The sequence below is a fragment of the Amycolatopsis sp. NPDC114504 genome, from assembly GCF_055633595.1.
In genome coordinates this window covers 1832496-1888460 of the sequence record NZ_JBVKDU010000002.1, presented here as the reverse complement: position 1 = coordinate 1888460, position 55965 = coordinate 1832496, and the positions used below count along the sequence as shown (strand labels likewise).

Here is a 55965-nt window from a genome sequence, read left to right as displayed (position 1 = left end):
GCGGCGGCAGCGCGGGCACCCTGCGGGCCAAGAAGATCGTCTACGGGACGATGACCGACACCGACGTGTCGCTCTACCAGCTCACCACCACCTACGCGCAGATCAAGTCGAGCTACGGGATCTCGCCGCTGGAGCTGTCCAATGCCCACCCGACGGCCGGCGCCGCGATCGACGTCGTGTCGGGTTACTGGAAGCGGATCTACTCCTGCAACGTCGACGGCTTCGTCTACCGGCTGAAGGAGGGCAGCTGGACCTGGAAGGACTCGATCCGCTACACCTCCGCCTGCCAGACCATCGGCGGCACGTCGGGCTCGCCGATCGTCTCCGGCGGCAAGGTCGTCGGCGTGAACAACACCGGCAACGAGGACGGCGCGCGCTGCACGGAGAACAACCCGTGCGAGGTCGACCAGGCCGGGAACGTGACCGTCCACTACAAGACGAACTACGGCCAGGAGACCTACGGCATTCCCGCGTGCCTCACCGCGGCCAACGAAATCGCCCTCACCCAGGCCGGCTGCACGCTGCCCCGGCCCTGACGCGCCGCCCGCGCCCGGTCAGGCCGTGCTCGTCACGGCCTCCGGGTGCGGGACCGGCCGCGGCGCCGCGCCGGGCCACACCGCTTCGGCGCCCGGCGGCGGTTCCCCGATGAGCTCCAGCAGCGCCTCCAACCGGCGTTTCCCGGTGACCTTGACGGCCGGGACCTCGACCTTCGGGCCGGTCAGCTTCGCCGCGACGCCCAACGGCGTCAGCGCCTCGACCAGCCGCTCGTGCATGCCGGGCGCCAGCGGGTCGACCCCCAGCAGGTAGCCCTGCGTGCCGGGACGGCCGCCGGCAAGCGCCCACATCCGCAGCATCGCCCCGCTCAGCCGGAAACCGTCCGGCACCGCCTTGCCCGAATCGTCCTCGATCGGGCCCGCGCAGCCCTCACGCAGCCACCGCAGGGCCAGCGGGAGCAGATCGACCCGGAACGACGTCCGGACCTGCGGATTGCCGCAGTCGGCCTTCGAGACCTGGGCGTCCGCGCCGCGGCAGCGGAACTCGCGCGCCAGCAGGTGTGCCCGCCACGGCTCCTCGACGACCACCGACAGCCGGGCGGCCGTGCGCCCGAAGCCGGTGATCTGGCCGTGGCAGCACAGCAGCCCGGCCAGGTCGCCCAGACCCGGCCCGCTGGCCTCGGCGGAGAAGAGGGAGATCGTCCGATCCACCGCGCCATACTAGAACACAAGTTCGATTTGAGGCGAGGGTCACGCCGATCTTCACCGAGGCGGTTGATCCAGCTGCCGGCACGCGGGGGCCCGTTGCTCGGCCGCTACCAGGGCCGGGACGTCCTTGAGGCCCTTGAGGTAGTCGAGCGCGTCGATGCGGTCGAGCGTCGCCTTGGCCTCGCCAAGGGCCTCTTTGGTCTCCGCCGCGTCGCCGCGCACGGCGTCGATGCGCTGACGCGCGTTCTCGGCCTGCTCACGGATGCCGGTGAACTGCCCGATGACGTCCTCGCGCCCGCCGTCCGCCGACGCCACCGGTGGCGCGCCGAGCGCGTTCAGCCCGGCGAGGCTCTGGTCGAGCCCGCCGACCACCGAGGAGAGCAGGTCACTGGAGGTCCGGGACGCCTGCTGCGGCGTGCTCGGGTCGACGGCGGGCAGTGCCGCCAGGGTGCGGACCAGGTGCGTCACCGCGCCGCAGTAGCCGTCCGCCCATCTCGCCGCCGGATCGGCCTGCGGCGCCACGGTCGTCACTGACAGACCCTGGTCGCGCGCCGGGGACTGCGTGGCGGCTTGCCCGCAGCCGGCGAGGCCGATGGTGATCGTCGTGGATAGGGCGGCTAAGACGGTTGACCGCGGCCGCACCTGAACACCTCCTGCTCGACGACGTCCCGGAACGCCCGACGGTACCGACTCGGTGCCGCTTCGCAAGTCGCCGAGCCCGGGTGGGATTACCCGACACGCCCCGGGCCCGGCACGCGACGCTGCGTGCCGGGCCCGGGAACGGGTACCGCGTCAGGCCTTGATCTCGGTGGGGGTGTCCGTGAGGACCGTCCCCCGCCGCTTCGACACCACGATCGCCGCCACGATCACGGCGACCGCGACCAGCGAGATGATGATGCGGACCGCGGCGTTCTCGTCGGGGCCGATCGAGAACTGCACGACGGCGGGCGCGATCAGGACCGAGACCAGGTTCATGACCTTGATCAGCGGGTTGATCGCCGGGCCGGCGGTGTCCTTGAACGGGTCACCCACGGTGTCACCGATGATGGTGGCCTCGTGCGCGGACGAGCCCTTGCCACCGTGGTTGCCGTCCTCGACCAGCTTCTTCGCGTTGTCCCACGCGCCACCGGAGTTGGCGAGGAAGATCGCCATCAGGGTGCCGCAGGCGATCGCGCCGGCCAGGTAGCCGGCGAGCGCGCCGGTGCCCAGGCCGAAGCCGACCGCGATCGGGGCGAAGACCGCCAGCAGACCCGGCGTCGTCAGCTCACGCAGCGAGTCGCGCGTGACGATGTCGACGACCTTGCCGTACTCGGGGCGGGTGGTGCCCTCCATGATGCCCGGGATGTCGCGGAACTGACGGCGCACTTCGTAGACGACCGCGCCGGCCGCACGGGACACCGCGTTGACGGCGAGACCCGAGAACATGAACACCACGGCCGCGCCGACGATCACGCCGACCAGCGTGTTCGGGCTGACGATCGTGTTGACGAACGACTTGGCCGCGTCCATGCCGGTGACCACGCCGTTGCCCATGCCGGCCAGCGTCTTCGTGATCGCGTCCGAGTAGGAGCCGAAGAGCGCGGTCGCCGCGAGGACGGCCGTCGCGATCGCGATGCCCTTGGTGATGGCCTTGGTGGTGTTGCCCACCGCGTCCAGCTCCGTGAGGATCTGCGCGGCCTTCTCGTCGACGTCGCCCGACATCTCGGCGATGCCCTGCGCGTTGTCCGAAACCGGGCCGAAGGTGTCCATCGCGACGATGACGCCGACGGTGGTCAGCAGGCCGGTACCGGCGAGCGCCACGGCGAACAGCGCGACGCCGCCGCCCAGCAGGTACGCGCCGAACACGGCCGCGCCGATCACCAGCGCGGTGTAGACGGCGGACTCGAAACCGACCGAGATGCCCGAGAGGATGACGGTCGCGCCACCGGTCTCCGACGTCTGCGCGACGTCCTTGACCGGCTTGTACTCGGTGCCGGTGTAGTAGCCGGTCAGCTTCAGGATGACCGCGGCGAGCACGATGCCGATGATCACCGCGATGGTCGCGATGACGGCCGGGTTGCCCGTGGTGCCCGCGAATTCCGCGCCGAAGTCGCCGAAGCTGCTCGGCAGGTAGACGAACGCCGCGATCGCCGACAGCACCGCGGAGATCACCGCGGAGATGTAGAACGAGCGGTTGATCGTGACGAGGCCGGGCTCACCGACGCGCGCCTTCGTGATGTAGACACCGATGACCGCGGTGATGACACCGATGGCCGGCACGATCAGCGGGAAGATCAGGCCGTGCACGCCGAAGGCGGTGCTGCCCAGGATCAGCGCGGCGACCAGCATGACGGCGTAGGACTCGAAGAGGTCCGCGGCCATGCCGGCGCAGTCGCCGACGTTGTCGCCCACGTTGTCCGCGATGGTGGCGGCGTTGCGCGGGTCGTCCTCCGGGATGCCCTGCTCGACCTTGCCGACCAGGTCCGCGCCGACGTCGGCGGCCTTGGTGAAGATACCGCCGCCGACACGCATGAACATCGCGATCAGGGCGGCACCGAAGCCGAAGCCCTCGAGCACCTTGGGCGCCTGGCCGGTGTAGACCAGCACGACGACCGCGGCACCGAACAGGCCGAGGCCGACGGTGATCATGCCGACGACACCGCCGGTGCGGAACGCCACGCGCATGGCGACCTCGCGGCCGCCTTCTTCACGGGACGCGGCGGCCACGCGCAGGTTCGCCTGCGTCGCCAGCCACATGCCGAGATAGCCGATCGCGAACGAGAACGCCGCACCGACCAGGAAGAAGATCGAACGACCGATCTTCTCGTTCCAGTCGTCGGCGGGAAGTGCGAAGAGCAGGAGGAACACGATCACGCCGAAAATGGCGAGGGTGTTCCGCTGCCGCTTGAGGTAAGCAGCCGCGCCTTCCTGCACCGCCTTGGCGATGTCCTGCATCTTGGCGGTGCCCTGGCCCGCGGCCAGCACCTCCTTGAGCAGGACGTAGCCGATGACGAGTGCGGCAAGCGCGACCACGGCGACTACACCGACAATCGTGTAGCCACCTCCGGTGAGCGCAATACTGCCTGCGCCCTCCGCGAGGAACTGCCGTGACATTCGTCCTCCAGGAGACGTCGCCGATCGCCAGCGTCGACGGCAAGCCGAGGGTTCGACACGGCCGGCGCTGGCATGGACCCTGTACGGAGCGACACGCTAGCCGGGCAGCAACGCACGTCTCACATGACGCTCACCACAGAGGGTGTGGATTGCGGGAGTGTATTGGTATCGCAACCAGCGTCTTCACGCCGTCCCGGTGACGGTACATTCCGTTACCTTGTGAGGCTCCTCACTTGATCGATCACTCGATCGCCGATCCGTTGGGGCAGTTGGGGATCGTCCGGGGAGGCGAGAACTGTCGGACCCCTGTGCCAAGCTCGGCTGGTGGAAGACTCACGGGGGCGGCGGCTGCTGGGGCGGGTGACCGCCGGCATCCCGCCGCGCGAGGATCCGGTCACGCACGTCGCGGACCTGCCGGGCCGGAACGCGCGCTACGCAGAGTGGCCGTCGTGGGCCGATCCGGCCGTGGTGACTGCGCTGCGTGACTGCGGCGTCTCGGCTCCTTGGGAGCACCAGGCGGAGGCGGCGGCGCACGCGTACGAAGGCCGTCACGTCGTGATTTCGACCGGCACGGCGTCGGGCAAGTCGCTCGCCTACCAGCTGCCGGTGCTGTCCCGGCTGGCCGCGGGCGAGAAGGCGAACGCGCTGTACCTGTCACCGACGAAGGCGCTGGGGGCGGACCAGCTGCGGTCGGTGTCCTCTTTGGACGTCCCGGGCGTCCGCGCGGCGTCGTTCGACGGGGACACGCCGATGGTCGAGCGCGACTGGGTGCGCGCGCACGCGAACTGGGTGTTCACCAACCCGGACATGCTGCACCGCGGGATCCTTTCGCAGCACGGGCGGTGGGCGCGGTTCTTCCGGCAGCTCAGCTGCGTGGTCGTCGACGAATGCCACAGCTATCGCGGCGTCTTCGGCTCGCACGTCGCGCTGCTGCTTCGCCGGCTTCGGCGCGTTGCCGAGCACTACGGCGCTTCGCCGGTGTTCGTGCTCGCGTCGGCGACGACGGCTTCGCCTGCTTCGTTCGCTTCGCGGTTGACGGGCGTGCCTTGTGCCGCCGTGACCGACGACGCCTCTCCGCGCGGCGCCCGCACTGTGGTGCTGTGGGAGCCGCCGCTGCTGGAGGAGCTGACCGGGGAGAACGGCGCGCCGGTCCGGCGTTCGGCGGGCGCGGAGACGTCACGGATCCTGGCCGACCTGGTCGTCGAAGGCGCGCGGTCACTGGCGTTCATCCGCTCGCGGCGGGGCGCGGAGCTGGCCGCGCTGGGTGCGCGTCGCATACTGTCCGAAGTGGACCCTGCGTTGACGGAAACTGTTGCGGCGTATAGGTCTGGCTATCTCCCGGAGGAGCGACGGGCGCTGGAAGCGGCGTTGCTGTCGGGGCGCCTGCTGGGCGTCGCGACGACCAACGCGCTGGAGCTCGGCGTCGACATCGCGGGGCTGGACGCGGTAGTGCTGGCCGGCTACCCGGGCACGCTCGCGTCGTTCTGGCAGCAGGCCGGGCGGGCGGGCCGGTCCGGCGACTCGGCGCTGGTGGTGTTCGTGGCGCGGGACGATCCGCTCGACACGTACCTGGTGCACCACCCGGCGGCGTTGCTCGACCGGCCGGTGGAGACGGCGGTGCTGGATCCCGCGAACCCGTACGTGCTGGCACCGCAGCTCGCGTGCGCCGTGGCCGAGCTACCACTGACGCTCCCGGAGCTGGAGATGTTCGGCGGCGCGGCGGCTCAGGAGGTGCTGACCGAACTGGCGGAGCAGCAGTTGCTGCGGCGCCGGTCGAGCGGCTGGTACTGGACGTCACGCGACCGGCCGCACGCCGAGGTCGGGATCCGCGGGACGGGCGGCGAGCAGATCGCGGTGGTCGAGTCGGACTCCGGGCGGATGCTGGGAACGGTCGACCCGGGGTCGGCGTGCTTCGCGGTCCATCCCGGCGCGGTCTACCTGCACCAAGGGTCGTCGTACGTGGTCGACGAGCTGGACCTGGATCAGGGGCTGGCGATGGTGCACGCGGAGAACCCGGACTGGACGACGACTCCGCGCGAGATCGTGGACATCGCGGTGCTGAGCACGCAGGAGAAGCAGGACTTCGGCGGGGTGAGCGTGTGCCTCGGCGAGGTGGCGGTGACGTCGCAGGTGGTCGGCTACCTGCGGCGACGTCCGTCGGGTGAGGTGCTGGACCACACGCCGCTCGACCTGCCGGAGCAGAGCCTGCGTACGCGGGCTGTCTGGTACACGCTCTCGTCGGAGCTGCTCGGCCCGGGCAGTTCGGCTGATGGCGAGGCGGGGACCGGGGGCCATCGGGTGGGGACCGAATCTGCGGGGCCGGTGGGGACCGGAGAGGAAACCCTGGCGAACGGTCGGGGGCCCGTTCACGAGGGTGGCAGGGCACCGGGGAGTGCCGGATTGGTTCCGGCACGGGTCCCCGGTGCCCTGCATGCCGCCGAGCACGCGGCGATCGGCCTGCTACCGCTGTTCGCTACGTGCGACCGATGGGACATCGGCGGGGTGAGTACCGCGTGGCACGAAGACACCGGGGAGGCGACGGTGTTCGTGCATGACGGCCATCCCGGGGGTGCGGGATTCGCCGAACGCGGTTATGCCGCGATTGTCCCGTGGCTGGTCGCTACGCGGGAGGCGATCGTCTCCTGCGAGTGCCCGACGGGCTGCCCGTCCTGCGTCCAGTCGCCGAAGTGCGGGAACGGCAACGATCCGCTGGACAAGGCAGGTGCAGTGGCTGTCCTGGACACCGTGCTCGGGGCGTTGCGTCAACACGGTGCCTAGTACGGCCACTTTGGTGGTTCATGGAGTTGTGCCCTGCTCCGCCTCGGCCGGGTTGGGACCGGCCGACGGCGGTGGTTCGGTGGTTCAGGCCGCGGTGGTGTGGACCAGCTGCGGAACCTGCTCGCCGGCGAGCGCGCGGACGAGGACGTCGTGCACCTCGGCGGCGTCCGGCAGCTGCCAGCCGCAGACCTCGGGCTTGACGCGCCAGTGCACGACACCGTGCTGGAACGGCGACGGGGGCAGCGGGATGTAGCTGTCCTTGCCGTGCCACTGGATCGAGGAGCGGGTCGCCAGCTCGGCCGGGATGTGGTCGGCGACGGTGGTGAGGAAGAGCCAGCGGCCGTTCGGCAGCGCGATGATCGGCGCCGGGTGACCGAGGGCGCGCAGCAGACGGCAGGCGCGCTTGCCGAGTTCGTCGTCGACCTCGACGGCGTCGAGCACGGTGCCGGTCGCGACGAGCAGGCTGTGGGTGCGGTCGGAGAACCAGGTGGCGACCTCGTGGGCGTGGGTGCCGATCTGCTCGCGCCAGTTGTCACTGGCCGGGACCGGGCGTCGCCAGGTGAGGTCGTCGCCGCCCAGCGGAGCCGGGTCGACCCCCGGGAGCACCGGCCAGCCACGCCAGGCGAGACCGATCGCCTCCGCCCGCAGTTCGATGCGGAAGGCGCCGCGCCAGCTGTCCGGCCAATTCGCGTCCAACATTGTCTTTCCTGCCTTAGGTTCAGGTTCTCTGCGACCCGTTAAACCCTGTCGCGGTGTCGCACATCTCACTTAACGGCAAGTTGCACATTGCCCGGAACCCCCACGCGACAACCGGTGGTTACGCGGCGATGAACGCCCGGTAGTCCCTACCGCCCGACCGAACCCGGCGGCGCGGATCGACGGTGAACGGCAGCCGCCCACGGACCGTTCGTCGCGCTGCCGACCTGGACAGACCGGCTGTCGGCCACGCTTTCGGCGGCTGGCGGGCGTCCTATCGGCCCAGGTGAGCGGGGTTTTCGACCGCTCGCCGTGCACGACCGACCGCTGCCCGTGACCACTGGCCGCTCATCGTGCGCCCGGGCGGATCAGCCGGTCACCGTGGCATACCGACCGGTCGGCGTCCGCCGGGCGGTGGTGGTGAGGGGTGGCGGTTGAGGTGTTCCGGTGAGCGGTGATGAAGGTGGCGCTGGTTGTCGTGCGGGCTGTCGGTCAGGGCTGCGGCGGCCAGGCGGTTGGGTTGGACGCACGTGTTGTCCGGAGCCCCGGGCCGGATGATCGCGGCCTTGAAGGCGCGCGAGTGTGCCGAGGCCGAGGGCTGCGAGGCGGCATTGGGCGCAAGTGTTCTCGGGGAACCAGCGCCCGGGTTGTCGTAGCCCTGGAGGCGCGTGAGTGCGCCGGGCCGCCGGGCCGCCGGGCTCATGGTGACCGGCCGGTGGGTCCGGCGCGAGCCCTCGCCGAGGGCCCTGGCAGTCCGGCGAAGCCGAGGCTTGGTGCCTGGACCTCGATGAAAGCGTCCAGCCGCTGCCACCGGCAGGTCAGGAGGCTGACCGCCATCCGGTCGGCGATCCACCTGGCGCGCTCGCAGGCTCGGGCTGGGCCTTCCGCAGCGTGTGATGCCGCGGCCAGCGCGGCCAGGTCGGCGGCGCTCTCCGCACGGTGGCGGGCGAGGACCGCCGCGCCCAGCCAGCAGCCGAGGACCGCCACCCCGGCCAGGGCGGCCACTGCCATCGCTGTCCAGATCGTGGCCACGCCGCTGTCGGGACTGTCCGCCTGGCCTCCGGCGCCGGAGCGTGGGTTAGCCGGCGGCATCGGTGGCCTCTGTGCCCGGCTCTGCCACCGCGTACGCCGTTGCGTGCAAGTTGATCGCCGGGAGCAGGTCGCCTGCCGGGTGGGCGCTCACCTTGACCGTTATCTCGTTGCCTTCCCGGTGGATGTCGAAGTTCGCTCCCGCCGGGGCTATCTCGTGGACCGCTGCCGCGGCCTCGTGGGGCTGGCCTCTGGCCAGGAGCCTCGCGGCCTCGCGAGCCGCGTCCGTGCAGCGCAGCTGGCCTGTCAGCGCTGTGACGCCTGCAAGCAGCAGGACGGTCATCACCGTCAGGCCGGCGAGGCCGAGTGCCGCTTCGACCGTCACCGCGCCTTCGTCCTTGCGGCTCACGACGGCACCGTCAGGGCCTTCATGACCAGGTTCGTCAGCCACGAGACCACCGAGTCGCCGGTGAGGAGGGTGTAGAGGACAGCCGCGAAGGCCGCGACCGCGACCGTGACGATCGCGTACTCGACCGTGGTGGATCCGTCGTCGGAGCCGGGCCGGCGGTGGGACGCGCGCATGGGTTTCCCTTCAGTACTTGTCGTGGTCAGAAGAGCGGGCCGAGGCGGCCGGCCAGGCCGAGGACGACCGGCAGCACGCCCAGGCAGAAGAAGGCCGGCAGAAAACACAGGCCGACCGGTAGCGCGAGCGCCACTCCGGCTCGTTCCGCGCGCTCCTCTGCGTCGGTGGCCAGCTCCTCGCGGAACCGTCCGGCCAGGTCGGCGGCGGCCGCGGCGAAGGCCGCGCCCGAACGGGACGTCCGGATGGCCGCGGCCGCCAGCTCGCCGAGGCCCGGGATGGCCTGCACCGGAGCCCAGGCATCTTCCGGACCGGAGCCGAGGGCGAGCAGGCCGGCCGTCGAGCACAGAGCCGCGCCCGCCTCGGCCGGCGCGGTGCCGGCCACCGCGTCGAGGGCCGAGGGAACCGGTAGTCCGGCCCGGAGGCACGCCGCGAGGAGATCGAGCGTTCCGGCGAGCCGGAGCTTGGCCGCCAGGTTGACGGCGGGTACTCGCGGCCGTCGGGTGCGGCGGATCGCCCACCATCCGGTGGCGGTCACCAGCGCGCCTACGACCATTCCGGGCAGGCCGCCGATGAGCACTGCCGTCGATACGCCGCCCAGGGTGGCCGCGATGTGTGGGACTGCTCGGGGCCACTTGCGTGGCTCGGGGGCCGCGCTGCCGGCTAGCCAGGTGAAGCGCTGAGCGGCGGCGGTGTCGCTCGGCCAGGTGAGGAGGGCCGCGGCGAAGAGGAAGAGAGAAGTTGCGTTCATCGGATCCGCCTCCGGCTGATGGGCGCGCCGGACAAGAACATGGCTGCCGCAGCGCTCACCGGACCCGCCCCTGGTCGATGGGTCCGCCGGGAAACTGGAACGCCGCCGCGGTCGCCGGACTCGCCCCGATCGATGGACCCGCCGGAGAGAGCAGGAGCGCGGTTGCGTTCGCCGGACCCGCATCCGACCGATGGGCACGCCAGGTGAAGCGCCGCGCTGCGGCGGAGTCACTCGGCCCAGAGAGGAGGGCCGCGGCGACGAGGAGGAGCGCTGTTGGGTTCATCGGATTCGTGCCTGGCCTGTCAGGGCTCGGCACCAGGCCGTTCCTGCCCAGAGCAGGATGCTGCCGACCACCAGCAACAACTGGCCTGGTGCGCTCTCCGTCAACACCGCCAGTGGGGATGCCCCCATTGCCTGGCCGAGCAGTATGCACAGCGCGGGTAGGCCGGTGAGTACCGCTGCGCTTGCTTGGGGGCCGGCCAGTTTTGCTCGGGTTCGGCGGGCGAATGTCAGCTTTGCTTCCGCGTCGCGGCGGGCTGCGTTCAAGACCTCTGCCATTGGCAAGCCGTGGCGCTTGCCCAGGGTCCAGGCCGCCGCCAGCTCTGGGAGGGCCGGCGCCTGCAGCTTGCCGTCTAGGCGGGCTGATGTTGCCAATGCTCGGAGGTCGTCCGATATTGCCGGGACTACCTCTGCTGCCGCTTCCGCTGCTGTTACCAGGTGGGCGCCGGACCTCAGCTCGGACACCATTGTGCGCAATGCCGTTGCCGTGTGGGCCGCTGCTTCCAGGGCCGCTGCTGCCCTGCCGTGGGCTTGCCGCTCCTGGCGCCATGCCAGCGTCAATACCCCCGCCGCGATCGCGCCTCCTACTCCCGCTAGCAAGCCCGCCAGGGCCGCTGGGAGCAGCCAGCGGACCACCGCCCATACGTCCGGGAGGCGGACCGGTACTGGTTGCTCGACCGCCGCTTGGAGCCGGGTTGGTGGTGTGGGCCAGCACGCCAGGGCTGCGCCGATGCAGAGCGGGGCCCATGGGGTGATCATCGTGGCCTTCTTCCGCGGCGCTGGAAAATGGTCACCAGCAACGAGATGCGCACCAGCAGCAGAGTCAGCATGTGATCGCTCCCGTTGTGGCGAACAGGTGACGGTCGATCGTCCAGCGGCCCGTGCGCCACACCGGGACGACTCGGGCGCGGCCGTGTTCGGCTCGGAGCACGCCTACCTCCGCCAGACGTCGGCGGCCGCCTGGCTCGCGTCGCATGTGGAGGACCACGCGGATCGCTGCTACCAGCTGGCTGTGGACCGCTTCGCGGCCCAGGCCGCCTAGTGCTGCCAGTGCCTCGATGCGGGCGGCTACCTCGGCCGGTGAGTTCGCGTGGACCGTGCACGCGCCGCCGTCGTGGCCCGTGTTCAACGCCGTCAGCAGGGCGCCGACCTCGGCGCCGCGGACCTCGCCGACCACCAGCCGGTCGGGGCGCATGCGCAGCGCCTGGCGGACCAGCTCCGGCAGGCCCACCGCGCCCGCACCCTCCACATTGGCCGGGCGGGCGACGAGGCTGACGAACTGCGGGTGTGCGGGCTGCAACTCACCGGCATCTTCGACGCAGACGATGCGCTCGGCCGGGTCGACCGCGCCTAGCAGCGCGGCCAGGAGCGTCGTCTTGCCCGCGCCCGTGCCGCCGGTGACGAGGAACGCCATCCGGCGCGAGACGACGTCCCGCAGCAGCTTCGCGCCGTTCGCGTCGAACGCGCCGAGCTCCTGCAGCGTCGTGAGGTCGTGCGTCGCCGGGCGGAGGACGCGCAGGGACAGGCACGTGCCGCCGGCCGCGACCGGCGGGAGGACGGCGTGGATCCGGATGCGGCCGTGCGGACCGGCGCCGGGCAGCCAGCCGTCCACATAGGGCTGTGCGTCGTCGAGCCGTCGGCCGGCCGCGAGCGCGAGACGCTGGGCCAGGCGGCGGACGGCTTCTTCGCCGCCGGTGAACCGGATGCCGGTGCGGGTGAGACCGTCCGGGCCGTCCGTCCAGACCTCGTCCGGGCTGGTGACGAGCACGTCGGTCGTCGCCGGGTTCTCGAGAAGCGGGGCCAGCGGGCCGGCGCCGACGAACTCGTCGCGGGCCCGGCGGGCCGCCTCCAGCACGGCGTCGTGGCCGAGGGCACCGCCGGCTTCGGCGCGGACCGCCGTCGCGACGGCGACCGGGTCGGCCTGGCGGCGGTCACCGGCCAGGCGGTTGCGGACGCGGTCCACGAAGTCGGTGGTCACGGGTTCGCCGCCTTGGCCCGGGTGTGGTGGGCCGTCACGCGGGTGCCGGCCAGCACGGCCAGGAAGCTCTCCGCACTCACCGGGCCGCGGCCGGCGAGCGTCAGGACCGTGGGCAGCAGGAGCTCGGCCACCCTGATCGGCGGTCCCGGCGGGCGGAGCCGGGCGCTCATCGGGCCGCCGCCCGGGCCTCGCGACGCGCTACCGCCAAGACATCCGCGGCCGCCGTCGCCAACGGACCGGACGGCTTGGCCGGGAACTCGCCGCGTTCGATCGCCACCGGTAAGCCCCGCTCCGGAGCCATCGACGCCAGCAGCGGCGGGCCGAGGAGACCGGCCGTCCGGACGGGAGAGACGCCCGCCCTGGACCGTCCACACGCGACCACGCCCAGGCGGGCCGTCAATTCCGACAGGGACCGCAGCACCTGCTTCGCCGCCATGCAGGCGCGGAACTCCACCGGCACCACCAGCACCACCAGGTCGGCCACGGCGACCGCTTCCGCCGCCGCGTCACCCAAGGTGCGCGGGAGGTCGCAGACCACCGTGCGACCCGAACGGCGGCCTGCCGAAAGAACCGCCGACAGGGATTCGACCGCCGGGCCTTCACCCTCCCGGCCGCAGGCCAGCACCGGCAGGCTGCCGCCGCGATGTCTTCGTTGCGGGAGCGCCGCCGCCAGCGCCGGCACCGAGACGCGGCCGCTCAGTCGCACCTCCGACCAGCGCGGCCCGGGCGTCTTTTCCAGGCCCAGCAACAGGTCCAGACCGCCACCGAGGGGATCGCAGTCCACCAGCAGTGCGCCGCCCGGATCCCGGTCGGCCGCCAGCGCCAGCGTCGCGGCGAAGACGGACGCGCCCGCGCCGCCCCGGCCGCCGACCACGGCGAGCACCAGGCCGGCTTCCTCCGCCGGGGTCTCGACGACGTCGGCGAACGCGCCCGCCAGCTCGCTTTCCTCCTCGGGCAAAGAGATCACGCGCTCGACGCCGACGCGGAACGCGTGCTCCCACGTCCGGGTGCCCGGGCTGCCCTTGCAGACCAGGAGGATCCCGGCCCGCCGGGGCAGGACGGGCGAAAGCCGCGCCGCTTCTTCGTCGAGGACCACCAGTGGGGCGCGTGCCCAGTGCTCGCGGGCGGCCATCAGGTCCGGTGCCCGGTCGAGCTCGCAGCCCGCCACCGCGGCCACCCGCAGGATCTCGTCGAGCACGGTTTCGTCCGCGGCGACCACGATCGGTCGTTCCCCCGTCATGTGTTCCTCCCCCGTCGTCGGTGCGGGCCGTGGTGGCCCGGGTTCCACCGTCGCGGTGGGCGGCTCGGGGGCGCAACGGGCCGGACGGCCGGCTGTGGACAACCGGGGTGTTGTGGACAACTGCCGGCCGCGGACGGCTCGCGGACCGGTTCTGTCGGTGGGCTGTGGCAGGATCGCGCCCCGCCCGCGACGCACGTGCGGCGGAAAACGCGGGGAATACCCGCACCCGAAGATTTCGGCCGCACCGAACAAATGACGGGAAACGGAATCGAGAAAGGTGAGCGGAAGGCAAAACGACCGCACGAACCGAAAGGCAAGGGGGAGGTTAAGAGGGCGGCCCCTGCCAGGGGGGAGGGACAGGGGCCGCCGTGGGTTCAGCCCCGGGGGGTCGGACTGAACCGGCCCGGTTGGACACCGGGCTCCCTCACTGTAACTCCGCCGATGGCCGGTTCGCGCGCCGGGCAACGCATACAGTTTTATAACGGCATGGCGCGCCGGAAGTGCCTTCCTGTCATGGATTTTCCGCCTACCGCGCCACGCGGGTGCCGGATCAACGGGACGCGCCGCGATCAAGCTCTTATCCTGGGTACGTGGCCGAACCGAGCAGCGCGCCGTCGCGCATCCGGAAGCCAGACTCGGAGCACGCGGTGGCCGCGTTCTTCGACCTGGACAAGACGATCATCGCCTCCTCGAGCGCGCTGGCGTTCAGCAAACCATTGCTGAAAGAAGGATTGATCAACCGTCGCGCCGCGTTGCGCAGCGCCTACGCGCAGCTGGTGTTCTCCCTCGCCGGCGCCGACGAGAACAAGACCGAACGGCTGCGGGCCGAGGTTTCCGCGCTGTGCGCCGGCTGGGACGTCGCGCAGGTTTCGTCGATCGTCCGCGAAACCCTGCACGACGTCGTCGATCCGCTCGTGTACGTGGAGGCGGCGGAGCTGATCGCGCGGCACCGCGAAGACGGCCACGACGTCATCGTGCTGTCGGCGACCGGCGAGGAGGTCGTCGCGCCGGTGGCGGAAATGCTCGGCGCCACCCGCAGCGTCGCGACGCGGATGCAGATCGTCGACGGCCGCTACTCCGGCGAAGTCGACTTCTACTGCTACGGCGCCAACAAGGCCGTCGCCGCGAAGCAGCTGGCCGCGACCCACGGTTACGACCTCGCCGAGTGCTTCGCCTACACCGATTCGAGCACCGACATCCCGCTGCTCGAGGTCGTCGGCCATCCGCACGCGGTCAACCCGGACAAGCTGCTGCGGCGCGAGGCCCTCGACCGCGGCTGGCCGATCCTGGCCTTCGACCGGCCCATGTCGCTGCGCAGCCGGATCCCGACACGATCGGCGGGAATGGTGGCCCTCGGCGTCGGCGCGGTGGCCGCCGGAGCGACCTGGTACGGCCTCAATCGTCGCCGTCGGTCCCGGTAGCCCGCCCGGCCGCCACCCACACGGCCGTACGGCCTCGCTTTTGCTTGCCCCAGCCCCGAAGTGTCCGTCGCGCAGGGTGCCCGTGTCACCCGATCCAGCCTCTGTACCGGTGCACCCGTCCGCGCACTTGAAGTGACCGGGCTCACGGCGTAGAAAGTAGGTGCGGACGTTCGGTCGGCCAGGGAGCAGGTAGAAGAGAAGCCTGTTCCACCCCGGCAAACCTCCGTGCGCGGACTCCGGGTACCCACGCGCAGCGCGCCGCGGGAGGCTCGTCGTCTAGGGACTGCGTAGTGGGACGCCACACGCCGAGTCCATGTAGGTACGACCAGAGTTGCACGCTTGGTCGCCCGAGAGGATCGCGCTTTGCAGGCGGCGCCCGTTGGCCCTTGGCCACGGGCGCCGCCTCGTTTATGCCCGGGGTCGGGACGCCGTCGCGTGGACAGCAGTCCCCCGGCGCGAAGTACCGCCCCACCACCCGTTCGGCCCCTCTCGCACCTTGCGAACGGCGACTTTCTTACCGATCCGGGTACGAACGGTCCGTTGGTGCTGTCGGTCGATGGACATCGACGGATTCGGTGAGTAGCTTCCCGATACTGGCGCTTCCGAGTGGACTTCTGACGTCCGCCGGGCGCCCGCAACTTTCTGGGAGGCTGGTCGTGACGACCCGAAATCGGAGGTTCCATGCGCTCGCCCTGCCCGTCGCGGGGGTGCTCGCCCTCACCGGTGTGGGTGTCGCGACCGCGGCGAGTGCACCGCGGGTGAGCGTCGACGCGCAGGCGGAGGCCGCCGCGTCGCAGGCGTTGCGCGGGCTGACGCTCGAACAAAAAGTGGGGCAGCTGTTCGTCACGTGGGTGAACGGCAAGACGGCCGACGAAGTGAACCCGAAGAACCAGACGGACTTCGGCGTCGACACCCCGGCTCAGGTGATCCAGAAGTACCACCTGGGCGGCGTCATCTACTTCAACAACGACTCGCGCGACAACTTCGACGACCCCGTGCAGGTCGCGAAACTGTCGAACGGCCTCCAGAAGGCCGCCATCGGCAGCGGGGCGCACATCCCGCTGCAGATCGGCGCCGACCAGGAGGGCGGCACGGTGACCCGGATGGGCGCGCCGGCCACCGAGTTCCCCAACTCGATGGCCATCTCCGCCGGGCGTGACACAGCGAGGGCGACGAAGGCCGCGACGATCCTCGGCCACGAGCTGCGTGCCGTCGGCATCAACCAGGACTTCGCGCCCGATTCGGACGTCAACTCGAACCCCGCCAACCCGGTCATCGGCGTACGTTCCTTCGCCGGGCAGCCCGGCCTGGCGAGCCAGTTCGTCACCGCCGAGGTCAAGGGCTACCAGGACTCCGACTTCCCGGCCAAGACCGTCGCGGCGACCGCCAAGCACTTCCCCGGCCACGGTGACGCGGCCACCGACAGCCACACCGGCCTGCCCCGGATCGACCGGACCGAGCAGGAGTGGCGCGACATCGACGTGCCGCCGTTCAAGGCCGCCATCAAGGCCGGCATCGACTCGATCATGACCGCGCACATCCAGTTCCCCAGCCTCGACCCGTCGCTGGAGCCCGCTACGCTGTCGAAGCCGATCGTCACCGGCAAGCTGCGCAACGAACTGCACTACAACGGCGTCGTCATCACGGACTCCCTCGAAATGCAGGGCGTTCGCGAGATGCACAGCGACGCCGAGATCCCGGTCCTCGCGCTCAAAGCCGGCGTCGACCAGCTGCTCATGCCGGTGCACCTCGACGTCGCCGTCAACTCCGTGCTCGCCGCCGTGAAGTCCGGTGAGATCCCGATGCAGCGGATCGACCAGAGCGTGCTGCGCGTGCTGAAGCTGAAGTTCGAACGCGGCATCCTGTTCTCGCCGTTCAACGACCCGAACCGGGTGATGAAGACCGTCGGCACGCCGGCGAACCTCAAGACGGCGCAGGACATCGCCGACCGCGGCATCACGGCCGTCGCCAACGACGCCGGCGTCCTGCCGCTGAAGCAGAAGCCCGCCACGGCGCTCGTGACCGGCTGGGGCGTCTCGACGACCGCGACGCTCGCGCAGAAGCTGACCGCCCACGGCACGGCCGCGACGGCGTACCAGACCGGTCAGGCTCCAACCGACGCTCAGATCGCGCAGGCGGTCGCGAACGCCAAGAACGCCGACCTCGTCGTCGTGCTGACCAACAACATCGGCGGCTTCCCCTTGCAGACCAAGCTCCTCGACGCCCTGCAGGCCACCGGGAAGCCGGTCGTCGCGGTCGCCGCGCAGATCCCGTACGACGCGGGCTACCAAAGCACCGTGAAGACGTGGCTGGCGACCTACGGCTACATCGGGCCGACGCTGGAAGCCTTGGCCAAGGTCATCCTCGGCGAGACGAAGCCGGTCGGGAAGCTGCCGGTCGACATCCCCGCCGGGGCCGACGTGAACACCGTGAAGTACTCCTTCGGCCACGGGCTGACCTGGTGAACCTGAACCGGCGTCACTTCCTTGGCGCGGGCGCGCTCGCGGTGCCGTTCCTGGCGGGCGGCTCGGCCGTCGCCGGGGCCCAGCCCGAGCCCCAAGCGCATCCCACCAGGGTCCTCACCGGCGCCGAGCAGCTGGCCGCGCAGGGCTGGCGGTCCTTCAAGGGCCGCAAGCTCGGCGTCCTGTCGAACCCGACCGGGGTCCTGCTGAACGGCGACCACATCGTCGACTCGATGGTCGCGGCCGGCGTGCGGCCGGTCGCGGCCTTCGGGCCCGAGCACGGTTTCCGCGGCAGCGCCCAGGCCGGCGGCTCCGAAGGCGACTACACGGACCCGCGCACCGGCGTGCCCGTGTACGACGCGTACGGCGCCGACGCGACGAAGCTCGCTTCGCTGTTCACCAAGGCGGGCGTCGACACGGTCGTCTTCGACATCGCCGACGCCGGCGCGCGCTTCTACACCTACATCTGGTCGCTCTACACGGCGATGGTGGCCGCGGCGCAGGTCAAGGCCGCCTTCGTCGTGCTCGACCGGCCGAACCCGATCGGTGGCCGGGCGGCCGGCCCGCTGCTCGACCCGAAGTTCTCGTCGGGGATCGGGAAGAAGCCGATCGTCCAGCAGCACGGCATGACCGTCGGCGAGCTGGCACGCTTCTACGCCGAAGAGTTCCTCCCCGGCGAAGGCGTGAAGCTGGATCGCCTCGAGGTCGTCCAGGTACGCGGCTGGCAGCGCGACACGCTCTTCGCGCAGACCGGGCTGAACTGGGTGCTGCCGAGCCCGAACATGCCGACGCCGGACACGGCGCTCGTCTACCCGGGCACCGGCATGTTCGAAGGCACGGTGTTCTCCGAAGGCCGCGGCACGACCAGGCCGTTCGAGATCATCGGCGCGCCCGGGCTCGACTGGCGCTGGCGCGAGAAGCTCGAAGACCTGCGGTTACCCGGGGCGAAGTTCCGCGAGATCTACTTCGTGCCGACGTTCAGCAAGTTCGTCAACCAGACCTGCGGGGGCGTGCAGGTCAGCGTCGACGACCCCAGGGCCTTCGACGCGATCCGCACCGCGGTCGCCATGCTCGTCACGGCGAAGGCACTGCACCCTGACGTCTTCGCGTGGCGCCCCGACAACTACATCGACAAGCTTTCCGGGTCCGACCGGCTCCGGACCATGGTCGACGCCGGCGCGGGCGTCGACGAGGTCACCGGGGCCTGGCGGGCCGAGCTCGCCGAGTTCGACAAGAGACGTCGCCACTACCTGCTCTACCGCTGAGGGGGCACTCGTGCGTGCTAGGAAGGTCATCGCCGCGGCCACCGGAGTGCTGGTCGCATTGACCACGTTGACCTCTGGAGCCAGCGCCATCACCGGACACCACGACGACGCGGGCCGCTTCGACCGGCCGCAGCAGGGCTTCGCCCCGGCGTGGACGACGCTGCGCACCGCGAGTCCCCGGGAGGTGAACCTCGACCCGGCGCCGATCAAGGCCGCCGAGGACTTCCTCGCGAGCTGGACGAAGCCGGACGCCACCGGGCACCCGCACTTCTCCGGCGCGGTCGGGCTGCTGGCCCACGACGGCGTGGTCGTCGACCGGTACGCCGTCGGCGGCGCGGTGCGGTACGCCGACGCCGCGGGCACCGAGCTGCCGCCCACCCAGCAAGTGCCCATGAAGAACGACACCATCTTCGACATGGCTTCGATCTCGAAGCTGTTCACCTCGATCGCCGTGCTGCAGCTCGTCGAACGCGGTCAGCTCACCATCGACACCCCGGTCAGCAAGTTCTTCCCGGAGTTCGCGACCGGCGACAAGGCCGCCATCACCATCAAGATGCTGCTCACGCACGTCTCCGGGTTCGACGCCGACCCGATCCCGTCGCTGTGGGCCGGTTACCCGGACATCCCGTCGCGCCGGCAGGCGGTGCTCGACAGCCCGCTGAAGAACAAGCCGGGCACGACCTACCTCTACTCCGACATCAACCTGCTCACGCTCGGCTTCATCGTCGAGAAGCTGACCGGGCAGACGCTGGACAAGGTGGTCCACGACCGGATCACCGCGCCACTGGGCATGGTCGACACCGGGTACAACCCGCCCGCGTCGAAGCTGAACCGGGTGGCCGCGACGGAGTACGAGGCCAACCCGCCACGCGGGATGGTGCGCGGCAGCGTGCACGACGAAAACGCGTGGTCGCTCGGCGGCGTCGCCGGGCACGCCGGGGTGTTCAGCACCGCGAACGACATGGCCACCCTCGCCCAGACGATGCTCAACGGCGGCAGCTACCGCGGGCACCGGATCCTCGGCGAGGACACGGTGCGGCAGATGATGCTGACCAACTACAACCAGCAGTTCCCGGACGACGCGCACGGCCTGGGCTTCGAGCTCGACCAGCCCTGGTACATGGGCGCGCTGGCGTCCCCGGTCACCGCCGGGCACACCGGTTTCACCGGGACGACGCTGGTCATCGACCCCGAGTCGCGCTCCTTCGCGATCCTGCTGACCAACCGCGTGCACCCGAGCCGCAACTGGGGCTCGATCAACACCGCGCGCCAGGTGTGGGCGACGTCGCTGGCCAGGGCCATGGCCGTGAAGCCCGAGGTCGGGAAGGACGCGTGGACGAGCACGCTGGGTAACGCGAGCGCCGCCACGCTGAGCACGCGTCCGTTTACTACGCAAAGTGATCAAGCGCGCGTGTCCTTTTACGCCTTCGTGGACACCGAGGGAAGCACTGATCCATTACAGCTGCAGACCTCCACCGACGGGGTGAACTGGCAACCGATCGCGCTCTCGGTTTCCGGGCCGGGTGCACCCTCCGGAGATGTGACGTCGCTCTCCGGACACGGACACCGTGCCTGGTGGAAGGCGAGCGGCGTGCTGCCCCAAGGCGCGTCGGTGAGCCTCCGCTGGCGTTACAGCACCGACCCGAACTACACGGGACGCGGTGTTTCGGTCGACGGTGTGAAAGTCACCGAGAGCGGCCGATCACTCCTCGACGGTGAACGAAACCCCGCCGCTTTCGTCGCAGAGGGTTGGCAGTTGAGCGCAAGGTGACGGCACGGTCGCGCACCGTCGATCCGATGGCGGATTTAACCGTCTCCTTGCCGTTTGCGCCGCGACACTAAGTTGCCAAGTCGTTAGCTTGACCTCGTTAACAAGACCGACCTGGTTGGCGACTTTCTGGTCAGTGATTAATCGCAAATCCAGATCCGCAGACACGGACGGGTTGCGATAGGACTGAAGGGTGTGGGTAGCCTTGTCGCAGATGCCAACGGTTAGTAACTTTCCGACGGTGAGTGATACCGAATCCGTAGTCGGCACGGCACCGTCCGAGCCCGTATCGGTCCAGACGACCGCACGGGACGCGGACTCGAGCCCGCTGGTGCGCATCCGGTCGTTGCTCCCCGGCCTGGCCCGCGCGGAGCAGCGCGTGGCGAAGGTGGTGCTGGAGGATCCCGCGCACGTCGCGAGACGCAGCATCACCGAAGTCGCTCTGGCCGCGAACACGAGTGAGACGACGGTGACGCGCTTCTGCAAGGCGGTCGGCGTCGGCGGGTACCCGCAGCTGCGCATCGCGCTGGCCGCGGACACCGCGCGCACCGAAGCGCGCACCACGCGCAACCTCGGCGGCGAGATCGGCCCGGACGACGACCTGGCGGCCGTCATCGGCAAGGTCAGCTTCGCCGACGCGCGGGCCGTCGAAGAGACGGCCGACCAGCTCGACGTCGCCACGCTGGAGCGCGTGATCGAGGTCGTCGCGAGCGCCGGCCGCGCGGACGTCTACGGCGTGGGCGCCAGCGCGTTCGTCGCCGCGGACCTGCAGCAGAAGCTGCACCGTATCGGCCGCGTGTGCTTCGCGTGGTCGGACACGCACATCATGCTGACCTCGGCCGCGGTGCTGAGTCCGGGCGACGTCGCGATCGGCGTCTCGCACACCGGCGCGACCACCGACACCGTCGAGGCGCTGCGGGTGGCCCGTGAGCACGGCGCGATCACCATCGCCGTGACGAACTTCCCGCGGTCCCCGATCACCGAGGTCGCCGACTACGTTTTGACCACGGCGGCGCGGGAAACCACGTTCCGTTCGGGAGCGACGGCGAGCCGCATCGCCCAGCTCACCGTCATCGACTGCCTGTTCATCGGCGTCGCGCAGCGGCACATGGACGCGTCGGTCAACGCCCTGGACGCCACCAGGGACGCCGTCGGCTCGCACCGCCTGGGGGTCAGGCCGGACGGCCGTCGCCGTCCGCGGGAAACCGGCAAGTAATGACCGGAGAAAATGTGAGGCGCATGATGACCGTCCCCGTGCAGGCGGTGCACGTCGATTCGCCGACCGAAACCCGCAATCCCCGCACCACGGACATCGACCTGATGTCCACCGCGGGGATCCTGGGCGCGATCAACGCCGAGGACCGCACAGTCCCCGGTGCCGTCGCCGCGGTGCTGCCCCAGGTGGCACGAGCGGTCGACTACGCGGTGGACGCCCTGCGGGCCGGTGGCCGGGTGCACTACGTCGGTGCGGGGACGTCCGGGCGGCTGGCCACGCTGGACGCGGCCGAGCTCGTGCCGACGTTCAACGTGCCGTCGGACTGGTTCATCGCGCACCACGCCGGCGGCGAGCGCGCACTGCGCCAGGCCGTCGAAAACGCGGAGGACGACGACGGGGCCGGCGCGGCCGAGATGGCCGCCATGGTCCAGCCGGGCGACTTCGTGCTGGGGCTGACGGCGTCGGGGCGGACGCCGTACGTCTTGGGCGCGCTGCTCGCCGCGCAGCGCCAGGGTGCCCACACCGGCCTGGTGTCGGGCAACGCGAAGGCGGCCAAGCCGGCGGGCGTCGACGTGCTCATCGCCGTCGACACCGGCCCGGAGGCGATCGCCGGCTCGACGCGGATGAAGGCGGGCACGGCGCAGAAGATGATCCTCACGTCGTTCTCCACGGCGACGATGATCAAGCTGGGCCGCACCTACTCCAACCTGATGGTCAGCATGCGGGCCACGAACGCGAAGCTGCGCGGCCGGACCATCCGCATCCTGCAGGAAGCCACCGGCATGACGATGGCGGACTGCTCGGACGCGCTCACCGAGGCCGGGGGCGACCTCAAGGTGGCGCTGGTGCACCTGCTGTCCGGGGAAGACGTGAAGAGCGCCGCGAAGGCGCTGCACGCTTCCGGTGGACATGTCCGAAAGGCGCTGGATCTGGTGCGGGTGCGCGCCAGCTAGAACTGATTGCCGTTCATCTGTTCACCTGTCTAACCTCTCAGATGAGGGAAGGCGGGCGGCGATGGCGGGCACGGGAACGACCGAGGACTCGCGGCGCGGGCTTTCGCGCCGCGAGTGGGTGTCGATCGGCGGGATGGCCGGGTTCATCCTGCTGCTCAACGTCGTGGGCTGGGTGGTGCTGGCGGCTTTCGTCGCGCCGCGGCACTACGACCTGGGCGCGTCCGGCGTCTTCGGGATCGGGCTGGGTGTCACGGCGTTCACGCTCGGCATGCGGCACGCCTTCGACGCCGACCACATCGCCGCGATCGACAACACCACCCGCAAGCTGATGGCCGACGGCCAGCGTCCGCTTTCGGTCGGTTTCTGGTTCTCCCTCGGGCACTCGACGATCGTCTTCGCGCTGTGCCTGCTGCTGTCGCTCGGCGTCCGCGCACTGGCCGGGCAGGTCGAGGACGACTCGTCGGCGCTGCACAACGCGACCGGCCTCATCGGGACGTCGGTCTCCGGGGTGTTCCTGTACGTGATCGCGATCCTGAACCTCGTGGTGCTGATCGGCATCCTGCGGGTGTTCAAGCGGATGCGCCACGGCGACTTCGACGAAGCCGCGCTGGAGCACCACCTGAACAACCGCGGCGTGATGAACCGCCTGCTGCGCGGCGCGACGAAGTCCGTGCGCAAGCCGTGGCACATCTACCCCGTCGGCGTGCTGTTCGGCCTGGGCTTCGACACCGCGACCGAGATCGGGCTGCTGGTGCTCGCCGCCGGCGCCGCGACGTTCGCCCTGCCCTGGTACGCGATCCTCGTGCTGCCGATCCTGTTCGCCGCCGGGATGAGCCTGTTCGACACCGTGGACGGCTGCTTCATGAACTTCGCCTACGGCTGGGCGTTCGCGAAGCCGGTGCGCAAGATCTTCTACAACATCGCGGTGACGACGCTGTCGGTCGCCGTCGCGTTCGTCATCGGCACGATCGAGCTGGTGTCGATCCTCACCGAGAAGCTGGACATCACGTCGGGGCCGCTGGCCGCGATCGCGTCGGTGGACCTGGACTACGTCGGCTTCGGGATCGTCGGGTTGTTCGTGCTGACGTGGGTCGTCGCGCTCGCGGTGTGGCGATTCGGGCGCATCGAAGAGAAGTGGTCGGCGAAACTGACCACTTAGCCGGTGTCAATTCAAGAAGCGGCGTCCGAGATGCTCTTCGCTTCGCGCGCGCCCGCTTCGAACGCTTCGCAGTTGAAGAGCAGCCACGCGCGTACGCCGTCCGGCGTCCCGCTCGCGAATCCTTCGGCCGCTTCGAGATAACGCGGCACCCGGCGGAAGAACGCGACTTCGGGAATGCTCAGGGACTTCGGGTCCAGGCCCGTCGCGATCATCGTCAGCCGCGCCGCGGCCCTGGCGACGACGCCGTCCGCGCTGCCGAACGGCTTGAGCGCCAGCAGTTCCCCGTGCACGACGGCCGTCAGGACCGGACCCGGCACGGACGTCGCGCCGGTCACCAGCTGGGCCAGCAGCTCCAGGCGGCCGCCGCCGGAATGCGGGCGCCCCAACGCGTCCGGGTCGTCGACGAGGTCCGCGGCGGCGAGAACATGCATGCGCGCCAACGCTTGCATCGGTGCCCGGCGCCACGTCGGGAGCAGCGTTTCCAACGACTCCGCGACGCGCAACGCGCCGGCCAGGGTCGGGTCGGCGACCGAGCCGTCGGCCGGCAGTTCGGGATTGGCGCCCTCGATGCCCGCGGACGCGCGAGCCGCGCGGACCGACGCTTCGGCCGCGGTCGCCGCGCCGCCACGGAGGTTCGCCGGAAGCCGGTGCACCGCGAACACCGCGTCCTGCGCGGACTTCGCGGCCGCGGCGACGCCTTCGAGGTCGAGGAGGGGCTTGAGCGGATCAGGCATCGAGGACCTGGCCTTCGCGGGAGACCACGGGCGGCAGCACCGACCACGGGAAGTTGATCCAGCGGTCGGTGTGCCGCCAGACGTACTCGCACTTGACCGTGGAATGCGGCTTCTCGTAGACGACGGCCGAGCGCACCTCGGCGACGTGCTCGACGCAGTAGTCCCGGACCAGCTTGAGCGTGGCGCCGGTGTCCGCGACGTCGTCGGCGATCAGCACCTTCTTGCTCGTCAGGTCGACGACGTTGGGCACCGGCGGCAGCATCACCGGCAGGTCGAGGCGCTGGTCGACGCCCGTGTAGAACTCGACGTTCATCACGTGCAGGTTCTTCACGTCGAGCGCGTAGCCGAGCGCACCGGCGACGAACAGCCCGCCGCGCGCGATGGACAGGATGAGGTCCGGCGCGAAGCCGTCGTCGGCGATGGTGTGAGCCAGTTCACGGCTCGCCGTGCCGAACAGCTCCCAGCTCAGCTCTTCCCGCTCTTCGGCCATCGATCTCGCCCTTCGTCGTGGTCAGCCGAGCATAGGCAACGCCGAAGTGGACTGTGGAAATGCTCGGAAATTGGCTATCAGAGAAAGCCAATGTGGGGCTTACGGTGATCACGTGAGCGACTGGAGCACCCGACCGACCCTGTCCGGCGAGCACGTCCGCCTGGAGCCGTTGACCCTCGAGCACGCCAAAGGCCTGCTCGAGGCCGGCGCCGACCCGGGCATCTGGGCGTGGCTGAGCATCCGGCAGCCGGGGGATCTCGCCGAAGCCGAGCGGATGGTCGAGCAGACGCTCGCCGACCCCGACCGGCGGCCCTTCGCGCAGATCGACGTCCCGTCCGGCCGCGTTGCCGGGACGACGTCGTACTACCAGGTCGTCGAGACGCACCGGATCCTCTCGATCGGGCACACGTGGATCGGCGCGGACTGGCAGCGCACCGGGCTGAACACCGAGTCGAAGCTGCTGCTGCTCACCCACGCGTTCGAAACCCTTGACGCGCAACGGGTCTGCTGGGAGACCGACATCCGCAACCTGCGCTCGCAACGCGCCATCGAACGGCTTGGCGCGCTTCGCGAAGGCGTCCTGCGGGCGCACCGGATCCGGCCGGACGGCTCGTCGCGCGACACCGTCACCTATTCGATGCTGGCGCCGGAGTGGCCCGCGGCGAAGGCGCGGCTGAACGAACGCTTAGTCACCGGGGCTCGCCTGCCTCGGTGAAACCGCGGGGCAACGTGGGTGCAACCTTTTACAAGGCGGACTAACGTCGCTAGCGTGCCGCTAGCCGTCATGTCGGCGCACTACAGGAGGCCTTGCAACCATGACCGAGCAGTCCCCAGCCCTGGACAACCTGCTCACCGAGAGCCGCACGTTCCCGCCCAGTGACGATTTCGCTGCTCAGGCCAATGCGAAGGCCGATCTCCAAGCCGAGGCGGACGCCGATCGCGAAGCGTTCTGGGCGAAGCAGGCGGAGCGGCTGACGTGGGACACGAAGTGGACCACGGTACTGGACTGGACCAATGCGCCGTTCGCGAAGTGGTTCGTCGGCGGCAAGCTGAACGTCGCGTACAACTGCGTCGACCGGCACGTCGAGTCCGGGCACGGCGAGCAGGTCGCGATCCACTGGGTCGGCGAGCCGGGTGACACGCGGGACATCACCTACGCCGAGCTGAAGACCGAGGTTTCCAAGGCCGCCAACGCACTCACGTCGCTGGGCGTCACCGCGGGCGACGTCGTGGCGATCCAGCTGCAGATGGTCCCCGAGGCCATCTTCGCGATGCTCGCGTGCGCCCGGATCGGTGCGCTGCACAACGTCGTGTTCGGCGGCTTCTCGCCGACGGCGCTGCGGGCCCGCGTCGACGACGCCGCCGCGAAGGTCGTGGTCACCTCCGACGGCCAGTTCCGCCGCGGCAAGGCCGCGCCGATGAAGGCCAATGTCGACGAAGCGCTCGAAGGCGCCGAAACCGTCGAGAAGGTCATCGTCGTGAAGCGCACGGGCGACAAGCTCGAAGGCGACGTGCCGTGGACCGACGGCCGCGACCTCTGGTGGCACGAGCTCGTCGACGGACAGTCCGAAGAGCACACTCCCGAGGCCTTCGACAGCGAGCACCCGCTGTTCATCCTCTACACGTCCGGGACGACCGGGAAGCCGAAGGGCATCCTGCACACCTCCGGCGGCTACCTGACGCAGACGGCGTACACGCACCACAATGTCTTCGACCACAAGCCCGGCGAGGACGTCTACTGGTGCACCGCCGACATCGGCTGGATCACCGGCCACAGCTACATCGTCTACGGCCCGCTCGCGAACCGCGTCACGCAGGTCGTCTACGAAGGCACGCCGAACACCCCGCACGAGGGCCGGCACTGGGAGATCATCCAGAAGCACAAGGTCTCCCTCTACTACACCGCGCCGACGCTGATCCGCACGTTCATGAAGTGGGGCGCGGAAATCCCGGAGAAGTACGACCTGTCGTCGCTGCGGGTGCTGGGCTCGGTCGGCGAGCCGATCAACCCCGAGGCGTGGATCTGGTACCGCGAGAACATCGGCGCGGGCAAGGCCCCGATCGTCGACACGTGGTGGCAGACCGAGACCGGCGCGATCATGATCTCGCCGCTGCCGGGCGTCACCTCGACCAAGCCGGGCTCGGCGCAGCGGGCGCTGCCGGGCATCTCCGCGAAGGTCGTCGACGACCAGGGCAAGGAGGTCGGGCCCGGCGGTGGCGGGTACCTGGTGCTCGACAAGCCGTGGCCGTCGATGCTGCGCGGTGTCTGGGGCGACGAGGAGCGCTTCCGGGACACCTACTGGTCGCGCTTCAAGGACCAGGGCTTCTACTTCGCCGGCGACGGCGCCAAGTACGACAACGACGGCGACATCTGGCTGCTCGGCCGCGTCGACGACGTGATGAACGTGTCCGGCCACCGCATCTCGACGACCGAGGTCGAGTCGGCGCTGGTCTCGCACCCGACGGTGGCCGAGGCCGCGGTCGTCGGCGCGACCGACCCGACGACCGGGCAGGGCATCGTCGCGTTCGTCATCCTGCGCGGCAACGCGGTGGACGGCGGCGAGGAGGCGATCCAGGCGCTGCGCAACCACGTCGCGAAGGAGATCGGGCCGATCGCGAAGCCGCGGCAGATCATGGTCGTGCCGGAGCTGCCGAAGACGCGCTCGGGCAAGATCATGCGCCGTCTCCTGCGCGACGTCGCGGAGAACCGGCAGGTCGGCGACGTCACCACGCTGGCCGACTCGTCGGTGATGGACCTGATCTCGTCGGGCCTGAAGACGGGCAAGTCCGAGGAGTGAGCTAGCGTTCTCGTAGTCAGGGCCCTTCCGGCTTCGCGCCGGGAGGGCCCTGTCAATGACACCCCGAGTGGCACGGCTCGAACGCATGTTCTACGCTGTGCCGCGAACCACACCCCCTTCCCGGGCAAGGAGACGACACGACGATGACCGTGGATGTCCTGACGCACGACGAGGAAACGGCTTCGGCTCCGGTTTCGGCTGAGACGCCGGAGGTTTCCGCCGACGAGGCGACCGTCACCGAGTCCGCGTCCCCGGCCGCTTCGGAAAGCCCGGCTGAGCCGGCTGCCGAAGAGGCCCCCAAGCCCAAGCGCGGCCGCCCGAAGGGTGCGGCGACCGCGTCGACGGCGAAGAAGACCCGCACGGTCGAGCTGACCCTCACGGTCACCGGCACCGCCGACGGCGAGTGGCAGGCCGAGCTGAAGAACGGCTCGAAGTGGGTCGCGAAGGGCCTCGAGATCCCGGCGGCGGCGGTGTCGCGCGCGGCGAAGGAGCTGCACGCGGACCTGTCGGGCCCGATCGACGAGGTGATCAACCAGGCCCGCGAGGCGCAGGCGGCGAAGGTCGCGGCGCTGGAGGCCGAGCTCGAGAAGGCCAAGCAGGCCCTCGCCGAGCTGGACGCCTGAGCTTCACTCCAGGGAACGCCCGGTGCCGCATTCGCGGGGCCGGGCGTTTCCGCTTTCCGGGGGCAGGCTCAGCCGATTGGCGGACGCCCTGGCAGCGGGGACTTGAACTCCACCCACATCGAGTCCGTCAGCGCTTCCACGTGGTGGGCCACCCCCTTCGGGTGCAGCACCGAGTCACCCGGCTCCAGTTCCGTCTCCACGCCGTCGACCGCTCCCCGCAGCCTCCCCGACAGGACGTAGACGATCGAGTCGTGGTCGTGCGCGTGGCCCGGCGAGGCCACCCCCGCCGGGTAGTGGATCAGGTACGCCAGTCCGCTCTCCGCCGTCTCCAGCAGCCGGAACCGGCCCTCGCCGCCCTGGAGTGGCAGGCCCTCCACCGTCTTCAGCGGCTGCCACACTTGGTCGTCCATGGCACCCATGATGACCCAGAACCGCGGAGTCCACACAGGACTGGCTTAGGTTAGGCACGCGTTATTTAGGCGGACCTGACCCAAACCGGAGGTCTCGCCACGATTCTCCGTTCGTGTTTCACTGGTCCGGTGACCGAAACGATTGACGGTGACGCCGTGGAGCACGCCCACGAACCGCACCAGGACGTGGGCGGGAAGCTCAACTGGCTGCGGGCCGGGGTTCTCGGGGCGAACGACGGGATCGTGTCGGTCGCCGGCATCGTCGTCGGGGTCGCCGGCGCGACCACCGAAAGCACCACGATCCTCACCGCCGGAATAGCCGGGCTCGTCGCCGGCGCCTTTTCCATGGCCGGCGGGGAATACGTCTCGGTGAGCACCCAGCGCGACACCGAACAGGCTTTGCTCCGGCTGGAAAGGCTGGAGCTCAAGACGATGCCGGAGGCCGAGGAGCGGGAGCTCGCGGAGATCTACGAAGGCAAAGGGCTTTCGCCGGACCTGGCGAACCGGGTCGCCCGCGAGCTGACCGAAAAGGACGCGCTGCAGGCGCACGCGGAGGCCGAGCTCGGCATCGACCCGGACAACCTGACCAGCCCGTGGCAGGCGGCGTGGGCGTCCCTGATCGCGTTCTCGGTCGGCGCGCTGCTGCCGCTGCTCTCCATCGCCTGGGCCGGCGTCTCGATGCGCGTCTGGGCGTGCGCCGCCGCGGTCGTCGTCGGCCTCACGCTGACCGGGTGGGTCAGCGCGAGGCTCGGCGACGCGAACGTGAAGCGAGCGATCCTCCGCAACGTCGGCGTCGGCGCGCTCACCATGGTGGTGACCTACTTCGTCGGGGTGATCTTCGGCGTCACCGTCGGCTGACTAGTGCACGCCCTTCATCAGCTTGCGGATGAAGGGGATGCCCAGGAACAGCAGGACACCGACACCGATGGCGACCCCGCCGACCGTGCTGAAGTACGGCGCTTCGTCGTCGACCGAGTAGTACTCGGCGAGCTTGCCGGACATCGCCGTGCCGAACGAGATCGACAGGAAGTTCAGCGCGACCATCTGCGTCCGGAACGCCGCCGGCGCGAGCTTCGTCGACAGCGACAGCCCGACCGGTGACAGGCACAGCTCGGCGATCGTGAAGACGAACAGGATGCCGACCAGCGCGAGCATCGGGCTCGCGTTCTTGCCGCTGCCCACCATCGGCAGGAACAGCAGGAACGCCGCGCCCATCAGCACCGTGCCGAGGACGAACTTCATCGGCGTCGACGGCTGGCGCTCGCCGAGCTTCGTCCACAGCGCCGCCAGCAGGGGCGCGAACACGATGATGAACACCGGGTTGATCGAGTTGACCCAGGGCACCGGCAGCTCCCAGCCGAACAGGCTCCGGTTCAGCCGCTGGTCGGTGTAGGCCGCGACGACCGTGAACTGCTGCTGGTACAGCGAGAAGAACACCGCGCTGGCGATGAACATCGGGATGAACGAGAACACCCGGCTGCGCTCGTCGCCGGTGATCTTGCGGCTGGTCAGGATGACCAGGAAGTAGATCACCGAGATCACGCCGACCACGATGACGACGACGTCGGCGAGGTTGCCCGGGTTGACGACGCCGGTCAGCACCAGCACCACGATCGCCGCCACCAGCAGGAGGGCGCCGCCGATCGCGAGCGCGCGCTGCGACGACGGCAGCGGGTTCGGGATCTCCCTGGCCTTGTCGCCGAGGTTCTTGCGGCCGAACGTGTACTGGGTCAGGCCGAGCGCCATGCCGACCGCGGCGAGCCCGAAGCCGAGGTGGAAGCCGACCTCCGTCTGCGCGAGCCCGGTCAGCAGCGGCCCGACGAAACCGCCGAGGTTGACGCCCATGTAGAAGATCGTGAAGCCGGCGTCACGCCGTTCGTCGCCGTCGGCGTAGAGCGTGCCGACGATCGCCGTCGCGTTGGACTTCAGCCCGCCACTGCCGACCGCGACGCAGACCAGGCCGACGCCGATCCCGGTCAGGCCCGGCAGGAGCGCCAGGCTGAGGTGCCCGATCATGATCAGCACGGCGCTGTAGAACAGCGTCCGTTCGGAGCCGAGCAGCCGGTCGGCGACCCAGGCGCCGATGACGGCGGAGAGGTACACCAGCCCGCCGTACGCGCCGACGATGCCGAGCGCGGACTCCTGGGCCAGGCCCAGGCCGCCCTGTTCGACCTTGTAGTAGAGGTAGATCGGCAGGATGCCGAGCATCCCGTAGTAGGAGAAGCGTTCCCACATCTCCACGCCGAAGAGGTTCGCCAGTCCTCGTGGGTGCCCGAAGAACCTCGTGTCCTGCTGGACCTCGGTAGAGGTGCTCACAACTCTGTCTTCCTTTGTCTCGGACTTCGTTGTCGTTTCGCATGCTAGGAGCACACCGTGTGACCCACCACCGGCACCCCGTGTGGCGGTGGCCATAACGGTCCGTGACAAAGAGGGATTAAAATAACGTCAAGGTGCGCCGGGAAGTCTGGTCGGCAACAGTGATCAGCGACCCCAGGAGCTGCCGTGTCCCGTCCGTTGAGCGAGTTCGCGCGCTACCTGCGCACCGAAACCACCGGCGGTCTCATCCTGCTCGGCGCGACCGCCGTCGCCCTGGTCTGGGCCAACTCCCCGCTGCGCGACAGCTACCACGCGCTGCGCGACCTCCGGCTCGGTCCGGAGCTCCTGCACCTGAACCTGACCATCGGCGACTGGGCGAAGGACGGTCTTCTCGCCCTGTTCTTCTTCGTCGCCGGGCTGGAGCTCAAACGCGAGCTCGTGATCGGCGAGCTGTCCCGGCTCAAGCAGGCCGTGCTGCCCGTCGTGGCCGCGGCCGGCGGCATGGTCGTGCCGGCGCTCGTCGCGCTCGGCGTCGGCTGGGGGACGCCGGGGATCGAGCGGGCCTGGGCCATCCCGGTGGCGACGGACATCGCGTTCGCGCTCGGTGTGCTGGCCCTGACCGCGTCGAACCTGCCCTCGAGCGCCCGGGTGTTCCTGCTGTCACTGGCCGTCGTCGACGACCTCGGCGCGATCGTCGTCATCGCCGTGGTGTTCACGACCGGCTTCGACCTGGTCGCGGTGGCCGTGGCGGTGGCCGCGCTCGCGTTGTACGCCTTCCTGCAGCACCGGCGCGTCCGGACGCCGTGGCTGTACGTGCCGCTCGCGCTGATCACCTGGGTCGCGGTGCACTCGGCGGGCATCCACGCGACGATCGCCGGCGTCGCGCTGGGCCTGCTCACCCGCGTCCGCGCCGACGAGGACGAGGCCGAAGCACCGGCGCTGCGGCTGGAGCACCGGCTCCAGCCGTGGTCGGCCGCCGTCGCCGTGCCGGTGTTCGCGCTGTTCGCGGCCGGGATCTCGGTCAACGCCGACGCACTCGGCGCGGTGTTCACGACGGCGCTGCCGCTCGCCGTCCTCGCCGGGCTGCTCGGCGGCAAGGTCGTCGGGATCCTCGGCGCGAGCCTGCTCGCCGTGAAGCTCGGCGCCGCGGAAAAGCCGCGCGGGACGGGCTGGCGGGACATGGTCGCGTTGTCGGTGCTCGGCGGCGTCGGGTTCACGGTCAGCCTGCTGATCGCGGACCTCGCCCTGCCGGCGGGCGCGAGCGAACTGGCCAAGGCGGCGGTGCTGATCGCGTCCGGCGTGGCCTCGCTGCTCGCGGCGGTGCTGCTCCTGCGCCGAAGCCGGGTGCACGCCCGAGCGGAGTGATCTCGCGACACTCGGCTACGCCGCCGCGCCTCGACAAAGGACACATGGCACGATGACCCGGTGAGCAGCCCCAAGCACGAACGCACCGGCCCCGACGGCGTGGGGGCCGTGCCTTACCTCCCGCTGTCCTCCGACTCCGACGTCCCCGGCGACCAGTCGATCGGCAGGCTCGTCGGCGACGCGACCCAGCACATCTCGACCCTGGTCCGGGCCGAGATGGAGCTCGCGAAGTCCGAGCTGGTCGGCGAGGTGAAGAAGGGCCTCAAGGGGGCCGTCTACTTCCTGATCGCGCTGACGGTCTTCCTGTACAGCACGTTCTTCCTGTTCTTCTTCGCCGCCGAAGGCCTCGCCGAGTGGGTGCGCTACCGCTGGATCGCGTTCGGCATCGTGTTCTTCGTGATGCTGCTCGTCGCGGGCGTGGCGGGGTTCCTCGGCTACCGCAAGGTGAAGAAGTTCAAGGCACCCGAGCGGACGATCGCCAGCGTCAAGGAGACCGCCGCCGCGCTCAAGCCGCAGAAGGCGCCCGACGCCGACCTGACCACCACGCGCGACTGAGTCGTTGCACGCGTCCCCCGATCCGTCGAGCGTCCGGCTCGACGGCCCATGGGCGCACCGCGACGTCTCCGCGAACGGCATCCGGCTGCACGTCGCCGAGCTCGGCGAGGGGCCCGTCGTGGTGTTGCTGCACGGGTTCGCCGAGTTCTGGTGGACCTGGCACCACCAGCTGCGGGCACTGGCCGACGCCGGGTTCCGCGCGGTCGCCGTCGACCTGCGTGGCTACGGCGACTCGGACAAGCCGCCCCGCGGCTATGACGCGTGGACGCTCGCCGGGGACGTCGGCGGCCTGATCAAGTCGCTCGGGGCGCGCCGGGCGCACCTCGTCGGGCACGCGTGGGGCGGCATGCTCGCCTGGACGGTCGCGTCCCTGCACCCCCGGCTCGTGTCGTCGGTGACGGCGATCGGCGCCGCGCACCCGCTGGCTCTGCGGTCGGGGGCCGGCCGTCCGTGGCGTGGCCAGGGCCGCGCGGCCGGCCACCTGTTCCGCTTCCAGGTCCCGATGGCGCCGGAGAAGTGGCTCGTGAAGAACGACGCCCAGGCCGTCGAGGACCTGTTCGGCGCCTGGGCCGGGAGCCGCTGGCGGTCCACGACGGACTTCACCGAGAGCGTCGGCGCGTTCCGGCAAGCGATGCTCGTGCCCGGGGTCGCGCACAGCGCGCTCGAGTACTACCGCTGGGCGTTCCGCGCGCAGTTCCGCGGTGAGGGCCGCCGGTTCACCGACGCCGTCGACGCCCGGATCACGGCGCCGACGCTGCAGCTGCACGGCGCCGACGACACCTGCATCCTCCCCGAGACGGCGACGTCGTCGGTGCGCTGGGCGGGCCCGCACGCCGAGCCGGAACTCTGGCCCGGCGTCGGGCACTTCCCCCACCTCGAGGTCCCCGAGCGCACCTCGGCGGCTCTGGTGGACTTCATCAAGTGAGGTCGATGGCGTTCTTCGCCCGCTCGACCGACTCCTCCGCCGGACCGCCCGTCGGGTTCTCCGTCGCCAGCGCCTGGTTGAGCTCGACGAAGGGCCGCATTCGACGCTCGTAAGCCGCGAAGGCCGCTTCGCGCTCCGCACGGCCCAGCTCCTGCGCGAGGACGTACGCGCCGACGAGCGCGAGGCTCGTCCCCTGCCCTGACAACGCCGAAGCGCAGTAGGCCGCGTCGCCGAGCAGTACGACCCGGCCCTCCGACCAGCGGTCGAGGTGGATCTGGGCCATCGCGTCGAAGTAGAAGACGTCCGCGGCGGCCATCGCCTCCAGCAGCTTCGGCACCTCCCAGCCGATCCCGCCCAGCCGCTCGGCGATGAGCCGCTTCTGCCCTTCGACGTCCTGGCGGGGCAGCGGCTCCGACCCGAAGCCGAGGGTGACGCGCAGTTCGGTGTTGTCGCGGACCGGGTAGATCGCCCCGCCGGTCTCCTCGTGCCGGAACCAGACCTGCCAGTCCTCGAGCCCCAGGAAGTTCGGCGCCGGGAAGATCGCCAGGTACTGACCGAGGTGGGTGGTGAACTCCTCCTCCGGTCCGAAGGCCAGCCGCCGCACCGCCGAGTGCAGGCCGTCCGCGCCGACGACCAGGTCGAACGTCCGGAACCCGCCGCGCTCGAACTCGACGCGCACGCCGTGCGCGTCCTCCGTCAACGCCGTGACCGAGTCGCCGTAGACATACTCGACGTCGGCCGCGTCCTGCAGGATCGCGACGACGTCGTCGCGCAGGATCTCGAAGTCGTCGCTGTCGAGGCGGCCACTGCTGTAGGTGAACTCCTCGGACCGGAACAGCTCCTGCCCGGTCCCGTCCACCACGGACATCCCGCGCATCCGGGTGCGCACCGCCCGCATCCGCTCGCCGAGACCCATCGCGTCGACGACGTCGAGCGCGACGCCACGCACGTCGATCGCCTGGCCGCCGGTGCGCGGGCCGGGCGCGCGCTCCACGACGGTCACCGCCCAGCCGGCGCGGGCCAGGAACCAGGCCAAGGTGCCGCCGGCGACACCCGCACCGGAGATCAGGACGTTTCGCATTGTTCCTCCAGAGTCGTACGCTTGTGTGCACCACAGTGGAGATGACACAGTTCAAGCGACAAATCTGTCCTAGTACAGATTGCTCTCTGTGCTAGGTCAGGAGGCAACCGTGAAGTACGTGGTCATCGCCGACGAGCTACGTGCCCGGATCGCGCGTGGCGAGCTGCCGCCGGGTGCGCGCGTGCCGTCGACCCGGCGGCTCGCGGCCGTCCACGGCGTCGCGATGGCGACCGCGGCCAAGGCCCTGGCCCTGCTGAGCCAGGAGGGGCTGGTGCGCGCCGAGCCGCGGTCGGGCACGGTCGTCGCGAGCCGGGAGCGACGCGGCAGCCAGCGGGGACTGACCCGCGACCGGATCGTGCGCACGGCGATCGACATCGCCGACGCGGAAGGCCTGGCCGCGTTGTCCATGCGTGGCGTCGCCGCGCGGCTGGGCGCCGCGACCATGGCGCCGTACAAGTATGTGAGCGGCAAGGACGAGCTCGTGCTGCTGATGGCCGACGCGGCGTACGGCGAGCGCGGCTACCCGGAGGACCCGCCGCCGGGCTGGCGGGACCGGCTGACGCTCGGCGGCCGGACGCTCTGGTCGCTCTACCGCCGGCACCCGTGGCTGGCCCAGCTCGCGCCGGTCACCCGTCCGCTGCCGCTGCGCAACCTCGGCCTGCACGCCGAATTCGCGCTGGCCGCGCTGAGCGAGCTCGGCGTCGACGCGGCGACGCTGTGCGATCTCCACGTGCTGTTCTTCAGCTACGTCCAGGGCATCGCGATCCACCTCGAACGCGAGCAGCATGCGCTGGCCGCGTCCGGGCTGTCCGAGGAGCAGTGGATGGACAAGCAGGCCCCGGCGATGGCGCCGATGATCAGTGGCCGCCCGGTGTTCGCCAAGATGCTCCACGAGCTCGGCGAAACCGGCTACGACCTGGTGCTCGACGACATCTTCGAGTCGGGCATGCGAGCCCTGCTCGACGGTCTCGCGCTGCGGTTCGGGCGTTAGGCGGCGCAGGAGCCGGTGGACACGTTCGTCGACTGCGACGGCGCCGCGTCGACCTCCGCCCGCACCTGCTCGGCGGTGAGCGTGAAGCCCGTCTCCGGGTCCTCGACCGCAGCGCCGAACACGACGCCGATGACCTTGCCGTCCGGGGTCACCATCGGGCCGCCGGAGTTGCCGCTGCGGATCTCCGCGCGGACGGTGAAGACGTCCCGCTGCACGGTGTTCGCGTCGTAGATGTCCGGGCCGCGCAGGTTGATCCGGCCGCGCACGCGCGCCGGCGTCGCCCGGTACGGGCCGTCGAGCGGGTAGCCGAGCACGATCGCGCTGTCGCCGGCGGTGGCGGTCTCCGGCGCGAACTGCAGCGCGTCGGCCCGCAGCCGCGGTACGGCGAGCACCGCGATGTCGACCTCCGGGTCGAAGTACACGACGCGCGCCGGGTAGTCGCCCTGCGTCGTCTCGATGCCGACGGTGTCGGTGCCGGCCACGACGTGCGCGTTCGTCATCACCCGCTGAGGTGCGATGACGAACCCGCTGCCCTCCAGCGACCGTGAGCACGAGCTGGCGCTGCCGCGGATCTTGACGACGCTGCCGTGCAGCGCCTGGACGGTCCCGCTGCTCTGCAGGGCCGGGTCCGGCGGCGAGGTGTCGGCCGTCGGGGCCTTCTGGAACGGGTCGACTATCGACGGGAAGCCGGACGCGTCGAGCAGCTTGCGCAGCTGGCTCGGGAAGCCCTGCGCGGCTTCCGGCATGGCGTCGTTGACCTTGCCGAGCACGACCGAGCCGTTGATCGCCTTGGCCAGCCCGGGCAGGCCGGACACGGTCGTCAGCGGCGTCGCGATCAGCCACGCCACGATGAAGACGACCAGGGCCTGCACGACCGCGCCGAGCGACTTGTCGACCCCGGACAGCTTGTCCGGGTTGATCTTCTGCCGCAGCCTGCGGCCCACGTAGACGCCGAGCGCCTCGCCAAAGGCGACCAGGAACACCACGGTCGCGACCGCGAAGGCGACCTTCCACACCGGGTCGTCGAAGAACGAGACGACGACCGGCGCGAGCTTGATCCCGGCGAGCGCGCCGAGCACGACGCCGACCAGGGAGGGCAGCGCGACGATCACGCCCTGGTATGCACCGGACACCGCCGCCAGCACGGCCAGCAGCAACACCAGCACATCGACCCAGTTCACTCGCTACTCCTCGCCTTGCAGGCGCGCCTGGAACGCGGCCAGCGCTTCGTCGAGGTCCCGGACGTCGTCCGAGTCCCATTCGCGCTCCCAGCCTCCCAGGCCGAGCAGAACGGACAGCAACCCGGCGGTGAAGCCCCACACGAACAGGCCGTTGACCTCGAAGGCCGGGCCCTTCCACGGCATGCCGGCCTTCTTGATCGTGAACCGGTTCGCCGGGTCGACGAGGTCGGCGACGGCGACGCGCGCGACGGACGCCGTCTCGCCCGGGTCGACCGCGTGCACCGGCGACGGCTCGGCCCAGTACGCCAGCACCGGCGTCACGGCGAAGCCGGACACCGGGACGAACAGCTCCGGCAGCACCGCGACCGGCTGGACGCCGGACGGGACGACTCCGGTCTCTTCTTCGGCCTCGCGCAGCGCGGTGCCGACCGGGCCGCCGTCGCCGTCCTCGGCACCGCCGCCGGGGAACGCGACCTGCCCGGCGTGCGAGCCCAGCGTGTCGGCCCGGCGCTGGAGCAGGATGTCGGGCTCGCCGTCGGCTTCGCGCTCGCCGAAGAGGATGAGCACCGCCGCGGCGCGCGTGTAGGCGTCCTCGGGCGGGCTGAACCGGGTGAACGTCTTCGAATCGACCTCGGCGCTGACCTTGACCAGCGGCCGGAGCCACTCGGGCACCGACTCCGGCTCGACCAGTGGTCCGATCACGATGCCCCCTCGACTGCCGCGCGCACCTGGTCAGTGTTCCCGAAGGTGCGTGGATTCGCGATGAACCGCACCTCGCCCGCGGCGGTGACCAGGTAGGACGCCGGGAGCGACGAAGGCACCTTCAGCGCCGTCCGGACGGGCCCGCTCCGCCCGTCACCGTCGAACACCGACGGTAGGTGCACGCCCAGGTTCGCCAGCAGGTTCAAGCCGTCCTTCGCCGGGCTCTGCACCTGGACGCCGAGCACGCGCACGGCACCCGGCTGCTCGGCGTACCGCTGGAGCACGGGCAGCTCGGTCCGGCACGGCTCGCACCACGACGCCCACACGTTGACCAGCACCGGAGCGCCCGCGAGGGCCTTGCCGACGTCGACGCTCACGCCGTCGCCGAGGCAGTCCGCTTTGACGCCTTCGAGCTGCTTCACCGGCTGCGCCGGGCCGGGCGCGGGGCAGGGCCGGAGCGCCGCCGCGGACCGGGCCGGAGCCAGATCTCCCGACGGCTTCGCGGCGCTGTCGTCACCCCCGCGGGGCAGCAGCGCGACGATGAGCGCCACCGCCAGCACAGCGGCGGCCAGCGCCCATTTGGTGACGGTCGTCACCGGGGCGCCGCCAGCGCCAGGATGTGGTCCTTTTCGACGCCTTTGACCAGCTTCGCGGCTTCTTCGAACCCCGTCGGGCCGGTGCCGTACGACGGGCAGTCCCTGGCCAGCGGGCAGGCGCCGCAGGCGGGCTTCTTGGCGTGGCAGACGCGCCGGCCGTGGAAGATCACCCGGTGGGAGAGCATCGTCCACTCCTTGCGGGGGATCAGCTCGCCGACCGCGTGCTCGACCTTGACCGGGTCCTCTTCGGTCGTCCAGCCCCAGCGCCGGACCAGCCGGCCGAAGTGGGTGTCGACGGTGATGCCCGGCACGTCGAAGGCGTTCCCGAGCACGACGTTGGCGGTCTTGCGGCCGACGCCGGGCAGCGTGACGAGGTCGTCGAGCTTGCCGGGGACCTCGCCGTCGAAGCGCTCGACCAGCGCCGCGCCGAGCCCCATCACGGAGTTCGCCTTGGCCCGGTAGAAGCCGGTGCTGCGGAGGTACTCCTCCAGCTCGGTGCGGTCGGCGCCCGCGTAGTCGGCGGCGGTCGGGTACCGCTTGAACAGCGCGGGCGTGACCAGGTTCACCCGGACGTCGGTGGTCTGTGCGGACAGCACGACCGCGACCAGCAGTTCCAGTGGAGTGGTGAAGTCGAGCTCGCAGTGGGCGTCGGGATACACGTCGTCGAGGCAACGCTTCATCCGCCTGGCGCGTCTCACCAGAGCTAACCGGCTTTCACCAGCGCCCTCTTGGGGGGCGTTCGTGGTGGCAGGTGGCACCCCGATAGCCTACGGGCGCCGTCGGACGAGCCGGTCAGTGCACCGGTGGACGACCGACACGCCAGAGCACCACCTCGGCGCAGTTTCCCGGCCGCCATGAGCGAGGATCTGGAGTAGATGCTTCCCACTGAAACTTTTGGGGTCCGGTCATGACTGTCTGGTTCGTCATCCTGGTCCCCCTGGTGATCATGTTCTTCGCGCTCTTCATGGAGCGCGTGGAAAGCAGGCTCAAGCACGTCGCGGTGCAGGAGAACGAGGTCGAAGAGTTCCTCGAGCAGGCCCAGCCCAACGAGGTCCGGGCGCTCTACGGGCACGGCATCGGCCGCGCGCTCGAGCTGTTCCGGCTGCGTAGGCTGGGCGGACGGGCGGCCAGGCTTCGCGCGCGGCGCGTGCGGAGTTAGGCTCCACGTTCGAACGAGATCATCTGGCGGGCGCGCGCGTCCGGCAGGCGATCTCGCGAGTACGCCCTAGACTGACGCGCAAGTGATCGGCGTCACGCTCTTCCAGCCAAGGGAGGGCGTGAACGTTTCTCGACGAGGAGGCACCCGAGGTGGATGAAACCCTGGCCCGTGCGGGCATTTTCCAGGGTGTGGAGCCGGCAGCGGCGGAGGCGCTGGCCCAGACCTTGGAATCCGTGGAGTTCCCCCGCGGCCATGTCATCTTCAACGAGGGTGAGCCCGGCGACAAGCTGTACATCATCCAGTCCGGCAAGGTGAAGATCGGCCGCAAGTCCCCGGACGGCCGGGAGAACCTGCTGGGCATCTTCGGCCCGTCGGACATGTTCGGCGAGCTGTCCATCTTCGACCCCGGCCCCCGGACGTCGAGCGCGACCACCGTCACCGAGGTCCGCGCGGTCACCATGGACCGCCCGGCGCTGCGGCAGTGGATCTCGACCCGCCCGGAGATCGCCGAGCAGCTGCTGCGCGTGGTCGCGCGCCGCCTGCGCCGGACGAACAACATGGTCGCGGAGCTGATCTTCACCGACGTCCCCGGTCGCGTGGCGCGGGCGCTGCTGCAGCTCGCCCAGCGGTTCGGCAGCCAGGAAGCCGGCCTGCTGCGGGTCACGCACGACCTGACGCAGGAAGAGATCGCCCAGTACGTCGGCGCGTCGCGCGAGACCGTCAACAAGGCGCTCGCCGACTTCGCCCACCGCGGCTGGCTGCGGCTCGAGGGCAAGAGCGTGCTGATCCTGGACCCGGAGCGGCTCGCCCGCCGGGCCCGCTGAGTTCTTCTCGCAAGAAGGCCTCCTCACCCAGGTGAGGAGGCCTTCTTCACGCTCCGTTCATCAACAACGCTGGAAACAGTCAACGCTGTTCAACAACAAAGAGCCGGGCGCCACCCCCGACGTGGCGCACCGGCTCTTCGTTTGTCGCGCGGACCATCCCCCGACGATCCGCGCTCCCCGCCCTCCGGACCAGGCCCCGACCCATATGCCGGAGGGAGCTGGGTTGTGTGCTGTTGTTCAACCATCACGGCCCATACCCACGAATTCAAGGCCATTCACTCTCAAGGACGCCGTCCACGCGGTTTTGTTGCACGAGTCCACGGAGAATATCGTGAGTGTTACCCGATCGAGACCTCACGTGCTCCACTTCCAGTCTGCCGGTGACGCACCTGACCGTCAAATAACTGGTACCGACGTACCACTCTGCGGCATACTGGTACGCGTGTCCCACTCTGAAGGTCGTACGTCCCTGGCCGACTACCGCAGCGCGCTGACGACCCGCGCCGCCCGGTGGCCTGCCATCGCGTCCGTGCTCGCCCGCCTGCCGATCGCCATGATCGGCATCTCCGCGCTGCTCTACGTCCAGCGCGAGACCGGGTCCTTCGCCGCCGCCGGGCTGGTCTCGGCCGGTTCGCTCGTCGGTGTCTCGGTGGGCGCGGTGATCCAGGGCAGGCTGATCGACCGGTTCGGCCCGACCCGGCCGCTGCTCGTCGTGGCGGTCACCTTGGCGCTGTCGATGACCGCGCTGGTGACGTCGATCGAGTCGCACGCGCCGACCGCGGTGATGGTCGCACTGGGCGCGGTCACCGGGCTGTCGGAGCCGATGGTCGGGTCGGCGTCCCGCGCGCTGTGGGCCCGTCTGCTCCCCCCGGGCGGCGCGCGCAACGCGGCGTTCTCGTACGAAGCGATCAGCATGGAGGTGTTCTTCATCCTCGGTCCCGGCCTGGCCGGGCTGCTGGTCTTGGCCCCGTGGGCGGGCACCGGCCTGGTGCTGGGCGTCGCGCTGCAGTTCACCGGCGCGGTGCTGTTCGCGCTGAGCCCGGTGGTGCGCGCTTGGCGAGCTACCCCGCGTTCCGGTGGTTCACTGCTGGGCGCGCTGGCGAGCCCGGGCATGCGGACGCTGGCGCTGGCCGCGCTCGGCTTCGGCGTGGTGATCGGGTTCGTCGAGGTGGCGGTCCCGGCGTCGGCGACCGAAGCGGGCTCCCCGACGTTCGGCGGGTTGCTGCTTTCGGCGTGGTCCCTGAGCTCGGTGGCGTTCGGCGTGGCGTACAGCCTGCGCCCGTGGCCCCGCCGGATGGGCCTGCGGTTGCCGGCGTTGCTCGGTGCCTTCGGGGCGCTGGTGGCGCTGCTCGCGTGGCCGTCGTCGCTGTGGGGCCTGGCGCTGATGATGCTGCTGGCCGGGGCGTTGATCACGCCGCAGTCGACGGCGCACTCGTCGGCGATCGAGCTGGTGGCGCCGTCCGGGACGGCCGCGGAGGCGTTCGGCTGGGTGCTCACGGCGGTGACGCTGGGACTGGCCGCCGGTCAGTCGGTCAGCGGGTACATCGTCGAGCACGCCGGGCCGTCAGCGGCGTTCCTGGCCGCGAGCGTGGCCGGGTTGCTGCTCGCGGTGGCGGTGTGGCTGCTGCGGGGGACGATCCGGGAGCCCCAGCGGGTCACGCCGGTTTCGGAACTGGTCGGCGCCGGGCGGTAGGCCGTTTTTGTCGGTGCCCCGCGCTAGCTTGCGGGGCATGGACGTCACCGCGCCTGCCCACCGCCTCTCGGCGGCCGTCTCCGCCGCTTCACGACTGCTGCCGGCTCGCTCCGGCCTGCGGTTGCGGGCGGACGCGGCGGGGCTGACGGTCGCCGGGAGCGACCCGGACCTCGCCGTCCGGTTCGACTGCCCGGCGACCACTCACACCGACGGGGCGGTCGCCGTCCCCGCGGCACCGCTGGCCGAGACGCTCCGAATGCTCGACACGGACTTGGTGCGCCTGGTCGTCGAGGGCAGCCGCCTGGCCCTGCGGCTCGACAACGCCCGGTTCGCGCTACCCCTCCTCGGGGCGCTCGCTTCAGCACCGGCTCTCGAGCCGCCCCGAGTGTCCGAAGTAGACGGAGCAGCGTTCGCGTCGGCGTTGCGGATCGTCGCGGGAACGGCGTCGAAGGACGACCCGCTGCCATTGTTCACGGGCGTCCGGGTGCAGGCGGCCGACCGCCTGACACTGACGGCGTCCGACCGCTACCGGATGGCGGTGGCCCGGCTGCCCTTGCGTGCGCCGGGCTCGCTGGACGTGCTGGTGCCGGCAACGTTGCTGACCGAGGCGGCGCGTCAGGCGAAGGGCGTGGTGGGGCTGCACGCGGGTCCGGGCCGTTTCGGCTTGAGCTGGGAGGGCGGCTTGGTGGGCACGGCGGTCCTCGACGCGGGGTTCTTGTCGGAGGACTCGATCCCATCGGGCGCGGTCGACACAACGGTGACGCTGGACGCGGACGCCCTGGCGGCGGCGGTTCGTCGTGTCGGGGTGTACGCGGAGGATCGCCGGGTGCTGACCTTGGAGGTCGGGGACGCCGGAGTCCGTTTGGCGAGTGCGCGCCAGGACACGGGAGAGGCGGAGGAGACGCTGAAGGCGGAGGTTTCCGGCGGCCGGACATCGCCGTCGTTCCAGGCGAGGTACTTGCTGGACGCTTTGCAGGCGTTCGGCGGTTCGCGGGTGGAGCTGTCGATCCAGCCGGGGATGCGGGCGTGCGTCCTGCGGGCCGAGGAGCCCAGGGAGGTGGAGCTGACTTACTACCTGATGCCGATGCTCAGCCGATGATCTCGGTCAGATCCCGGACGACGACGTCGGCCGCCGGTCCGGCGGTGAACTGGCTGACCGTCAGCGCTCTTCCGAAACGCTGCTCGTAGGCGTCGCGAAGGTTCGGTGCTGAGCGGCCGAGCATCCGCTCGACCGTCGAGGTGCTGGTCCGCAGGAAGTCGAGCGGCAGGCGACCGAACACGTACAGCTCGGCGCGACGCTCGCCACGCTTGAGGACCAGGCCGGCCAGGTCGGCGACGAGCAAGCGTTTGCGCATCGTGTCACCGCCTTTCCAACGGGCCGTTTTGAACTCGGCCACCCGGCGGTGGGTCTCGAGGCCGAACGGGCGATCCGGATCGTTCCCCGAGGCCAGCGACGGGCGCCGGACGATGCGCTCGCCCGGTTCGAGGATCTTCGGCAGCGCCCGGACGATCGTCGCCGCGTGGATGAGGTCGTTGACGCGCCCGGCGTGCTGCCGCACCAGCAGCGCAGCCTGAAGCAGCTCGTCGGTCATGCCGCCGTTCAAGCCACCGACATTCCCGAGCTGGGCTCCCTCCAGCCGCTGTTCGACTCGGCGGATGCGAGTGCTCAGGTCTTCGACGGTCAGGAAATCGACGAGGGACGCGAAGGCTTCCCCCGGTGCGGTATCGCGCTGAACATCGGATTCCTGCGGCAGCGGGCTGGTCGGAAAGCCGAGCCGGCGGAGGTGGCGGATCGCCGTGTGCGAGATGAACTCCGTCCGCGACACCCCGAGGGCGCGCTCGAAGAGCTGCCTCGGCGGCCAGCGCTGGTCTCCGACAGCGACCCAGTGCGTGCGGATCGGCTCCGGTCCGCCTCGGGCCGCCGCGCTCAGGACCTGGGCTCGGCTCAGCCGGTGTTGCTCGCCGTTCAAGATGAAGTCGATCGCGCGGTCGTCGTCCACAGGCAGTGAGTCGCCGAGTGGCTTGATCCCGCTACACCGGTGCCAGCGTGCCGAAGCGTTTCAATGTGCGGATCATCGGGGCCGTCTCCACCTGCTGGACTCCCGCCAGCCCGCCCAGGTCGTCGGCCAAGTATGCGTACAGCGCCGCGTCGTCGGGGCAGCCTACGTTCGCCACCAGGTTCGATGGGCCCGTTGTCGCCGCCGCGAACGCCACCTGGGGGTGTGTTGCCAGCGCTCGGCCCGTCGACTCCAACTCCGAGGGCGCCACCGTCAGCCAGAGCGTCGCCGTCAGGGGGTAGCCCAGTAGGGCCGCGTCCACCTCCACGTCGAAGTACAGCGCTCCCGACTCGCACAACGCCGACAGGCGACGGCGGACCGTCGACTCCGATCGGCCCGCGGCCGCCGTCAATGTCGACATGTCGGCTCGGCCGTCCTGGGCCAACGCCGTCAGCAAACCCAAGTCGCCCGGTTCCGGGCGGTACGGGGAAGCGACCGGTGAACGGCTCAACGCAGCGACCTGCGAAGCCGACAACGCACTCGAACGACCGGACCACCCCGCCGGCCCGCCCGCGAAACGGCGCAGCAGCCGGTACGCCGTCATCGACACCACCCGCGGCGTGCGGGGCAGCTGGCCCAGCAACAACCCGTCCGTCTCCTCGCGCAACGGCGCCCGGATGAAGCACGCGATCTCCGTGCCGCCGGACATCAGGCTCACCCACTGCGTGTCCGGCCGCCGGGCCAGGGCCGCCGCGATCGGCGCCGCCGCGTCCGGGACGCAGCGCAGGCGGACCAGCCAATGGACCTGCCCCAGCGGCGCCGCCTCCGGGACGCCCACCACCCGCAGCACCCCGGACGACCGCAGCTTCCGGTACCGGCGCGCCACCGTCTGGTCCGAGACGCCCAGCACCGACGCGATCGTGCTGAACGACGCCCGGCCGTCCAGCTGCAGCGCGTGCGCCAAGCGACGGTCGAGGTCGTCGAGCAGGCCGGATTCCACCAGATCAGCCTAGGCAATGTCGGAATCCGCGCACAATCCGCGACCGAGCGGAAGAAAAGAACACCGAGCTCCACCCTGAAGACATGAACATCGACCACACCGTCTTCCTGACCAGGGCCTACGACGAAACCTGGCGGCGCTACGAGCAGCTCGGCTTCACGCTCAGCCCGCCGTCACGCCACTTCGCGTCCGCCAGCGACGACACCGAGCCCGTCCCGAGCTGCACGGCGAACCGCTGCGCCTACTTCGGCGGCTCGTTCCTCGAGTTCATCGGCATCGTCGACGAAGCCGCCGGCGACCCCTGGCGGGTGCTGCCGATCCTGGACGCCCGCGGCGACGGCCTCCACGGCTGCTCCTTCGCCGACGACTCCGAAGAGGCGTCGAAAAGGCTCAGCGAAGCCGGCCTCTCGAACTCCGGCGTGCTGAAGCTGGAACGCGACGTCGAACTGCCCGAAGGCACGCGCACCGCACGCTTCCGCAGCGTCCACATCTGCCGCGACCGGACGCCCGAAGGCATCCTCCACACCGCCGAGCACCTCACCCCGGAGTACGTCCACCAGCCGCGCTACCTCGACCACCCCAACGGCGCCCGCGGGATCGCCGGGATCGTCCTGGTCGTCCCCGATGCCGAGATCGGCGCCTATCAGCAGCGCTACGACGTCATCACCAACGGGCAGCAGCTCGTCGACATCGTCGGCGTGAGCGAGCTCGGCACCGTCCTGCCGGGGGAAACCCCGAAAGCGCTGCCATACTTCGCCGCGCACGGCGTCCTGGTCGCGGATCTTGCGAAAGCGCGCGAGCTGATCGAGGAGCACGTCCCGACCACCAGCCGCGGCAACGGGTTCTTCGTCCGGGCCGCGGACGCGGCAGGCGCCGCACTGTACTTCGAGGAGGCACGATGATCGTCGAAACCACGACCGGCCGGATCCGGGGAACCGAAGGCGCGTTCCGCGGAATCCCTTTCGCCACCGCGAAACGCTTCGAGGCGCCGGAGAAGCCGAAGCCGTGGACCGGCGTCCGGGACGCGCTCGAGCCCGGCCCCGCGGCGCCGCAGCCGCCGTCACGCCTGGAGCACGCCCTCGGGCCGATGCCCCTGCCGCAGAGCGAGGACTGCCTGTCGCTCAACGTCTTCACGCCGTCGGCCACCGGGAGCCGCCCGGTGCTGGTGTGGATCCACGGCGGCGGGTTCTCCAGCGGCTCGGGCGCCCAGGTCTGGTACACCGGCACGCGCCTGGCCCGCGACGCCGACGCCGTCGTCGTGACGCTCAACTACCGCCTCGGCGCACTCGGTTTCCTTTGCGCACAGGGGATCCCGCCCAACCTCGGCATCGCCGACCAGCTCGCCGCGCTCGAATGGGTCCGCGACAACATCTCCGCGTTCGGCGGGAACCCCGCCGACGTCACCCTCGGCGGACAGTCGGCCGGGGCGCAGTCGACGCTCGCCCTGTGGTCGGCGCCGCGCGCCCGGGGTCTCGTCAAACGGATCGCGCTACAGAGCGCACCCCTCGGCATGCGACCGTCCACCTGGGACGATGCGAGTCAGAACGCGTTGCTGCTGCAGCAAGAACTCGGCGACGACCTCCGCACAGCGCCGACGCAGCAGCTACTGGAAGCCCAGCTCAGGGTCGCGGCCAAGACAGCGAAGCCCGGCTCCCTCGAGCCGCCGTTCCAGCTGGTCGCCGACGGCGACCTCGTCGCGGAGGACCTCATCGAGGCCGCCCCGGCGGGTTCGGCGCTCATCAGCTCGACGAAAGACGAGCTGCGTGCGTTCGCGCCCGACGCGCCGGAAGAAACCGCCGAAGCCGCGAACCGCTACTTCATCAGTGAAACGCTGACCGAGAAGCTCGACGCCTTCGTCTACCGCTTCGAGTGGGAGGCACCGGGAAACCGGTTCAAGGCGTGCCACTGCATCGACCTCCCGTTCCTCTTCGGGACCCACGGTGTCTGGGACGCGCCGATGCTCGAAGGCGCGCCGAAGGGACTCGAAGAGGAAACCGGGCTTCGCGAAGTCTGGGCCGCCTTCCTGCACGGAAAGCGGCCCAGCCCGGCGTGGGACGGGATCAGGCCGATGCGGCCTTGACCGCGGCCTCGACCTCGGCGAAGGAGGGGTTGACCATGGCGGTCGACCCGACGATCACGGTCGGGACCGTCTCGTTCCCGTTCGCGACCTCGCGCACGCGCGCGGCCGCGGACGGGTCCTCCCAGATGTTGATCTTCCGGATGTTGAAGCCGCTCCTCGACATCGGCCGGTCGAGCGCGGCGCAGAACCCGCACCCCGGCCGCCAGTAGAACTCGACCTCGACGTTGCTCATCCCTGTTCCTCCGACCGCAAGTAGTCCAGCTGCGCCTGCACGCTCCACTCGGCCGGCGCCCACAGCGCCTGGTCGACGTCGGCGTACACGACCTCGACGACCTGGCGCGGAGTGGCCTCCGCACCCAGTGTCTTCAGAGCCGAACGCACCTGGTCGAGCCGCTGTTCCCGATGGGCAAGGTACTCGCGGGCGGTCGCGGGGAGATCGAGGAGCTCCGGACCGTGGCCGGGCAGCCCGAGCGTGCCGGCCGGGAGCTCGATCAGCTTCCGCAGCGAGCGCAGGTAGTCACCCAGGTCGTGCAGCACCGTGGTGCCGCGCCCGAGGATGGTGTCGCCGGTCAGCACCTGGCCGTCGAGCAGCAGCGACACCGAGTCGTCGGTGTGGCCGGGCGTGTGCAGCACGCGGATCGACAGACCGCCGGCGGAGATCTCTTCCCCGTCCACAAAGGACTCGGCCGAAACGCACAGCGAAGGGTCGAAGGCCCGCACCGGTGCGCCTACGCGCTCGGCGAACCATGGCGCACCCTCGGCGTGATCGGGGTGGAAGTGCGTGAGGAGCACCAGCTCCACCGAACCGGCCGCGGCCAGCAGCTCGAGGTGCTCGAGATCGCGGTAGCCGGGATCGACGACGACCGCCGGGTCCGACGGCGTCGCCCGCAGCACCCAGCTGTTGGTGCCTTCGAGCGTCATCGACGACGGGTTGTTCTCCAGCAGCACCGACGCCGTCGGGGACACCTGGCGCAGCACGCCGTACGCGGGGGCGCTCATCGCTGCTCCAGCACGACGCGGACGTGGTCGTTCTCACGCACCAGGGTCGGGGCGATCCGGACGATCTCGCGCGGCGCGGCCAGCACGTCGTCGGCCGTGGCGAACTCGGCCAGCTCGCTCAGCGTCAGCCAGGTCGGCGGCATGAGCATGCGGCGGCCTTCGCGCGCGTCGGCGATGGCGTCCTCGGGGCGCTGCCAGCCGGAGCTCGACGCCTCCGACGTCGCGCCGTCCGCCTCCTGGCCTTCGGGCAGCTTCGCGACGTAGAACCGGGTGTCGTAACGGCGCGGCTCCTGCTCGGGCGTGATCCAGTGCGCCCACGGCCGCAGCAGGTCGGCTCGCAGCGTCAGCCCGGCGTCGGCGAGGAACGCGGCGAGCGAGACTTCGCGCGTCTCCAGGGCCTGGCGGGCGGCCGCGTACGGCGTGACGTCGGTGAGCACCGCGTCCGCGCTGCCCGCGAGCAGCACGCCGGACTCTTCGAACGTCTCGCGCACGGCCGCGCAGGTCAGCGCCCGCGCGAGAGCATCGTCACAGCCGAAGCGCGAAGCCCACCACGACGGCTCCGGACCGGCCCACGCGACCGACGCGTCGGCGTCGCGCTGGTCGACGCCGCCGCCCGGGAAGACGGTCATCCCGCCCGCGAACGGCATGCCCTTGACCCGGTGCTGCAGGAAGATCTCGACGCCGTCGGCGCCGTCCCGGACCAGGATCACGGTGGCCGCGTGCTTGGGGACGGCGGGCGGCCCGTCGGCGTTGGCGCGGGTGGCTACCCCGGCACCGACGGGGATGTCGAAGACAAACTCCTTTGGCTGCTCCACCCGGGAAACATACCTCCGGACCCCGACGTTCCGTCGCGCAGTTGTGGCGTCTCAGACAGTGAAAAGGCGGTGTCTCCCGGGGGAGACACCGCCTTCTCGCGAAAGAGGACTAAGGAGCGGTCCAACCGCGCTGGTCGCCGCCGGAGCGGGAAGCGCCGTTGAGCCGCATCTTCGCCGCCTCGGCGCGCTCGCGCTCGGCCAGCTCCGCGTGCAGCTCACGCAGCAGTGCCCGGTCGCGCTCGCTCAGGCTCGGGTCGTCCAGATCCAGCGCCGGCAGCTCGACGACCTCGTGCATCGACGGCTTGCCCGCGGCGATCTCGCGGCCCTTCTCCGGGTCCTCGGCCAGCGCCTGCCGCAGCTGCGCGACCTCGGCCGGAGTCAGGTCGGCGGTGCGCTCCGCCCGCGACTCGGTCCGCTCGGACGACCGCTCCGACCGCGACTGGCGGGGCGGCTCCGGAGCGGGCGGCGGCGACACGATCGGCACCACCGGGGCGACGGGCTCCGGCGGGGTCGTCGTGACGGCGCTCGACCGCATGCTGTGCCTGCTGCCCGAAGACTCCGCGACCGGTTCGGCCTTCACCGCGGCCGGCGCCTTGACCGGCTCGGGCCGGTACACCGACGCCGTCGACGTCGTGCTCCCGGTCACCCAGGCCGGCGACGCGGCCGCCGAAGCGGCCTGGTGGTACTCGGAATGCGCGACGCCGGGTCCGCTGACCTCGACGACGGAGTGGATCCCGGCCCGGCGCAGCGCCGTGTCGACGCGGAACGCGACGGCCGGCGGGTTGCCCTCCGGCCCCAGCTCCACGAGCACCACTCGCTGCGGAAGCGCGCCCGGCACGCTGCCGGCGGGTGTGTTGCGCCACACCGCGTGCACCGAGCGGACGTCCGGCAGCACCTGCAGGGTCCGGTCGAGCGCCTCGGCGATGCCGAACTCCGGGGAGTTCTCGCCGCTGAACCGGTGCGTGCTGACCGGCTCGGCCTCGTCGACCAGCAGGTCGTTCGCCAGTGTGGCGTCCGACCGGCTCATCTCGAGCACCAGCGCCAGCTCCCGCTGCTCGGCGGAGCTGACCGGGATCCGGCCCGCGATGAGCGTGCCGGTGGTCAGCTCGACCGCCTCATCGATGTGCGCGCGAGCGATCAGCTCACGCGCCTCGGTGAGCGCGCTGTCGTCGATCCGGCCCGCCAGGGCCAGCAACAGGTTGTGCAGGCGCAGGGGCACCGAGAACCCGTCCATGGGCGGGCCGTCGTGGACCTCCACCATTGCCTTGCTCCCTCCCAGCTCGCTGGCGGGCGAGCGCTATGCGGCTACTAGCCGGGTCCCCGTCACCGCGCCCACGCAGACCAGCTCCGAATCGGCCAGCGCGGCCCGGTGATATCCCGGCAGGTCGAAGCGCGGCGGAATGACCTCGACGCTGGGCTCTTCGTCGCCCAGAACGCGCAGCACCCGCTGCAGTTCGCCGGTCAACCTCGGCAGACCGTTCAGCGCGGTGATCAGCAGCACGCGCTTGGCCGTGCCCTGCCCGACCACACCGACGTGTCGCCAGCTTTGCCGCACTTCCCCCACGTCCGGGCGACCTCGCAACGTTGCGTGGATCAACACGGACACGGAGTCGACCGAGTTAACCCATTCGGGCGCACTCGACGTGAATGTGTACCGGTTCTCGGTGACGTCGTCTACCCCCAGCGTCGAACTGACCTGGTGCCAGTCGGCGCCGTGCGGGATGAGCCCGGCCACGAGCAGGCGGTACTCCGTCTGGTCGAGGTCAATCCTGTGCTTAAGCAAAGACCTCGGCAGGGTCCGGGCGAGCGTGCCCATGGCGCCCTCGCCGAGCCAGTCGCGGAACCGCCACAGCAGCTGGTCGGGCAGCCGCCCGGCCAGCCGGAGCAGCAGCTCGTGGGTGGACTGCTCGATGTCCGGATCCATCACTGCACCTCCACGATCAGTTCGACCTCCACCGGCGAGCCGATGGGCAGCTCCGCGACGCCGACGGCCGACCGGGCGTGGATGCCCGCGTCGCCGAAGACCTCGCCGAGGAGCTCGGACGCGCCGTTGACGACCGCGGGCTGGCCGGTGAAGCCCTCCGCGGAAGCCACGAAGCCGACAACCTTGACGATCCGCGCGACGTTGTCAATGCCGACCAGTGCGTGCACGGCCGCGAGCGCGTTGAGCGCCGACGTGCGGGCGTGACCCTTCGCCTCTTCGGGGCTGATCTCCGCGCCGACCTTGCCGGTCGCGGCGAGGACGCCGTCGACGAAGGGCAGCTGACCGGAGGTGTAGACGTGCTGGCCGCTCCGCACGGCGGGCACGTAAGCGGCCAGCGGGGCGGCCACGCCGGGCAGCTCGATGCCGAGCTCCTTCAGCCGTTCGCTCCAGCTCACGGGGTCAGCCCTTCGGACGCTTGAGGTACGCGACGTGCTGCTCGCCCGTCGGGTTCGGCAGCACGGTGACCAGTTCCCAGCCGTCCTCGCCCCACTGGTCGAGGATCTGCTTCGTGGCGTGGATCAGCAGAGGGACGGTCGCGTACTCCCACTTGGTGGCGCTCATGAACCGGGAGCGTAGCCAAGCGGGCAAGACCGCCGGGGGCCACCGCCGGGTTAACCCGCGCGACGCGCCGGGAGTGTGGCCGACTTCACAGCCCGTCACGCGGCGCCCTCAAGTTCGTGAACGCGCCCCTCGCGGCCCGCTAGCGTGGGCCCGTGGAAACGTGGCGCGTGATCGCGGCGGCGCTGCTCGCGGCGGCCGGGCTGCCCCTGGTGCTCGTGGTGATGGCGAAGGTGCGCGACCGGACGCAGAGCTCCGGCCAGGTCGCCCTCGGCGGCGTGGTGACCCTCACGCTGCTGGTCGTCCTGGGCGTGCTGATGATCACCGTGCTGCCGGGTCTCGCGGCGTGGCTGCTGGTCGCGGGGGTGGCCGCTGCGGTCAGCGTCATGCTGCTGGCCAGCTGAGCACTGATTTAGGGTGAAGTGGTGACCACTTCCCATGCCGGCTGGACCGACGAGCTTGCCCGCGCCCGGCTGCACTTCGTCACCGGCAAGGGCGGGACCGGCAAGACGACGCTCGCGGCGGCGCTCGGCCTCGCGCTCGCCCGCGAAGGCCGGCGCGTGCTGCTCATCGAGGTCGAGGGCCGCCAGGGCATCGCCCAGCTCTTCGACACCGAGCCGCTGCCCTACGCCGAGCAGCGCATCGCCGCCGTCCCCGGCGGGGGCGAGCTGCGCGCGCTGCACATCGACGTCGAAGCCGCGCTGCTCGAGTACTTCGAGATGTTCTACAACCTGGGCTTCGCCGGCCGGACGCTGCGGCGGATGGGCGCGATCGAGTTCGCGACCACCCTCGCGCCGGGCCTGCGGGACGTCCTGCTCACCGGGAAGATCAAGGAGTGCGTCGGCCGCACGGAGTCCGACGGGCGGCACACCTACGACGCCGTCGTCGTCGACTCGCCGCCGACCGGCCGCGTCGTCAAGTTCCTCGACGTCACCAAGGCCTTGACCGACCTCGCGAAGACCGGCCCGATCCGCGGCCAGGCCGAAGGGGTCGTGCGGCTGCTGCACTCCGGGGAGACCGTGATCCACCTGGCCACGCTGCTGGAGGAAATGCCGGTCCGCGAGACCGTCGAAGCCGTGGCCGAGCTGGACGGCGCCGACCTGCGCCCGGGCGCGGTGCTCGTCAACCGGGTCAGACCGCCGCGGCTGCCCGCGCGCTCGGTGACGGCCGCCGCGGACGGGCGCGTCGACGCCTCCCGCGTCCGCTCCGGGCTCGCGTCGGCCGGGCTGAAGCTGCCGGAAGACACCTTGGACGCCCTCGTCGAGGAGACCGTCGAACACGCCGTGCGGGTCGCGGCCGAGCAGCGGGCGCGCGAGCAGCTCGCCGAGGCCGACCTGCCCACCCTCGAGCTGCCGGACCTCACCGACGGCGTCGACGTCGCGGCCCTCTACGACCTGGCCGAGGCCCTGACCGACCAGGGGGTGCGGGTGTGACCACCATCGACATCGACGCGCTGCTCGACGACCCGGAGAGCCGCGTGATCGTCTGCTGCGGCTCCGGCGGCGTCGGCAAGACGACGACGGCCGCGGCGCTGGCCCTGCGCGCGGCCGAGCGCGGCCGCCAGACCGTCGTGCTGACGATCGACCCCGCGCGGCGCCTGGCGCAGGCGCTCGGCCTGCGCGAGCTGGGCAACCACCCGAAGCAGGTGCGGGTCGAGGGGTTCGAGCCCAAGGGCGAGCTGTGGGCGATGATGCTCGACATGCGCCGCACGTTCGACGACATGGTGCGCGTGCACGCCGGCCCCGAGCGCGCTGAGCAGCTGCTGCAGAACCCCTTCTACCAGACCATTTCCACGTCGTTCTCCGGCACGCAGGAGTACATGGCGATGGAGAAGCTGGGCCAGCTCGCGGCGTCCGGCGACTGGGACCTGATCATCGTCGACACCCCGCCGAGCCGGTCCGCCTTGGACTTCCTCGACGCGCCGACACGGCTGTCATCGGCGTTGGACGGCCGCATGATCCGCCTGCTGACGGGCCCGGCGAAGGCCGGCGGCTGGGGTCTGCGCAAGGTCGTCAACGCGGGCTTCTCGATGTTCGCGAAGGCGGTCTCGACGATCATCGGCGGCCAGCTGCTGACCGACGCGTCGGCGTTCATGCAGGCGTTCGACAGCATGTTCGGCGGCTTCCGCGAGCGCGCCCGCAAGACGGCCGAGCTGCTGCGCTCGTCGGGGACGTCGTTCCTGGTGGTGGCCGCCCCGGAGCCGGACGCGCTGCGCGAGGCGTCCTACTTCGTCGAGCGGCTGTCGTCGGAGTCGATGCCGCTGGCCGGGCTGATCGCGAACCGGACGCACCCGGTGCTGGCTTCGCTTTCGGGGTCCGAGGCGCGCACCGCGGCGGACTCCTTGCAGGGTGCGCCTTTGGCCGAAGCGGTGCTGAGGCTGCACGCGGACCGCGTCGACCTGGCGGCGCGCGAGGAGAGGCTGCTGGCCCGGTTCACCCGGGCACACCCCGAGGTGGCGCTGGCCCGGGTGCCGGCGTTGGCCGGTGACGTGCACGACCTGGAGGGGCTGCGCGACATCGGCGTGAAGCTCGCCGGCTGAGCGGTGCGGGTAGCGCGGCAGCAGGACCGCGCCACCCGCGACCGCCTCAGCCGACTTCCACCCGCTCTTCCGCGTCCCGTTTGGCCGCGTCCAGCAGGTCCGCCCAGCTGACCACGTCGGGGCGGCGGCGCAGCAGTGCCCGCCGTTCCCGCTCGGTCATGCCTCCCCACACGCCGAAGTTGATCCGGCCGTCGAGTGCTTCGGCGAGGCATTCCGTCCGGACCGGGCAGCCCAGGCAGACCGCCTTGGCCCGGTTCTGCTCCGCGCCCCGGACGAACAACCCGTCCGGGTCGGCGTCCCGGCAGGACGCGTTCATTCGCCAGCTCGACTGGTTGGTTTCCATACCCCCAGCTCCCTACCCTGGTGATCGACGCACCAGCGGGGAAAGGCACTGCGCTCCTTGCCCCCGCGAGCGTGTCTCCCTCTGCTCACGTCGGTTCCGGGCACCTCCCCGGTGCCGGTGCCGCCGTTCGGACCAGGCGAGCTCCCACCCGCGTTGATCCATCCGACGGCTTGTCTTCGTGAGACGTTGACGGACTGTAGGGGCCGTCGGTTCCCCCCGTCGAGACCTAGAATGCCTTCCGTTACCAGATGTCACCGAAGGGGGTCGGTTTTGTCACTGATTTCACACTTGCGGAGACAGGGCGTCACCGTGACCTGACCTGTCCCGGGTAGCCTGGCCCTCGTGCGAAAAGCGGATGGTTTGTTCAAGCTCATCGGCCTCTGCCTGCTCGCGGGGGTGCTCGTCGCCGGCATGCTCTTCCCGGTCGTGGGGGCCGCCGGTGTCATGTCCAACCAGGCCAGCGAGACGGTGGAGAAGACGTCTTCGGACCTCGCCGACATCCCTCCGCCACTGGTCACGACGGTCACGGACAGCACCGGGAAGCCGATCGCGACGCTGTACGACCAGTACCGGCTGCCGGTCACCCCGGACCAGATCAACGAGGCCATGAAGTGGGCCCTGGTCTCGGTCGAGGACAAGCGGTTCTACGACCACCACGGCGTCGACTGGCAGGGCACGCTGCGCGCGGCCGTCAGCAACAGCACCGGCGCGGACACGCAGGGCGCGTCGACGCTGACCCAGCAGTACACCAAGAACTACCTGATCAACGTCGTCTACCGGAACGACCCGGTCGGTCAGAAGAAGGCCCAGGAGCAGTCGGTCGCCCGCAAGCTGAAGGAAGCGCGGATCGCGATCCAGCTCGAGACGAAGCTGAGCAAGCAGCAGATCCTCGCCGGCTACCTGAACATCGTCGAGTTCTCCCGGCAGATCTACGGGATCGGCGCCGCCGCGCACGCGTACTTCAACACCACGCCGGAGAAGCTCACGGTGCCGCAGGCGGCGCTGCTGGCCGGCCTGGTGAACAACCCGATCAACAACGACCCGTGGAAGCACGCCGACAAGGCCACCGCGCGCCGCAACCTCGTCCTCGACCGGATGGTGGAGAACAAGAAGCTGGCCAAGGCCGACGCCGACCGCTTCAAGGGCGAGCCGCTGGGCGTCGTGCCGGACTTCCCGGCCAAGCCGGCGGCCAACTGCATCGGCGCGGGCCCGGAGCAGGGGTTCTTCTGCCAGTACGTCGAGGACTACCTGATCAAGTCCGGGATGACGAAGGACCAGCTCTACACCGGCGGCTACACGATCAAGACCACGCTGGACGAACGCGCCAACCACGAGGC

Annotated in this window: 58 protein-coding genes (2 of these 58 running past the window's edge); 27 read left to right on the top strand and 31 right to left on the bottom strand. The window is 70.6% G+C overall.

All coding sequences use genetic code 11. The features are described 5' to 3' along the window. Positions 1-536: the 3' portion of a S1 family peptidase gene (locus ACZ7PG_RS21055; RefSeq protein ID WP_470240685.1), read on the top strand. The gene continues 271 nt to the left of window position 1, outside the view; only the last 536 of its 807 coding nucleotides appear in the window; its start codon lies beyond the left edge, outside the window; the stop codon is at positions 534-536. Between the two features lie 18 nt (positions 537-554). Here the strand turns inward: ACZ7PG_RS21055 and ACZ7PG_RS21050 are convergent, their stop codons facing one another. The 3 genes from ACZ7PG_RS21050 to ACZ7PG_RS21040 form a co-directional block, all read right to left on the bottom strand. Continuing rightward, entirely contained in the window at positions 555-1205 is a 651-nt protein-coding gene (locus ACZ7PG_RS21050) for a hypothetical protein (RefSeq protein WP_470240684.1), read from the bottom strand. A 51-nt stretch (positions 1206-1256) separates the two neighbouring features. After that, positions 1257-1733, bottom strand: a complete 477-nt coding sequence (locus ACZ7PG_RS21045) for a hypothetical protein (protein WP_470240683.1) — start codon at positions 1731-1733, stop codon at positions 1257-1259. A gap of 261 nt (positions 1734-1994) precedes the next feature. Beyond that, the gene (locus ACZ7PG_RS21040; RefSeq protein WP_470240682.1) at positions 1995-4295 is read right to left on the bottom strand and encodes a sodium-translocating pyrophosphatase; all 2301 of its coding nucleotides are present in this window, start codon (positions 4293-4295) and stop codon (positions 1995-1997) included. Positions 4296-4655: 360 nt separating this feature from the next. Between ACZ7PG_RS21040 and ACZ7PG_RS21035 the strand changes: the two genes are divergently transcribed. Beyond that, positions 4656-7073: a DEAD/DEAH box helicase gene (locus ACZ7PG_RS21035; RefSeq protein WP_470240827.1), complete on the top strand. Its 2418-nt coding sequence runs from the start codon at positions 4656-4658 to the stop codon at positions 7071-7073. A gap of 84 nt (positions 7074-7157) precedes the next feature. On the opposite strand, the gene ACZ7PG_RS21030 is transcribed toward ACZ7PG_RS21035, so the two are convergent. From ACZ7PG_RS21030 to ssd, 9 genes are all read right to left on the bottom strand, one after another. Further along, positions 7158-7772 (bottom strand): bifunctional DNA primase/polymerase, encoded by a 615-nt coding sequence (locus tag ACZ7PG_RS21030; protein WP_470240681.1) that lies wholly within the window; start codon positions 7770-7772, stop codon positions 7158-7160. 696 nt (positions 7773-8468) lie between these two features. Then, entirely contained in the window at positions 8469-8861 is a 393-nt protein-coding gene (locus tag ACZ7PG_RS21025; protein ID WP_470240680.1) for an Rv3654c family TadE-like protein, read from the bottom strand. Continuing rightward, complete coding sequence (locus ACZ7PG_RS21020; RefSeq protein WP_470240826.1) at positions 8848-9183, bottom strand: TadE family type IV pilus minor pilin; 336 nt, start codon at positions 9181-9183, stop codon at positions 8848-8850. The genes ACZ7PG_RS21025 and ACZ7PG_RS21020 overlap by 14 nt, the downstream gene beginning before the upstream one ends. A 20-nt stretch (positions 9184-9203) precedes the next feature. Further along, the gene (locus ACZ7PG_RS21015) at positions 9204-9380 is read right to left on the bottom strand and encodes a DUF4244 domain-containing protein (RefSeq protein ID WP_470240679.1); all 177 of its coding nucleotides are present in this window, start codon (positions 9378-9380) and stop codon (positions 9204-9206) included. 26 nt (positions 9381-9406) lie between these two features. Further along, positions 9407-10129: a type II secretion system F family protein gene (locus ACZ7PG_RS21010; RefSeq protein ID WP_470240678.1), complete on the bottom strand. Its 723-nt coding sequence runs from the start codon at positions 10127-10129 to the stop codon at positions 9407-9409. A gap of 279 nt (positions 10130-10408) precedes the next feature. Then, on the bottom strand, positions 10409-11167 hold the full coding sequence (locus ACZ7PG_RS21005) for a type II secretion system F family protein (RefSeq protein WP_470240677.1): 759 nt from the start codon (positions 11165-11167) through the stop codon (positions 10409-10411). Positions 11168-11231: 64 nt separating this feature from the next. Next, positions 11232-12386, bottom strand: a complete 1155-nt coding sequence (locus ACZ7PG_RS21000; protein ID WP_470240676.1) for a TadA family conjugal transfer-associated ATPase — start codon at positions 12384-12386, stop codon at positions 11232-11234. Continuing rightward, positions 12383-12556: a hypothetical protein gene (locus tag ACZ7PG_RS20995; protein WP_470240675.1), complete on the bottom strand. Its 174-nt coding sequence runs from the start codon at positions 12554-12556 to the stop codon at positions 12383-12385. Before ACZ7PG_RS20995 ends, ACZ7PG_RS21000 begins: the two co-directional genes overlap by 4 nt. Beyond that, positions 12553-13626: a septum site-determining protein Ssd gene (gene ssd, locus ACZ7PG_RS20990; protein ID WP_470240674.1), complete on the bottom strand. Its 1074-nt coding sequence runs from the start codon at positions 13624-13626 to the stop codon at positions 12553-12555. Before ssd ends, ACZ7PG_RS20995 begins: the two co-directional genes overlap by 4 nt. Positions 13627-14216: 590 nt before the next feature. Between ssd and ACZ7PG_RS20985 the strand changes: the two genes are divergently transcribed. From ACZ7PG_RS20985 to nicT, 7 genes are all read left to right on the top strand, one after another. After that, entirely contained in the window at positions 14217-15047 is an 831-nt protein-coding gene (locus ACZ7PG_RS20985; protein WP_470240673.1) for an HAD family hydrolase, read from the top strand. Positions 15048-15754: 707 nt separating this feature from the next. Continuing rightward, positions 15755-17512: a glycoside hydrolase family 3 protein gene (locus ACZ7PG_RS20980; RefSeq protein WP_470240825.1), complete on the top strand. Its 1758-nt coding sequence runs from the start codon at positions 15755-15757 to the stop codon at positions 17510-17512. Then, complete coding sequence (locus ACZ7PG_RS20975) at positions 17509-18774, top strand: exo-beta-N-acetylmuramidase NamZ family protein (RefSeq protein ID WP_470240672.1); 1266 nt, start codon at positions 17509-17511, stop codon at positions 18772-18774. The genes ACZ7PG_RS20980 and ACZ7PG_RS20975 overlap by 4 nt, the downstream gene beginning before the upstream one ends. Before the next feature lie 46 nt (positions 18775-18820). Then, complete coding sequence (locus tag ACZ7PG_RS20970) at positions 18821-20545, top strand: serine hydrolase domain-containing protein (RefSeq protein WP_470240824.1); 1725 nt, start codon at positions 18821-18823, stop codon at positions 20543-20545. 238 nt (positions 20546-20783) lie between these two features. Further along, positions 20784-21758, top strand: a complete 975-nt coding sequence (locus ACZ7PG_RS20965; protein WP_470240671.1) for a MurR/RpiR family transcriptional regulator — start codon at positions 20784-20786, stop codon at positions 21756-21758. 23 nt (positions 21759-21781) lie between these two features. Continuing rightward, positions 21782-22711 (top strand): N-acetylmuramic acid 6-phosphate etherase, encoded by a 930-nt coding sequence (locus ACZ7PG_RS20960; RefSeq protein WP_470240670.1) that lies wholly within the window; start codon positions 21782-21784, stop codon positions 22709-22711. Positions 22712-22772: 61 nt separating this feature from the next. Continuing rightward, positions 22773-23870, top strand: coding sequence for a Nickel transporter NicT (gene nicT / locus ACZ7PG_RS20955; protein WP_470240669.1), 1098 nt, complete (start codon positions 22773-22775; stop codon positions 23868-23870). A gap of 11 nt (positions 23871-23881) precedes the next feature. Here the strand turns inward: nicT and ACZ7PG_RS20950 are convergent, their stop codons facing one another. Beyond that, positions 23882-24604: a Fic family protein gene (locus tag ACZ7PG_RS20950; protein ID WP_470240668.1), complete on the bottom strand. Its 723-nt coding sequence runs from the start codon at positions 24602-24604 to the stop codon at positions 23882-23884. Further along, a complete protein-coding gene (locus ACZ7PG_RS20945) occupies positions 24597-25094 on the bottom strand; it encodes a phosphoribosyltransferase (protein ID WP_470240667.1) in 498 nt (165 codons plus the stop codon). The genes ACZ7PG_RS20950 and ACZ7PG_RS20945 overlap by 8 nt, the downstream gene beginning before the upstream one ends. A gap of 112 nt (positions 25095-25206) precedes the next feature. On the opposite strand from ACZ7PG_RS20945, the gene ACZ7PG_RS20940 reads away from it, so the two are divergent. The 3 genes from ACZ7PG_RS20940 (at position 25207) to ACZ7PG_RS20930 (ending at position 28515) form a co-directional block, all read left to right on the top strand. Continuing rightward, positions 25207-25809: a GNAT family N-acetyltransferase gene (locus ACZ7PG_RS20940; RefSeq protein ID WP_470240666.1), complete on the top strand. Its 603-nt coding sequence runs from the start codon at positions 25207-25209 to the stop codon at positions 25807-25809. Positions 25810-25909: 100 nt separating this feature from the next. Continuing rightward, positions 25910-27892 carry an acetate--CoA ligase gene (acs, locus tag ACZ7PG_RS20935; RefSeq protein ID WP_470240665.1) on the top strand — a complete coding sequence of 661 codons (1983 nt, stop codon included), beginning with the start codon at positions 25910-25912 and terminating at the stop codon, positions 27890-27892. 143 nt (positions 27893-28035) lie between these two features. Then, entirely contained in the window at positions 28036-28515 is a 480-nt protein-coding gene (locus ACZ7PG_RS20930; protein WP_470240664.1) for a DUF6319 family protein, read from the top strand. A gap of 68 nt (positions 28516-28583) precedes the next feature. Here ACZ7PG_RS20930 and ACZ7PG_RS20925 read toward each other — a convergent pair whose 3' ends face one another. Further along, on the bottom strand, positions 28584-28925 hold the full coding sequence (locus ACZ7PG_RS20925) for a cupin domain-containing protein (protein ID WP_470240663.1): 342 nt from the start codon (positions 28923-28925) through the stop codon (positions 28584-28586). 129 nt (positions 28926-29054) lie between these two features. Between ACZ7PG_RS20925 and ACZ7PG_RS20920 the strand changes: the two genes are divergently transcribed. After that, entirely contained in the window at positions 29055-29783 is a 729-nt protein-coding gene (locus ACZ7PG_RS20920; RefSeq protein WP_470240662.1) for a VIT1/CCC1 transporter family protein, read from the top strand. Here the strand turns inward: ACZ7PG_RS20920 and ACZ7PG_RS20915 are convergent, their stop codons facing one another. Continuing rightward, positions 29784-31241 (bottom strand): peptide MFS transporter, encoded by a 1458-nt coding sequence (locus tag ACZ7PG_RS20915; RefSeq protein ID WP_470240661.1) that lies wholly within the window; start codon positions 31239-31241, stop codon positions 29784-29786. Between the two features lie 186 nt (positions 31242-31427). Here ACZ7PG_RS20915 and nhaA point away from each other — a divergent pair, with 186 nt between their 5' ends. The 3 genes from nhaA to ACZ7PG_RS20900 are packed head-to-tail and all read left to right on the top strand — an operon-like array spanning position 31428 to position 34086. Next, a complete protein-coding gene (gene nhaA, locus ACZ7PG_RS20910; RefSeq protein ID WP_470240660.1) occupies positions 31428-32606 on the top strand; it encodes a Na+/H+ antiporter NhaA in 1179 nt (392 codons plus the stop codon). A 60-nt stretch (positions 32607-32666) separates the two neighbouring features. Next, a complete protein-coding gene (locus tag ACZ7PG_RS20905; protein ID WP_470240659.1) occupies positions 32667-33161 on the top strand; it encodes a phage holin family protein in 495 nt (164 codons plus the stop codon). Positions 33162-33165: 4 nt separating this feature from the next. Then, a complete protein-coding gene (locus tag ACZ7PG_RS20900) occupies positions 33166-34086 on the top strand; it encodes an alpha/beta fold hydrolase (RefSeq protein ID WP_470240658.1) in 921 nt (306 codons plus the stop codon). On the opposite strand, the gene ACZ7PG_RS20895 is transcribed toward ACZ7PG_RS20900, so the two are convergent. Beyond that, positions 34079-35167 carry an FAD-dependent monooxygenase gene (locus ACZ7PG_RS20895; protein WP_470240657.1) on the bottom strand — a complete coding sequence of 363 codons (1089 nt, stop codon included), beginning with the start codon at positions 35165-35167 and terminating at the stop codon, positions 34079-34081. The genes ACZ7PG_RS20900 and ACZ7PG_RS20895 overlap by 8 nt on opposite strands. A gap of 109 nt (positions 35168-35276) precedes the next feature. On the opposite strand from ACZ7PG_RS20895, the gene ACZ7PG_RS20890 reads away from it, so the two are divergent. Continuing rightward, entirely contained in the window at positions 35277-36158 is an 882-nt protein-coding gene (locus ACZ7PG_RS20890; protein WP_470240656.1) for a TetR/AcrR family transcriptional regulator, read from the top strand. Here the strand turns inward: ACZ7PG_RS20890 and ACZ7PG_RS20885 are convergent. Genes ACZ7PG_RS20885 through nth form a run of 4 tightly spaced genes read right to left on the bottom strand, consistent with a single transcriptional unit; the run spans position 36155 to position 39317 of the window. Continuing rightward, entirely contained in the window at positions 36155-37339 is a 1185-nt protein-coding gene (locus ACZ7PG_RS20885) for a MarP family serine protease (RefSeq protein ID WP_470240655.1), read from the bottom strand. The two genes, ACZ7PG_RS20890 and ACZ7PG_RS20885, sit on opposite strands and share 4 nt — an antisense overlap. Positions 37340-37342: 3 nt before the next feature. After that, entirely contained in the window at positions 37343-38041 is a 699-nt protein-coding gene (locus ACZ7PG_RS20880; RefSeq protein ID WP_470240654.1) for an NUDIX hydrolase, read from the bottom strand. Continuing rightward, positions 38038-38637: a TlpA family protein disulfide reductase gene (locus ACZ7PG_RS20875; protein ID WP_470240653.1), complete on the bottom strand. Its 600-nt coding sequence runs from the start codon at positions 38635-38637 to the stop codon at positions 38038-38040. The genes ACZ7PG_RS20880 and ACZ7PG_RS20875 overlap by 4 nt, the downstream gene beginning before the upstream one ends. Continuing rightward, positions 38634-39317: an endonuclease III gene (gene nth, locus ACZ7PG_RS20870; protein ID WP_470240823.1), complete on the bottom strand. Its 684-nt coding sequence runs from the start codon at positions 39315-39317 to the stop codon at positions 38634-38636. Before nth ends, ACZ7PG_RS20875 begins: the two co-directional genes overlap by 4 nt. 227 nt (positions 39318-39544) lie before the next feature. On the opposite strand from nth, the gene ACZ7PG_RS20865 reads away from it, so the two are divergent. The 4 genes from ACZ7PG_RS20865 to ACZ7PG_RS20850 all read left to right on the top strand — a co-directional run bounded on the left by ACZ7PG_RS20865 (position 39545) and on the right by ACZ7PG_RS20850 (position 43412). Beyond that, positions 39545-39796, top strand: a complete 252-nt coding sequence (locus tag ACZ7PG_RS20865) for a hypothetical protein (RefSeq protein ID WP_013230551.1) — start codon at positions 39545-39547, stop codon at positions 39794-39796. A gap of 149 nt (positions 39797-39945) precedes the next feature. After that, the gene (locus tag ACZ7PG_RS20860; protein ID WP_003081747.1) at positions 39946-40620 is read left to right on the top strand and encodes a Crp/Fnr family transcriptional regulator; all 675 of its coding nucleotides are present in this window, start codon (positions 39946-39948) and stop codon (positions 40618-40620) included. Positions 40621-41062: 442 nt separating this feature from the next. Next, positions 41063-42313, top strand: coding sequence for an MFS transporter (locus ACZ7PG_RS20855; protein WP_470240652.1), 1251 nt, complete (start codon positions 41063-41065; stop codon positions 42311-42313). Positions 42314-42350: 37 nt separating this feature from the next. Then, the gene (locus ACZ7PG_RS20850; RefSeq protein WP_470240651.1) at positions 42351-43412 is read left to right on the top strand and encodes a DNA polymerase III subunit beta; all 1062 of its coding nucleotides are present in this window, start codon (positions 42351-42353) and stop codon (positions 43410-43412) included. Here the strand turns inward: ACZ7PG_RS20850 and ACZ7PG_RS20845 are convergent. Next, on the bottom strand, positions 43402-44313 hold the full coding sequence (locus ACZ7PG_RS20845) for a hypothetical protein (RefSeq protein WP_470240650.1): 912 nt from the start codon (positions 44311-44313) through the stop codon (positions 43402-43404). The two genes, ACZ7PG_RS20850 and ACZ7PG_RS20845, sit on opposite strands and share 11 nt — an antisense overlap. Positions 44314-44344: 31 nt before the next feature. After that, entirely contained in the window at positions 44345-45310 is a 966-nt protein-coding gene (locus tag ACZ7PG_RS20840; protein WP_470240649.1) for an Lrp/AsnC family transcriptional regulator, read from the bottom strand. 83 nt (positions 45311-45393) lie between these two features. On the opposite strand from ACZ7PG_RS20840, the gene ACZ7PG_RS20835 reads away from it, so the two are divergent. Then, the gene (locus tag ACZ7PG_RS20835) at positions 45394-46212 is read left to right on the top strand and encodes a VOC family protein (protein WP_470240648.1); all 819 of its coding nucleotides are present in this window, start codon (positions 45394-45396) and stop codon (positions 46210-46212) included. Next, positions 46209-47390 (top strand): carboxylesterase family protein, encoded by a 1182-nt coding sequence (locus tag ACZ7PG_RS20830; protein ID WP_470240647.1) that lies wholly within the window; start codon positions 46209-46211, stop codon positions 47388-47390. The genes ACZ7PG_RS20835 and ACZ7PG_RS20830 overlap by 4 nt, the downstream gene beginning before the upstream one ends. On the opposite strand, the gene ACZ7PG_RS20825 is transcribed toward ACZ7PG_RS20830, so the two are convergent. The 7 genes from ACZ7PG_RS20825 to ACZ7PG_RS20795 all read right to left on the bottom strand — a co-directional run bounded on the left by ACZ7PG_RS20825 (position 47371) and on the right by ACZ7PG_RS20795 (position 51749). Next, a complete protein-coding gene (locus tag ACZ7PG_RS20825) occupies positions 47371-47622 on the bottom strand; it encodes a glutaredoxin family protein (protein WP_470240646.1) in 252 nt (83 codons plus the stop codon). The genes ACZ7PG_RS20830 and ACZ7PG_RS20825 overlap by 20 nt on opposite strands. After that, positions 47619-48389 carry an MBL fold metallo-hydrolase gene (locus ACZ7PG_RS20820; protein WP_470240645.1) on the bottom strand — a complete coding sequence of 257 codons (771 nt, stop codon included), beginning with the start codon at positions 48387-48389 and terminating at the stop codon, positions 47619-47621. The genes ACZ7PG_RS20825 and ACZ7PG_RS20820 overlap by 4 nt, the downstream gene beginning before the upstream one ends. Continuing rightward, positions 48386-49204: an NUDIX hydrolase gene (locus ACZ7PG_RS20815; protein WP_470240644.1), complete on the bottom strand. Its 819-nt coding sequence runs from the start codon at positions 49202-49204 to the stop codon at positions 48386-48388. The genes ACZ7PG_RS20820 and ACZ7PG_RS20815 overlap by 4 nt, the downstream gene beginning before the upstream one ends. Before the next feature lie 109 nt (positions 49205-49313). Next, a complete protein-coding gene (locus tag ACZ7PG_RS20810; RefSeq protein ID WP_470240643.1) occupies positions 49314-50465 on the bottom strand; it encodes a hypothetical protein in 1152 nt (383 codons plus the stop codon). Positions 50466-50501: 36 nt separating this feature from the next. After that, positions 50502-51128 carry a hypothetical protein gene (locus ACZ7PG_RS20805; protein ID WP_155547846.1) on the bottom strand — a complete coding sequence of 209 codons (627 nt, stop codon included), beginning with the start codon at positions 51126-51128 and terminating at the stop codon, positions 50502-50504. After that, positions 51128-51583, bottom strand: a complete 456-nt coding sequence (locus ACZ7PG_RS20800) for a RidA family protein (protein ID WP_449674245.1) — start codon at positions 51581-51583, stop codon at positions 51128-51130. The genes ACZ7PG_RS20805 and ACZ7PG_RS20800 overlap by 1 nt, the downstream gene beginning before the upstream one ends. 4 nt (positions 51584-51587) lie before the next feature. After that, positions 51588-51749 (bottom strand): DUF4177 domain-containing protein, encoded by a 162-nt coding sequence (locus tag ACZ7PG_RS20795; RefSeq protein ID WP_086679227.1) that lies wholly within the window; start codon positions 51747-51749, stop codon positions 51588-51590. Positions 51750-51901: 152 nt separating this feature from the next. Here ACZ7PG_RS20795 and ACZ7PG_RS20790 point away from each other — a divergent pair, with 152 nt between their 5' ends. From ACZ7PG_RS20790 to bagB, 3 genes are read left to right on the top strand one after another with little or no spacing between them, the layout of a single operon-like run. Beyond that, positions 51902-52150: a hypothetical protein gene (locus ACZ7PG_RS20790; RefSeq protein WP_470240642.1), complete on the top strand. Its 249-nt coding sequence runs from the start codon at positions 51902-51904 to the stop codon at positions 52148-52150. A 21-nt stretch (positions 52151-52171) separates the two neighbouring features. Further along, positions 52172-53179 (top strand): ATPase BagA, encoded by a 1008-nt coding sequence (gene bagA, locus ACZ7PG_RS20785; protein ID WP_470240641.1) that lies wholly within the window; start codon positions 52172-52174, stop codon positions 53177-53179. Then, positions 53176-54285, top strand: a complete 1110-nt coding sequence (bagB, locus tag ACZ7PG_RS20780) for an ATPase BagB (RefSeq protein ID WP_470240640.1) — start codon at positions 53176-53178, stop codon at positions 54283-54285. Before bagA ends, bagB begins: the two co-directional genes overlap by 4 nt. Before the next feature lie 46 nt (positions 54286-54331). Here bagB and ACZ7PG_RS20775 read toward each other — a convergent pair whose 3' ends face one another. Further along, positions 54332-54628, bottom strand: coding sequence for a WhiB family transcriptional regulator (locus ACZ7PG_RS20775; RefSeq protein ID WP_470240639.1), 297 nt, complete (start codon positions 54626-54628; stop codon positions 54332-54334). A gap of 342 nt (positions 54629-54970) precedes the next feature. Here ACZ7PG_RS20775 and ACZ7PG_RS20770 point away from each other — a divergent pair, with 342 nt between their 5' ends. Continuing rightward, positions 54971-55965: the 5' portion of a transglycosylase domain-containing protein gene (locus ACZ7PG_RS20770; protein WP_470240638.1), read on the top strand. The gene runs 1177 nt beyond the window's last position; 995 of the gene's 2172 nt are visible here — the first part of the coding sequence; its start codon is at positions 54971-54973; its stop codon lies beyond the right edge, outside the window.

What these genes read in the sequence shown, in the direction of transcription:
- ACZ7PG_RS21005 (WP_470240677.1), bottom strand. Translation starts at nt 11,167, where the DNA reads ATGATCACCCCATGGGCCCCGCTCTGCATCGGCGCAGCCCTGGCGTGC.
- ACZ7PG_RS20810 (WP_470240643.1), bottom strand. Translation starts at nt 50,465, where the DNA reads ATGGTGGAGGTCCACGACGGCCCGCCCATGGACGGGTTCTCGGTGCCC.
- nth (WP_470240823.1), bottom strand. Translation starts at nt 39,317, where the DNA reads ATGAAGCGTTGCCTCGACGACGTGTATCCCGACGCCCACTGCGAGCTC.
- ACZ7PG_RS21040 (WP_470240682.1), bottom strand. Translation starts at nt 4,295, where the DNA reads ATGTCACGGCAGTTCCTCGCGGAGGGCGCAGGCAGTATTGCGCTCACC.
- ACZ7PG_RS20835 (WP_470240648.1), top strand. Translation starts at nt 45,394, where the DNA reads ATGAACATCGACCACACCGTCTTCCTGACCAGGGCCTACGACGAAACC.
- ACZ7PG_RS20950 (WP_470240668.1), bottom strand. Translation starts at nt 24,604, where the DNA reads ATGCCTGATCCGCTCAAGCCCCTCCTCGACCTCGAAGGCGTCGCCGCG.
- ACZ7PG_RS20795 (WP_086679227.1), bottom strand. Translation starts at nt 51,749, where the DNA reads ATGAGCGCCACCAAGTGGGAGTACGCGACCGTCCCTCTGCTGATCCAC.
- ACZ7PG_RS20820 (WP_470240645.1), bottom strand. Translation starts at nt 48,389, where the DNA reads ATGAGCGCCCCCGCGTACGGCGTGCTGCGCCAGGTGTCCCCGACGGCG.
- ACZ7PG_RS20925 (WP_470240663.1), bottom strand. Translation starts at nt 28,925, where the DNA reads ATGGACGACCAAGTGTGGCAGCCGCTGAAGACGGTGGAGGGCCTGCCA.
- acs (WP_470240665.1), top strand. Translation starts at nt 25,910, where the DNA reads ATGACCGAGCAGTCCCCAGCCCTGGACAACCTGCTCACCGAGAGCCGC.
- ACZ7PG_RS21010 (WP_470240678.1), bottom strand. Translation starts at nt 10,129, where the DNA reads ATGAACGCAACTTCTCTCTTCCTCTTCGCCGCGGCCCTCCTCACCTGG.
- ACZ7PG_RS20865 (WP_013230551.1), top strand. Translation starts at nt 39,545, where the DNA reads ATGACTGTCTGGTTCGTCATCCTGGTCCCCCTGGTGATCATGTTCTTC.
- ACZ7PG_RS20895 (WP_470240657.1), bottom strand. Translation starts at nt 35,167, where the DNA reads ATGCGAAACGTCCTGATCTCCGGTGCGGGTGTCGCCGGCGGCACCTTG.
- ACZ7PG_RS20945 (WP_470240667.1), bottom strand. Translation starts at nt 25,094, where the DNA reads ATGGCCGAAGAGCGGGAAGAGCTGAGCTGGGAGCTGTTCGGCACGGCG.
- ACZ7PG_RS20995 (WP_470240675.1), bottom strand. Translation starts at nt 12,556, where the DNA reads ATGAGCGCCCGGCTCCGCCCGCCGGGACCGCCGATCAGGGTGGCCGAG.
- ACZ7PG_RS20850 (WP_470240651.1), top strand. Translation starts at nt 42,351, where the DNA reads ATGGACGTCACCGCGCCTGCCCACCGCCTCTCGGCGGCCGTCTCCGCC.
- ssd (WP_470240674.1), bottom strand. Translation starts at nt 13,626, where the DNA reads ATGACGGGGGAACGACCGATCGTGGTCGCCGCGGACGAAACCGTGCTC.
- ACZ7PG_RS20775 (WP_470240639.1), bottom strand. Translation starts at nt 54,628, where the DNA reads ATGGAAACCAACCAGTCGAGCTGGCGAATGAACGCGTCCTGCCGGGAC.
- ACZ7PG_RS20805 (WP_155547846.1), bottom strand. Translation starts at nt 51,128, where the DNA reads ATGGATCCGGACATCGAGCAGTCCACCCACGAGCTGCTGCTCCGGCTG.
- ACZ7PG_RS20825 (WP_470240646.1), bottom strand. Translation starts at nt 47,622, where the DNA reads ATGAGCAACGTCGAGGTCGAGTTCTACTGGCGGCCGGGGTGCGGGTTC.
- ACZ7PG_RS21025 (WP_470240680.1), bottom strand. Translation starts at nt 8,861, where the DNA reads ATGCCGCCGGCTAACCCACGCTCCGGCGCCGGAGGCCAGGCGGACAGT.
- ACZ7PG_RS20830 (WP_470240647.1), top strand. Translation starts at nt 46,209, where the DNA reads ATGATCGTCGAAACCACGACCGGCCGGATCCGGGGAACCGAAGGCGCG.
- nicT (WP_470240669.1), top strand. Translation starts at nt 22,773, where the DNA reads ATGGCGGGCACGGGAACGACCGAGGACTCGCGGCGCGGGCTTTCGCGC.
- ACZ7PG_RS20930 (WP_470240664.1), top strand. Translation starts at nt 28,036, where the DNA reads ATGACCGTGGATGTCCTGACGCACGACGAGGAAACGGCTTCGGCTCCG.
- ACZ7PG_RS21030 (WP_470240681.1), bottom strand. Translation starts at nt 7,772, where the DNA reads ATGTTGGACGCGAATTGGCCGGACAGCTGGCGCGGCGCCTTCCGCATC.
- ACZ7PG_RS21015 (WP_470240679.1), bottom strand. Translation starts at nt 9,380, where the DNA reads ATGCGCGCGTCCCACCGCCGGCCCGGCTCCGACGACGGATCCACCACG.
- ACZ7PG_RS20960 (WP_470240670.1), top strand. Translation starts at nt 21,782, where the DNA reads ATGATGACCGTCCCCGTGCAGGCGGTGCACGTCGATTCGCCGACCGAA.